The 55,539-nt window shown below is 71.0% G+C and carries 55 protein-coding genes, 2 tRNA genes, 1 rRNA gene, 1 other RNA gene and 1 pseudogene (1 of these 60 only partly in view); 36 read left to right on the forward strand and 24 right to left on the reverse strand.

The annotated features are described in order from the left end of the window. The first annotated feature begins 23 nt into the window (after positions 1–23). Both rrf and AB0F61_RS04505 read left to right on the forward strand, forming a co-directional pair. Positions 24–140 (forward strand): 5S ribosomal RNA (rrf, locus tag AB0F61_RS04500). Between the two features lie 226 nt (positions 141–366). After that, complete coding sequence (locus tag AB0F61_RS04505; RefSeq protein ID WP_357803238.1) at positions 367–615, forward strand: hypothetical protein; 249 nt, start codon at positions 367–369, stop codon at positions 613–615. Positions 616–773: 158 nt separating this feature from the next. Here AB0F61_RS04505 and AB0F61_RS04510 read toward each other — a convergent pair whose 3' ends face one another. After that, positions 774–2,588, reverse strand: a complete 1,815-nt coding sequence (locus AB0F61_RS04510) for a VanW family protein (RefSeq protein ID WP_357803240.1) — start codon at positions 2,586–2,588, stop codon at positions 774–776. A gap of 182 nt (positions 2,589–2,770) precedes the next feature. On the opposite strand from AB0F61_RS04510, the gene nudC reads away from it, so the two are divergent. From nudC to AB0F61_RS04525, 3 genes are all read left to right on the forward strand, one after another. Further along, entirely contained in the window at positions 2,771–3,691 is a 921-nt protein-coding gene (gene nudC, locus AB0F61_RS04515; RefSeq protein WP_357803241.1) for an NAD(+) diphosphatase, read from the forward strand. 342 nt (positions 3,692–4,033) lie between these two features. Beyond that, positions 4,034–4,657, forward strand: a complete 624-nt coding sequence (locus tag AB0F61_RS04520) for a DUF6230 family protein (RefSeq protein WP_357803242.1) — start codon at positions 4,034–4,036, stop codon at positions 4,655–4,657. Positions 4,658–4,734: 77 nt separating this feature from the next. After that, on the forward strand, positions 4,735–6,186 hold the full coding sequence (locus AB0F61_RS04525; RefSeq protein WP_357803244.1) for a DUF6114 domain-containing protein: 1,452 nt from the start codon (positions 4,735–4,737) through the stop codon (positions 6,184–6,186). 53 nt (positions 6,187–6,239) lie between these two features. Here the strand turns inward: AB0F61_RS04525 and AB0F61_RS04530 are convergent, their stop codons facing one another. After that, positions 6,240–7,910, reverse strand: coding sequence for a DUF885 domain-containing protein (locus tag AB0F61_RS04530; protein WP_357803246.1), 1,671 nt, complete (start codon positions 7,908–7,910; stop codon positions 6,240–6,242). 132 nt (positions 7,911–8,042) lie between these two features. Here AB0F61_RS04530 and AB0F61_RS04535 point away from each other — a divergent pair, with 132 nt between their 5' ends. Next, positions 8,043–9,023, forward strand: a complete 981-nt coding sequence (locus AB0F61_RS04535) for a DMT family transporter (RefSeq protein ID WP_357803248.1) — start codon at positions 8,043–8,045, stop codon at positions 9,021–9,023. Positions 9,024–9,164: 141 nt separating this feature from the next. Here AB0F61_RS04535 and AB0F61_RS04540 read toward each other — a convergent pair whose 3' ends face one another. Together AB0F61_RS04540 and AB0F61_RS04545 are read right to left on the reverse strand one after the other, a co-directional pair. Further along, the gene (locus AB0F61_RS04540; protein ID WP_357803250.1) at positions 9,165–10,235 is read right to left on the reverse strand and encodes a PHP domain-containing protein; all 1,071 of its coding nucleotides are present in this window, start codon (positions 10,233–10,235) and stop codon (positions 9,165–9,167) included. A 29-nt stretch (positions 10,236–10,264) separates the two neighbouring features. Continuing rightward, a complete protein-coding gene (locus AB0F61_RS04545; protein WP_357803251.1) occupies positions 10,265–11,035 on the reverse strand; it encodes a M23 family metallopeptidase in 771 nt (256 codons plus the stop codon). Positions 11,036–11,105: 70 nt separating this feature from the next. Between AB0F61_RS04545 and AB0F61_RS04550 the strand changes: the two genes are divergently transcribed. The 4 genes from AB0F61_RS04550 to AB0F61_RS04565 all read left to right on the forward strand — a co-directional run bounded on the left by AB0F61_RS04550 (position 11,106) and on the right by AB0F61_RS04565 (position 12,991). Further along, positions 11,106–11,492 carry a hypothetical protein gene (locus tag AB0F61_RS04550; RefSeq protein ID WP_357803672.1) on the forward strand — a complete coding sequence of 129 codons (387 nt, stop codon included), beginning with the start codon at positions 11,106–11,108 and terminating at the stop codon, positions 11,490–11,492. 94 nt (positions 11,493–11,586) lie between these two features. Beyond that, positions 11,587–11,754 carry a hypothetical protein gene (locus tag AB0F61_RS04555; protein ID WP_167454701.1) on the forward strand — a complete coding sequence of 56 codons (168 nt, stop codon included), beginning with the start codon at positions 11,587–11,589 and terminating at the stop codon, positions 11,752–11,754. A 117-nt stretch (positions 11,755–11,871) separates the two neighbouring features. Then, a complete protein-coding gene (locus tag AB0F61_RS04560) occupies positions 11,872–12,399 on the forward strand; it encodes a tRNA adenosine deaminase-associated protein (protein WP_357803252.1) in 528 nt (175 codons plus the stop codon). Positions 12,400–12,544: 145 nt separating this feature from the next. Continuing rightward, the gene (locus AB0F61_RS04565; RefSeq protein ID WP_357803674.1) at positions 12,545–12,991 is read left to right on the forward strand and encodes a nucleoside deaminase; all 447 of its coding nucleotides are present in this window, start codon (positions 12,545–12,547) and stop codon (positions 12,989–12,991) included. A 17-nt stretch (positions 12,992–13,008) separates the two neighbouring features. Here the strand turns inward: AB0F61_RS04565 and AB0F61_RS04570 are convergent, their stop codons facing one another. After that, complete coding sequence (locus AB0F61_RS04570) at positions 13,009–14,163, reverse strand: HAMP domain-containing sensor histidine kinase (RefSeq protein ID WP_357803254.1); 1,155 nt, start codon at positions 14,161–14,163, stop codon at positions 13,009–13,011. Next, positions 14,160–14,816 (reverse strand): response regulator transcription factor, encoded by a 657-nt coding sequence (locus AB0F61_RS04575; RefSeq protein WP_357803256.1) that lies wholly within the window; start codon positions 14,814–14,816, stop codon positions 14,160–14,162. Before AB0F61_RS04575 ends, AB0F61_RS04570 begins: the two co-directional genes overlap by 4 nt. A 185-nt stretch (positions 14,817–15,001) precedes the next feature. Between AB0F61_RS04575 and AB0F61_RS04580 the strand changes: the two genes are divergently transcribed. Genes AB0F61_RS04580 through AB0F61_RS04595 form a run of 4 tightly spaced genes read left to right on the forward strand, consistent with a single transcriptional unit; the run spans position 15,002 to position 18,544 of the window. Beyond that, positions 15,002–15,526 carry a hypothetical protein gene (locus AB0F61_RS04580; RefSeq protein WP_357803258.1) on the forward strand — a complete coding sequence of 175 codons (525 nt, stop codon included), beginning with the start codon at positions 15,002–15,004 and terminating at the stop codon, positions 15,524–15,526. Then, the gene (locus AB0F61_RS04585; RefSeq protein WP_357803261.1) at positions 15,523–16,605 is read left to right on the forward strand and encodes a peptidoglycan-binding protein; all 1,083 of its coding nucleotides are present in this window, start codon (positions 15,523–15,525) and stop codon (positions 16,603–16,605) included. Before AB0F61_RS04580 ends, AB0F61_RS04585 begins: the two co-directional genes overlap by 4 nt. Continuing rightward, complete coding sequence (locus AB0F61_RS04590; protein WP_357803263.1) at positions 16,602–17,303, forward strand: ABC transporter ATP-binding protein; 702 nt, start codon at positions 16,602–16,604, stop codon at positions 17,301–17,303. Before AB0F61_RS04585 ends, AB0F61_RS04590 begins: the two co-directional genes overlap by 4 nt. A 32-nt stretch (positions 17,304–17,335) precedes the next feature. After that, positions 17,336–18,544, forward strand: coding sequence for an ABC transporter permease (locus AB0F61_RS04595; RefSeq protein ID WP_357803676.1), 1,209 nt, complete (start codon positions 17,336–17,338; stop codon positions 18,542–18,544). A 140-nt stretch (positions 18,545–18,684) separates the two neighbouring features. On the opposite strand, the gene deoD is transcribed toward AB0F61_RS04595, so the two are convergent. Then, positions 18,685–19,392: a purine-nucleoside phosphorylase gene (gene deoD / locus AB0F61_RS04600; protein ID WP_030328147.1), complete on the reverse strand. Its 708-nt coding sequence runs from the start codon at positions 19,390–19,392 to the stop codon at positions 18,685–18,687. Between the two features lie 75 nt (positions 19,393–19,467). On the opposite strand from deoD, the gene AB0F61_RS04605 reads away from it, so the two are divergent. The 3 genes from AB0F61_RS04605 (at position 19,468) to AB0F61_RS04615 (ending at position 21,569) form a co-directional block, all read left to right on the forward strand. Further along, positions 19,468–19,554, forward strand: a tRNA-Ser gene (locus AB0F61_RS04605). A gap of 258 nt (positions 19,555–19,812) precedes the next feature. Continuing rightward, positions 19,813–20,454 (forward strand): hypothetical protein, encoded by a 642-nt coding sequence (locus AB0F61_RS04610; protein ID WP_357803265.1) that lies wholly within the window; start codon positions 19,813–19,815, stop codon positions 20,452–20,454. Beyond that, on the forward strand, positions 20,454–21,569 hold the full coding sequence (locus tag AB0F61_RS04615) for an NYN domain-containing protein (RefSeq protein ID WP_357803267.1): 1,116 nt from the start codon (positions 20,454–20,456) through the stop codon (positions 21,567–21,569). The genes AB0F61_RS04610 and AB0F61_RS04615 overlap by 1 nt, the downstream gene beginning before the upstream one ends. Here AB0F61_RS04615 and AB0F61_RS04620 read toward each other — a convergent pair. Both AB0F61_RS04620 and AB0F61_RS04625 read right to left on the reverse strand, forming a co-directional pair. Then, positions 21,536–22,663: an ice-binding family protein gene (locus AB0F61_RS04620; RefSeq protein WP_357803269.1), complete on the reverse strand. Its 1,128-nt coding sequence runs from the start codon at positions 22,661–22,663 to the stop codon at positions 21,536–21,538. The two genes, AB0F61_RS04615 and AB0F61_RS04620, sit on opposite strands and share 34 nt — an antisense overlap. 134 nt (positions 22,664–22,797) lie before the next feature. Then, positions 22,798–23,733, reverse strand: coding sequence for a TetR/AcrR family transcriptional regulator C-terminal domain-containing protein (locus tag AB0F61_RS04625; RefSeq protein WP_357803272.1), 936 nt, complete (start codon positions 23,731–23,733; stop codon positions 22,798–22,800). A 181-nt stretch (positions 23,734–23,914) separates the two neighbouring features. Between AB0F61_RS04625 and AB0F61_RS04630 the strand changes: the two genes are divergently transcribed. Further along, positions 23,915–25,528 (forward strand): carboxylesterase family protein, encoded by a 1,614-nt coding sequence (locus AB0F61_RS04630; protein WP_357803274.1) that lies wholly within the window; start codon positions 23,915–23,917, stop codon positions 25,526–25,528. 33 nt (positions 25,529–25,561) lie between these two features. On the opposite strand, the gene AB0F61_RS04635 is transcribed toward AB0F61_RS04630, so the two are convergent. Together AB0F61_RS04635 and AB0F61_RS04640 are read right to left on the reverse strand one after the other, a co-directional pair. Continuing rightward, positions 25,562–26,056 carry a hypothetical protein gene (locus AB0F61_RS04635; RefSeq protein WP_357803276.1) on the reverse strand — a complete coding sequence of 165 codons (495 nt, stop codon included), beginning with the start codon at positions 26,054–26,056 and terminating at the stop codon, positions 25,562–25,564. A gap of 116 nt (positions 26,057–26,172) precedes the next feature. Further along, positions 26,173–26,772, reverse strand: coding sequence for a TetR family transcriptional regulator (locus AB0F61_RS04640; RefSeq protein ID WP_357803278.1), 600 nt, complete (start codon positions 26,770–26,772; stop codon positions 26,173–26,175). Between the two features lie 90 nt (positions 26,773–26,862). Here AB0F61_RS04640 and AB0F61_RS04645 point away from each other — a divergent pair, with 90 nt between their 5' ends. Beyond that, entirely contained in the window at positions 26,863–27,735 is an 873-nt protein-coding gene (locus AB0F61_RS04645) for an SDR family NAD(P)-dependent oxidoreductase (protein ID WP_357803280.1), read from the forward strand. Between the two features lie 91 nt (positions 27,736–27,826). On the opposite strand, the gene AB0F61_RS04650 is transcribed toward AB0F61_RS04645, so the two are convergent. Both AB0F61_RS04650 and AB0F61_RS04655 read right to left on the reverse strand, forming a co-directional pair. Continuing rightward, positions 27,827–28,384, reverse strand: a complete 558-nt coding sequence (locus AB0F61_RS04650) for a hypothetical protein (RefSeq protein WP_357803282.1) — start codon at positions 28,382–28,384, stop codon at positions 27,827–27,829. A gap of 105 nt (positions 28,385–28,489) precedes the next feature. After that, complete coding sequence (locus tag AB0F61_RS04655) at positions 28,490–29,185, reverse strand: alpha/beta hydrolase (protein ID WP_357803285.1); 696 nt, start codon at positions 29,183–29,185, stop codon at positions 28,490–28,492. Between the two features lie 84 nt (positions 29,186–29,269). On the opposite strand from AB0F61_RS04655, the gene AB0F61_RS04660 reads away from it, so the two are divergent. Beyond that, positions 29,270–29,839: a TetR/AcrR family transcriptional regulator gene (locus AB0F61_RS04660; RefSeq protein WP_357803287.1), complete on the forward strand. Its 570-nt coding sequence runs from the start codon at positions 29,270–29,272 to the stop codon at positions 29,837–29,839. A 28-nt stretch (positions 29,840–29,867) separates the two neighbouring features. Here the strand turns inward: AB0F61_RS04660 and AB0F61_RS04665 are convergent, their stop codons facing one another. Both AB0F61_RS04665 and AB0F61_RS04670 read right to left on the reverse strand, forming a co-directional pair. Further along, on the reverse strand, positions 29,868–30,062 hold the full coding sequence (locus AB0F61_RS04665) for a DUF397 domain-containing protein (RefSeq protein ID WP_357803289.1): 195 nt from the start codon (positions 30,060–30,062) through the stop codon (positions 29,868–29,870). Further along, positions 30,053–30,304, reverse strand: a pseudogene (locus tag AB0F61_RS04670) (Scr1 family TA system antitoxin-like transcriptional regulator); the annotation flags it as partial. The pseudogene AB0F61_RS04670 and the gene AB0F61_RS04665, both read right to left, overlap by 10 nt. Here AB0F61_RS04670 and AB0F61_RS04675 point away from each other — a divergent pair. Beyond that, positions 30,273–30,446, forward strand: a complete 174-nt coding sequence (locus AB0F61_RS04675) for a hypothetical protein (protein ID WP_357803291.1) — start codon at positions 30,273–30,275, stop codon at positions 30,444–30,446. The pseudogene AB0F61_RS04670 and the gene AB0F61_RS04675 sit on opposite strands and share 32 nt — an antisense overlap. Positions 30,447–30,635: 189 nt before the next feature. On the opposite strand, the gene AB0F61_RS04680 is transcribed toward AB0F61_RS04675, so the two are convergent. Next, complete coding sequence (locus AB0F61_RS04680) at positions 30,636–31,472, reverse strand: methyltransferase domain-containing protein (RefSeq protein WP_357803293.1); 837 nt, start codon at positions 31,470–31,472, stop codon at positions 30,636–30,638. 127 nt (positions 31,473–31,599) lie between these two features. Between AB0F61_RS04680 and AB0F61_RS04685 the strand changes: the two genes are divergently transcribed. Continuing rightward, positions 31,600–32,037, forward strand: coding sequence for a YbaB/EbfC family nucleoid-associated protein (locus tag AB0F61_RS04685; protein WP_357803295.1), 438 nt, complete (start codon positions 31,600–31,602; stop codon positions 32,035–32,037). A gap of 121 nt (positions 32,038–32,158) precedes the next feature. Continuing rightward, positions 32,159–32,821: a pentapeptide repeat-containing protein gene (locus AB0F61_RS04690; RefSeq protein WP_357803298.1), complete on the forward strand. Its 663-nt coding sequence runs from the start codon at positions 32,159–32,161 to the stop codon at positions 32,819–32,821. Positions 32,822–32,891: 70 nt separating this feature from the next. Here AB0F61_RS04690 and AB0F61_RS04695 read toward each other — a convergent pair. Beyond that, a tRNA-Ser gene (locus AB0F61_RS04695) sits at positions 32,892–32,976 on the reverse strand. Positions 32,977–33,058: 82 nt separating this feature from the next. Here AB0F61_RS04695 and ffs point away from each other — a divergent pair. Further along, an RNA gene (gene ffs / locus AB0F61_RS04700) (signal recognition particle sRNA small type) lies at positions 33,059–33,148 on the forward strand. Between the two features lie 203 nt (positions 33,149–33,351). Beyond that, on the forward strand, positions 33,352–36,474 hold the full coding sequence (locus tag AB0F61_RS04705) for a DNA polymerase III subunit gamma and tau (RefSeq protein ID WP_357803300.1): 3,123 nt from the start codon (positions 33,352–33,354) through the stop codon (positions 36,472–36,474). On the opposite strand, the gene AB0F61_RS04710 is transcribed toward AB0F61_RS04705, so the two are convergent. After that, positions 36,471–37,148 (reverse strand): DUF998 domain-containing protein, encoded by a 678-nt coding sequence (locus tag AB0F61_RS04710; protein ID WP_357803302.1) that lies wholly within the window; start codon positions 37,146–37,148, stop codon positions 36,471–36,473. The two genes, AB0F61_RS04705 and AB0F61_RS04710, sit on opposite strands and share 4 nt — an antisense overlap. 120 nt (positions 37,149–37,268) lie before the next feature. On the opposite strand from AB0F61_RS04710, the gene AB0F61_RS04715 reads away from it, so the two are divergent. From AB0F61_RS04715 to AB0F61_RS04750, 8 genes are all read left to right on the forward strand, one after another. Continuing rightward, positions 37,269–38,471, forward strand: coding sequence for a hypothetical protein (locus tag AB0F61_RS04715; protein ID WP_357803304.1), 1,203 nt, complete (start codon positions 37,269–37,271; stop codon positions 38,469–38,471). 135 nt (positions 38,472–38,606) lie between these two features. Continuing rightward, positions 38,607–38,915, forward strand: coding sequence for a YbaB/EbfC family nucleoid-associated protein (locus AB0F61_RS04720; RefSeq protein ID WP_238433593.1), 309 nt, complete (start codon positions 38,607–38,609; stop codon positions 38,913–38,915). 8 nt (positions 38,916–38,923) lie between these two features. Next, on the forward strand, positions 38,924–39,517 hold the full coding sequence (gene recR / locus AB0F61_RS04725; protein ID WP_357803305.1) for a recombination mediator RecR: 594 nt from the start codon (positions 38,924–38,926) through the stop codon (positions 39,515–39,517). A 245-nt stretch (positions 39,518–39,762) separates the two neighbouring features. After that, positions 39,763–41,433 (forward strand): ABC transporter substrate-binding protein, encoded by a 1,671-nt coding sequence (locus AB0F61_RS04730; protein WP_357803307.1) that lies wholly within the window; start codon positions 39,763–39,765, stop codon positions 41,431–41,433. Between the two features lie 97 nt (positions 41,434–41,530). Further along, positions 41,531–42,538, forward strand: coding sequence for an ABC transporter permease (locus tag AB0F61_RS04735; protein ID WP_357803309.1), 1,008 nt, complete (start codon positions 41,531–41,533; stop codon positions 42,536–42,538). A gap of 65 nt (positions 42,539–42,603) precedes the next feature. Beyond that, positions 42,604–43,563 carry an ABC transporter permease gene (locus tag AB0F61_RS04740; RefSeq protein WP_357803677.1) on the forward strand — a complete coding sequence of 320 codons (960 nt, stop codon included), beginning with the start codon at positions 42,604–42,606 and terminating at the stop codon, positions 43,561–43,563. A gap of 112 nt (positions 43,564–43,675) precedes the next feature. After that, the gene (locus AB0F61_RS04745; RefSeq protein WP_357803311.1) at positions 43,676–44,662 is read left to right on the forward strand and encodes an ABC transporter ATP-binding protein; all 987 of its coding nucleotides are present in this window, start codon (positions 43,676–43,678) and stop codon (positions 44,660–44,662) included. Continuing rightward, positions 44,659–45,759: an oligopeptide/dipeptide ABC transporter ATP-binding protein gene (locus AB0F61_RS04750; RefSeq protein ID WP_357803313.1), complete on the forward strand. Its 1,101-nt coding sequence runs from the start codon at positions 44,659–44,661 to the stop codon at positions 45,757–45,759. The genes AB0F61_RS04745 and AB0F61_RS04750 overlap by 4 nt, the downstream gene beginning before the upstream one ends. A 57-nt stretch (positions 45,760–45,816) precedes the next feature. On the opposite strand, the gene AB0F61_RS04755 is transcribed toward AB0F61_RS04750, so the two are convergent. Together AB0F61_RS04755 and AB0F61_RS04760 are read right to left on the reverse strand one after the other, a co-directional pair. Then, on the reverse strand, positions 45,817–46,185 hold the full coding sequence (locus tag AB0F61_RS04755; protein ID WP_357803315.1) for a hypothetical protein: 369 nt from the start codon (positions 46,183–46,185) through the stop codon (positions 45,817–45,819). A 14-nt stretch (positions 46,186–46,199) separates the two neighbouring features. Beyond that, positions 46,200–46,844, reverse strand: a complete 645-nt coding sequence (locus AB0F61_RS04760; protein WP_357803317.1) for an HNH endonuclease family protein — start codon at positions 46,842–46,844, stop codon at positions 46,200–46,202. Positions 46,845–46,951: 107 nt separating this feature from the next. Between AB0F61_RS04760 and AB0F61_RS04765 the strand changes: the two genes are divergently transcribed. Further along, the gene (locus AB0F61_RS04765) at positions 46,952–48,445 is read left to right on the forward strand and encodes an MFS transporter (RefSeq protein ID WP_357803318.1); all 1,494 of its coding nucleotides are present in this window, start codon (positions 46,952–46,954) and stop codon (positions 48,443–48,445) included. A gap of 31 nt (positions 48,446–48,476) precedes the next feature. Here AB0F61_RS04765 and leuA read toward each other — a convergent pair whose 3' ends face one another. Together leuA and AB0F61_RS04775 are read right to left on the reverse strand one after the other, a co-directional pair. After that, positions 48,477–50,228 carry a 2-isopropylmalate synthase gene (gene leuA / locus AB0F61_RS04770; RefSeq protein ID WP_357803320.1) on the reverse strand — a complete coding sequence of 584 codons (1,752 nt, stop codon included), beginning with the start codon at positions 50,226–50,228 and terminating at the stop codon, positions 48,477–48,479. 237 nt (positions 50,229–50,465) lie between these two features. Beyond that, positions 50,466–51,737 (reverse strand): MFS transporter, encoded by a 1,272-nt coding sequence (locus AB0F61_RS04775; RefSeq protein WP_357803322.1) that lies wholly within the window; start codon positions 51,735–51,737, stop codon positions 50,466–50,468. A gap of 78 nt (positions 51,738–51,815) precedes the next feature. On the opposite strand from AB0F61_RS04775, the gene AB0F61_RS04780 reads away from it, so the two are divergent. Beyond that, complete coding sequence (locus AB0F61_RS04780; protein ID WP_357803324.1) at positions 51,816–52,799, forward strand: ArsR family transcriptional regulator; 984 nt, start codon at positions 51,816–51,818, stop codon at positions 52,797–52,799. Positions 52,800–52,810: 11 nt separating this feature from the next. Here the strand turns inward: AB0F61_RS04780 and AB0F61_RS04785 are convergent, their stop codons facing one another. Both AB0F61_RS04785 and AB0F61_RS04790 read right to left on the reverse strand, forming a co-directional pair. Next, positions 52,811–53,341, reverse strand: coding sequence for a nitroreductase family protein (locus AB0F61_RS04785; protein ID WP_357803326.1), 531 nt, complete (start codon positions 53,339–53,341; stop codon positions 52,811–52,813). Between the two features lie 83 nt (positions 53,342–53,424). Continuing rightward, complete coding sequence (locus AB0F61_RS04790) at positions 53,425–54,213, reverse strand: hypothetical protein (RefSeq protein ID WP_357803328.1); 789 nt, start codon at positions 54,211–54,213, stop codon at positions 53,425–53,427. 244 nt (positions 54,214–54,457) lie between these two features. On the opposite strand from AB0F61_RS04790, the gene AB0F61_RS04795 reads away from it, so the two are divergent. Then, positions 54,458–55,539 carry the 5' portion of an aspartate kinase gene (locus tag AB0F61_RS04795; protein WP_357803330.1) on the forward strand. Its footprint extends 184 nt past the window's final position, so the window shows 1,082 of its 1,266 coding nt (coding positions 1–1,082); the start codon lies at positions 54,458–54,460; the stop codon falls past the right edge of the window.

Below are 55,539 nucleotides of genomic sequence, written 5' to 3' on the forward strand. Positions count from 1 at the left end.
GTTGTTTGATATGTTCATAGAGTTACGGCGGTCATGGCGGAGGGGAAACGCCCGGTTACATTCCGAACCCGGAAGCTAAGCCCTCCAGCGCCGATAGTACTGCACTCGTGAGGGTGTGGGAGAGTAGGACGCCGCCGGACAATCTTTCAGAAAGGGCCACCCCGCATAGGGGTGGCCCTTTCTGCGTTACCCCCCGAATGGTCGACTCGGAATCACCGAAACCGCGGTATCCGTGACCGCTCGACACCCGGTATCAGGAAAACCGAGTCGATCACCGGGATCGGAACTATCCCGCCGTGGTCGGCCCGCCGCACCTCGCTGTCGCGACCTGCCGGGGACTGTGCCTCGCGCCGCTACGATCTGCGGGTGGACGACGCGCTGATATTTCTGGTCTTCTCCGGCAGCGTGGCCGCGATCCTGGGGGCCCTGTGGTGGCTGGCCTCGCGTGTGCGGCGCCGCGGCATCGGCGGTGAGGTCATGGGCCCCTTCGAGGAGATGTGGCATCCCGCCGCACACCGGATCCGCGCCGAGATCCGCGTGCAGGACGCGCGGGTGGTGCCGATGCCGCCGCAGGGTGGCAGGCGCCACGGCCAGGGCCGGGACGCCAGCGCGTAGGCCGAAGAGTGGGTACGACGTCGCAGAGCGGGTTAGGCCTCAGAGCTGGTGAGGCCTAACAGGGGGCAGGGCCTCAGAGCGGTTACGGCCTCAGAGCGGGCACGACGTCCAGAGCGGGCGAGCCTCAGAGCGGTTACGACTTCAGAGCGGGCGCGACCTCAGGAGGGCTTCGGCCCGCAGACGTAGCGGGGCTCCGCGTCGTAGCGCCACGTGAACTTCTCCCGCTTGACCACCGCGCCGTCCTTCTTGATCACCCGGAAGGCATCCTGGGTGAAACCGTTGATGCCATTTGTCGAGATGCACGAGGGGCCGGGCTCCAGGTGGATCTGCTTGGGCGTGGTGATGTTGCGACGCGGCCCGTACTCCGTCTTCACACTGTCGTAGATCTTCGTGCTCCAGATCGACACGGTGATCGTGCTCGACGTGTATGACGTGTCGATGAGGACGCCGTACTCGGTGTTGTTACGGAACTTGAAGTCCAGGTCCGGCCAGAAGATCGTCGACTCGATGACCGCCGGATACCTGTCGAACCAGTACGAGTGCGGCTTGTGTTCGACGTCCTCCAGCCCCGCGTAGTAGGTGGCGTTGAACAGCGTGGTGGTGAACTGTGAGGTGCCGCCGCCGACACCCGGCACGAGCTTGCCGCCGAGGATGACAGGCGCGTCCCGGTAACCCTGGGCGTAGCCGCGCTCCCCGGTGTGACCGTTCAGCGAGAACGTCTTGCCGGGCAGGACGACAGTGCCGTCCACCTGCTTCGCGATGGTCGCGATGTTCTGGCTGCGCGACGAGGCCATGCCGCCGGTGAAACGGGTGGTGAAGGTGGACACCCGCTCCTTGATGCCCAGGCCGGCCAGCTTCTCGGCGGTGAGCTCCGGCGGCGTCGGCTTCAGCTCGCCGGTCACCTCGCGGCCGTCCGCCTTCGGGAGTACCGCCAGCAGGTCCTGACCCAGGGTCGTGGTGTCCAGTTGCTGGCCCGGTCGCCCGTCCCTGGTGGTGGGCCGGCCGCCGGAGATGGTCATCGTGGCGTCCTTCGGCGGCACCTCGATGGCGGCCAGGCTGGCGCCGAGCGCCGCCCGTAGCCGCTTGACGTCCACCGACGGGGTCAGCTTGCCGGCCTTGTCGGCGGTGAACCGCAGGCTCTTCGCGATGGCGGCGGGCGGGACCTGCACCGAACCCTTGTCGGTACGCAGGGTGACAGGTGCGGCGACCGCCGGCTTGGCCAGCTCGGTGACCAGCCGGTCCAGCTCCTCCGGAGTGGTCGCCGGGTGGCTCTCCACAAGCGGCACGGTGACCGGGGTGCCGGCCAGCCAGCCGGCGCGCACCACCTCGGCCGAACGTTGCGGTTCCAAGGCCAGCCCCGGCTTGGGCTGCACGACCTTCGGCGTGGTGCCCTGGTAGGTGATCGCCGGCATCGTCATCCCCTGGGCCTGGTCGCCGAGCACCTTACGGAGCGCGTCGTCCAACCGGCCCACGTCGACGGTGACCACCGGGTCGACCGTGCGGGAGCCGACCAGGCGGCTGACCGGGTGCGCCTCGGCGGCAGCCGCTGCCGCGACGGTCGCCGGCACGTCGACGGCCAACCCCACCTCGGCCGGGTTGATCTCGGCGGTCCGCCCGTCGACAGTGATCTTCAGCGGGCCGGCGAGAGCCGCCGCGCGCCGGGCCAGCTCGGCCCGCAACTCCCGGTCGGCGTCCGCGCGGCTCCGGCCGCCCAACTCGGTGCCGAGCACGGTTGTGCCGCGGGGAACGTCACCGGCATAGGCCCAGGCCCCGGCACCCGCCACGGCGGCGAGGACGCCACCGGTGACGCCGGTGGCGAGCAGCATCCGTACCCGGCGGGGTCGGCGCGGACCACCCTCCGGCTCGCCGGGGGCGGAGGTCGTCACCGGTCCGTCGTCCGGCCAGGTGACCGCGGTGACCTGCACGGTGGGCCGGTCGTCGGCGGGGGGACTCTTTTCGCCGTACAGCGTCACTGCAACCTCGATCGCCAGGGTGCCGCGGGAGGTACTCCCTCCCGGAGGCACCTACGGTAACGAATGCCCGGCCGTCCTCGCGGGCTGCGCCCATCCGGTGCTGCTACCGCGTGTCGCCCGGCGTGTCCGCGGAGTGCGGGGGCGGTGCCGGCGGCGGATCAGAGGCGTGGCACGGTGGCCGGGTGGACACTGCGGAGCGGGTGTTGGCGTACGGCGGCGGTTGGCTGGACCGGGCGGGGCCCCTGCGCACCGATCCGACCCGGTTGAGCGCACTGCTCGCCGAGTCGAGCACCGTCGTGTTGGCGTTGTGGCGGGACCGCTGTCTCGTCGACGCGGGCGGGCCGGTACGGCTCACCGCGGAGCGGGCGTCGCTCGTCCGGTCCGCCGCGGGTGAGACGGTCTTCCTGGGGCTCGACGGTGACGTCGCCGTGTTTGCCGTGGACCTGTCCGCACTTCCCGAACGGGCCGCCGTCGAGATGGCCGGTGCGGCGCGTTCCGTCGACGTGCGGGCGCTGGTCGGGCGGCTCGACCCTGGTGACGCGGCCGTGCAGGCGTACGCCCGGGGTCTGCTGCACTGGCATCGGCAGCAGGGGTACTGCGGGGCGTGCGGGGCGCCGGCCGTCGCGGACGGCGGTGGGCACATGCGCACCTGCACCGGCGGTGAGTGTGGGCGTCTCCTCTTCCCCCGGATCGAACCGGCGATCATCGTGCTGGTCGAGGCACCCGGCCCACCCGGGCGTTGCCTGCTGGCCCGGCACGCCGGTGCGGCCGAGGACGCGTTCTCGACGCTTGCCGGCTTCGTGGAGGTCGGCGAGAGCCTGGAGGACGCGGTCCGTCGGGAGATGGCCGAGGAGGCGGGCGTGACCGTCACCGACGTGACCTACCAGGGGTCGCAGGCGTGGCCGTTCCCCGCCGGCCTGATGGTGGGCTTCCGGGCCACCGCCACGTCCGACGAGATACGCGTCGATGGCGAGGAGTTGCTGGAGGCGCGCTGGTTCACCCGGGCCGAGCTGCGGGATCGGGTGGCTTCCGGCCGCACGCTCGGGCGGGTGGACGCGATCGACCACCGCCTTCTCGAGGACTGGCTGGCCGCAGGGTCCTGACGGTGTGCTGTCGTGAGCCGCACCAAACCGCCTGCTTTACATCCGTTACGTTATTGTAATCAGCCCATTCTTCGGCACTCTCCGCAGTCAACGCCACTTATCACGCCACCTTTCGTCGACTTTTCCCCATTTCTGCATGTGATCACGTCAACCCATCGTGACGAAGCGCTTCTTTTCCGCTTGCCTGCAATTACTGCCTGGTAATCGGGGGGTTGTGAGCTACGCCCTATCGGGTGCACCATCAAGCCCGTTCGTTACCCGTCGGTAACAGATGGCGGGCCCGGCGCAGCGCCGCCAGTTGGTGACCGGCGAGCCGCGCGCATCCACCTTGAGGAGGAACCCGTGCAGGATCGGTTGAACAATCAGGGTCGTACCCGGTGGCGGCGGTTCGCCGCCATGGCGGTGCCCGCCACGGCCGCCGCGGGCGCCATCCTGTTCGGAATGTCGACAGGCGCGATCGCGTCCGACATCACGGTCTCCGGCCAGACCTTCAAGATCGGCGCCGAGCGCCTCGAGGGCGACGGCTTCAAGCAGTACGGCGGCATCGTCCGGGAGAAGGGCAAGGACGGAAAGGCCGGCCAGGTCCACCCGATCGCGCTCTCCGAGATCAGCAGCGCCGAGTTGTACAGCCTCTGCCAGTCCGTCCGCGCCGACCTGCCGGGCCTGCCGGTGGTGCTCACCATCAACGCCGGTGAGGGCAAGGAGCCCGCGCGGGCCAAGGACCTGCTGATCGCCATGGACTCGCTGGACGGCAACGCGACCTTCACCAACATCAAGATCGGTCGGGACGCCACCGACCTGAACCCGACGGCGCAGGCCGGCTCGTTCGGTCAGAACTCCGACCACGTGACCATCACCGACCTGAAGCAGGTGTCCCGCTACACCACGGCGGCCACGTTCAACCTGGTCGGGCTCCGGCTGAAGGTCAACGTGGGTGACGACGCCAAGGGCAAGGAATGCTTCTGAGGTGAGCCGGGACCCGCGGTGCCTCACCGCCGCGGGTCCGGCCCGTGTCCCTTTCCCCGCGCGGCCAGGAGGAGTACGTGACAACCGCGAACCCGTCCCACGCCCGGCCTGGTGGTCCGGCTCAGGCGTGGCGGCTCTTCCGCCGCTGGCGGCGCAGTCGACCGTTCGCCGGCGGCCTGCTCACCGCGCTGGCCGGGCTGGAGATGTTTGCGTCCACCCGGATGACCATCAACGGCCTCAGCTTCCACAGTGGGGCGAGCGGCCTGCTCTCGCTGCTGATCCCGATCATCCTGGTCACCTGCGGTCTGCTGCTGTGGTTCACCCCCGCGCAGCGCCTGTTCTATTCGGTGGTCGCGGCGGTCACCGCGGTCTACTCGCTGATCGGGCTCAACCTGGGCGGCTTCTTCGTCGGTCTGCTGCTCGGCATCGTCGGCAGTGCGCTCGCCTTCGCCTGGACGCCCACCACACCACAGGCTGCCGTCGAGCCCGCTGCCGTCGAGCGGTCGGATGGTGAGTCGGCGGGCGTCGAGCAGGTTGGCGTCGAGCCGGCCGCGCTCCCGCCGGCCGGCCAGGGGTCTGCCGACGGCGCGCCGCCGGAGTGGCCGGGACGAGGTCCCGCCGACCCCGGTCGCACGTTCGGCATCGTCATCGTGGTGCTCGGCCTGGCCGCCGGTGGACTGGCCATCCAACCCCGGGCGGTGCGGGCCGCCCCGAGCCGGCTCGCCGCGGCCGTCTGCCCCACCCCGTCCCGGGATGCCAGCCCGTCGCCCAGCGCCGGCCCGGCCACACCGACACCGAGCCCCGACGCGGACGGCAACGTGGTCACCGACATCCTGGACGGAATCGGCGATCTGCTCGGTGGTGGGCGCCGTGCGGAGACCCCGACACCGTCGACGAGCCCGGCCGCCACGCCCACAGCGAAACCGACCGGCACGCCGACGGACGACCCCGGCGACTGCCCGCCGCCGGCACCGGGCGGGTCGGGCCCGGCGACCCCCGACGGGCCGGGCGCGCCAACCCCGGACCGGCCGGGTACGCCGACGCCGGACCGGCCGGGCGCGGTCGAGCCGGGCAAGCCGCTGCCGCGCATCGCCGCCGATCCAACCCTGCCGACGGTGGCGCAGACGCCGTCCAAGCTCACCGGAACGTCGGTGAAGATGACCGGGCTGCGGTTCGAGGGGATCACCGACCTGCACACCGTGCAGGGCGACCTCAAGGTGCTGAAGTTCAGCATGCGTGAGGCGGTGACCGAAGACTTCCTGCTGAGCGCCGACGGCCCCGCCGGGCGCAACCAGCGGTACGCGACGGACCGGCTGACCGTCAGCGGAGACGTGGCGTTCTACGCCACCCGGTTCGTCGGCCGGCTACTCGGCATCAAGATCACCCTGACGCCGGATCTGCCGCTGCCGGAGGGTGTGCCGGTCACCTCGCCCATCCCGATCACGTTCACCGACCCGGCCATCGACCTGGCGTACGTCACAAGTGACACGCTGACCGCCCGGCCGGCGTTGGCGCTGACCCTCGGCTGACGGTTGGGAGCGCCGGCGGTCGTCGTACCGCCGGCGCTCGGAACCGTTGTGACTCAGAGTCGAGCCAGCGCCCGACGCAGCGGGTCGAGGCCCAGCCCGCCCAGGTCCAGCGCCTGCCGGTGGAACTCCCGCAGGTTGAAATCCGCACCCTTGCGGGCCTTGGCGTCCTCGCGGGCCTGGAGCCAGATCCGCTCACCCACCTTGTACGACGGCGCCTGCCCCGGCCAGCCGAGGTAGCGGTTCAGCTCGAAGCGCAGATTCTCGTCCGGCACTCGGCAGTGCGCCCGCATGAACTCCCAGCCCAACTCGGGCGTCCACCGCTCGCCCGGGTGGAAGCCGAACGGATTGTCCTTGGGGATCTCCAGCTCCAGGTGCATGCCGATGTCGACGATCACCCGGGCGGCACGCATCGCCTGGCCGTCGAGCATGCCGAGCTTGTCGCCCGGGTCCTCCAGGTAGCCCAGCTCGTCCATCAGTCGCTCCGAGTAGAGCGCCCAGCCCTCGCCGTGCCCGGAGACCCAGCAGAGCAGCCGCTGCCAGCGGTTGAGCAGGTCGGCCCGGACGGCGGTCTGCGCCACCTGGAGGTGGTGGCCGGGCACACCCTCGTGGAAGACGGTCGTCACCTCCCGCCAGGTGGAGAAGTCGGTGATGCCCTGCGGCACCGCCCACCACATCCGGCCCGGGCGGGAGAAGTCCTCACTGGGGCCGGTGTAGTAGATGGCACCATCGCTCGTCGGGGCGAGGCAGCACTCGATGCGCCGGACCTGCTCCGGAATGTCGAAGTGGGTGCCGTGCAGCTCGGCGATCGCCTTGTCGGCGAGGGCCTGCATCCAGTCCCGGAACGCCTCCTTGCCCTGGATGGTCCGCGCCGGATCGGCGTCCAACGTGGTCACGGCCTCGTCGACTGTGGCACCGGAGCCGGCGATGCGCCCCGCGACGATCCGCATCTCCGCCTCCAGGCGGGCCAGCTCGTCGAAGCCCCAGGCGTACGTCTCGTCCAGGTCGATCTTGGCGCCGAGGAAGTACTGCGAGGCGAGCTCGTAGCGCTCGCGGCCGGCGGCCTGCTTGTCCCGCCCGTGCGGGGCCAACTCGGTACGCAGGAACTGGCCGAACTCGGCGGTCGCCGCGGTCGCCGCCGCCGCGCCGCGACGTAGCTCCGCGCCGAGCGAGCCTTCCGCGCCGAGCCGCTCGACCAGCCCGTGGAAGAAGTTGTCCTGGGTCGGGTCGACCCACACGTCACACTGCTTGGCCACCTCGACCAGCTGCACCTTCGAGCTGACCTGACCGGCGGCGAGGGCCTCCCGGAGGGTGACCTTGTAGTTGTCGAGCGCGCCGGCGAAGCCGTTGAGCCGGGCCGCGATGTTCGCCTGCTCGTCGCTGGTCGTGGTCGGCATCAGGTCGAACACCATGCGGATCTCGTGCAGCCCGCTCTCGATCACGCTGATGCCGCTTGTCGTCTCGCCGGCGTCGTACCGGGCCAGGTCCAGGCCGAGCCGTTCCTGCATGGACTCCTTGGCGGTCCGCTCGGACTCGGTCTGCGGCTCGGTCACCTCAAGCTCGGCGAGCGTGCGGCGGGTGAGGTCCGCGCGCGCCCGGTAACCCTCCGGTGAGAGGTCGTCGAGTTGGTCTTCATGGCCGGCGATGCCGACGAAGGTCGCGCCGGTGGGGCTCAACGGCGCCCACTCGGCCACGTAACGGTTGGCGATTTCATCGATTCGTCCCACGCTGCGACCCTACGTGACCACCCCGCCCCCGTGTCGACGACGTTTGTCGTGTTCAGGGCCCTGACGTGACGAGCAGCGCACCGTCGGAAAAGGCGCGCGACTTTGTCGGGGGGTTCCGGCAGAGTGTCAGGGGTGACTGCCGATATCACTCCTGACAAGGCGCCGGTTCGTGCCTGGTTGCCGGGCTTCGTCGCCCTCGCCGCGATCTGGGGTTCCAGCTTCCTGTTCATCAAGGTCGGGGTGGCCGAGTTGCACCCGGTCCAGCTCACCCTCTACCGGGTCGTCGCCGGCGCGCTGACCCTGCTCGTCGTCCTCGCCGTGCTGCGTGACCGGCTGCCCCGCGAGCCCCGGATCTGGGCGCACCTGACCGTCGTCGCCGCGTTCGGCGTGGCCGTGCCGTTCACCCTGTTCGGCTACGGTGAGCAGCGGGTGGAGTCGATGCTGGCCGGCATCTGGAACGCCACCACGCCCCTGATCGTGCTGCCGCTGGCGGTGCTCGTCTTCCGCACCGAGCGGCTGACCGTGCGCCGAGCGATCGGGCTCGGGCTCGGCTTCCTCGGGGTGCTCGTGGTGCTGGGCGTCTGGGAGGGCGTCGGCGGAGCGCACTTCACCGGGCAGTTGATGTGCTTCGGCGCGGCCGCCTGCTACGGCGTCGCCATCCCGTACCAGAAGCGGTTCGTCGCCGGCAGCACTCACTCCGGCCTGTCGCTCTCCGCTGCCCAACTGCTGCTCGCCGCAGCGCAACTGGCCATCGTCACCCCGTTCGTCGCCGGCCTGCCGCCGCTGCCCACCGAGCTGTCGGCGGGGGTGCTCGCAAGCGTGCTGACCCTCGGCGCCCTCGGCACAGGGCTCGCCTTCGTCATCAACATGCGCAACATCCGGGTGGCCGGCGCGAGCACCGCGTCGACCGTCACGTACCTGATCCCGATCTTCGCGGTGTTGATCGGAGCCGTGGCGCTCGACGAGCGGCTCAACTGGCACCAGCCGGTCGGCGCGCTCATCGTGCTGCTCGGGGTCGCGGTCGCCCAGGGTGTGTTCGGGCGTCGGAAGCCCCGCCCGGTGGTCAGTGTCGGCGCTCCCGCCGCACCCGCCGCCGAGCCCGCCCGCCACTGACGGCCGCCGCCCCGGCTCGATCCGGCCCGTGATCGACTCGGCTTCGGTGGAATCGGGGTGTCCAAGGCAGTAGGACAGGCCCGTTTCCATGAAACCGAGTCGATCAGCGCCGGGTGGTCGGAAGACGCGAGCCGACGCCGGTCAGGATCGCTTGTGCGTCCAGGCCACCAGGTGCTCCGCCGACCAGGTGTTGACCACCGAATCGGCGGGGACGCCGCAGAGGGCGGCCCGCTCACAGCCGAACCGCTGCCAGTCGAGTTGGCCTGGCGCATGCGCGTCGGTGTTGATGGCGAACCGGCAGCCAGCCTCCAGCGCCCGACGGATCAGGCGCTTCGGCGGATCCTGCCGCTCCGGCCGCGAGTTGATCTCGACGGCGGTGTCGTGCTCGGCGCAGGCCGCGAAGACGGCGTCCGCGTCGAAGTCACTCTCCGCCCTGGTCCGGGCGCGGTGCCCCCGGTCGCCCGGACCGGTCACCCCGGCCGGGCGGGACGAGACCATCCGACCGGTGACGTGACCGAGGATGTCCAGGTGCGGGTTGGCGACCGCGGTCAGCATGCGACGGGTCATCTTCGACCGCTCGTCCTTGAGGCCGCTGTGCACCGAGCCGACCACCACGTCCAGCCGGGCCAGCAGCTCATCGTCCTGGTCGAGGGAGCCGTCGGCGAGGATGTCCACCTCGATGCCGGTGAGGATCCGGAAGCCCTCGGGCAGCGCCGCGTTCACCTGCGCCACGTGGTCGAGTTGCCGGCGCAGGCGGTCGGCGGTCAGCCCCCGGGCCACCGTCAGCCGTGGCGAGTGGTCGGTCAGCACCAGATATTCGTGGCCCAACTCGACAGCGGCCAGCGCCATCTCCTCGATCGGCGAGCCGCCGTCGGACCAGTCCGAGTGGGTGTGGCAGTCGCCCTTCAGGGCGGCGCGTAGCGCCGTGGCCTCGGCATCCAGGTCACTGCCCTCGGTCGCCAGCAACCGGCGCAGGTAGACCGGCTCCTCACCGGCCAGCGACTCCGCCACGCATCGGGCCGTCACGTCGCCGACACCCGCCAACTCGGTGAGCGTGCCGTTGTCGGCCCGTGCGGCCACCTCGGTCACCGGCAGACCCGCCAACGCCGCCGCCGCCGACCGGAACGCCCGTACCCGGTACGTCGCCTCGTTGGCCCGCTCCAGCAGGAACGCGATGCGGCGCAGGTCGGCGATGGGGTCCCGGGCGTTCATCCCACCGAACCTAGTCGCTGCGGGACCGGTCAGGGAGCCTTCGGGCAGCCGTGTTTGCGCTGCCACTCGACGACCTCGGCGGCCGGTTCCCGATTGCCGCCACCCCGCCAGGAATCCAGGTACCGCGCCGGCCAGAGCACGCCGCGCCGGATCCACCAGCCGTCCTTGCCCGCACACGGTGGCGAGATGCCGAAGTGCACGTGGCAGACGTTGTTGGCGTTGCCGGTGCGTCCCACCTTGCCGAGCTGCTGCCCGGCGCGGACCCGCACCCCGGCGTCGACCCCGCTGGACACGACGCTCAGGTGCGAGCCGTAGTAACGCACCCCGTCGTCGCCGAGCAGGGAGACCGACAGGCCGCCGTTCTCCGGGCCCTGCGGCCCACGCTTGGTGTACCTGTCGACCCGACTGACCTCCAGCACCGTCCCGTCGGTCACCGCGACGAACGGTTCACCGCAGTCGGCGAAGAGATCCGTGGCCGGGTACGCGCCGTGTGTCGGGTGGTAGTCCACGTTGCCGGCGCGTACCGGAAAGACGTGCCGCAGCCCGCCGCGAGGTGCCGTCGCCGACGGGCTGGCCGGCGACGACGGCTTCGGGCGGGCCGAACCGGTAGCCGTCGGCGCGGCCGTCGGCGATACCGGCTGGTCGGCGGTCGCCCAGACCGCCGACGGCGTCGGCGGGGCGCCGTCGGGCGGCGTGCCCGGCCGGGTGGTCGCGCAGCCGGCGGCCAGCACCGGGGCGAGCAGCAGCAGGATCGGGTACGCCGGACGCGCGCGGCGGCGGCTGATCGTCGGCGAGGGCATCCGGTCATCCTGGCAGAGCCGGTACCGTGAGCACGAGCGGCGCGCGTGAGGGAGGGCAGCGACGGTGACCATCGCCCGACCCGATCCTGGCCCGGATCCCGGTGCCGCCGCACAGCAGGTGGCCCGCATCCCGTCGGGGCTCTTCCCGGCCGGGCCCCCGTCCCGCCCCACCTACCGCGAGCCGCACCCGGTCACCGGTGGTGGCGTCGCCACCGGCGGTGGCGCGGCGGCCACCTGGCTGCTGCTGTTCGGCCTGCTCGGCACCGATGTGACGAGCTATGCGTGGTGGACGGTGCTGGCGGGCCTGCTGGCGTGGCTGACCGCGTTGGTGCTGGTCCGCTACGGCGACCGTGGGGTCGCCACCGGGGTCGCGATCGTCACGGCGGGTGGTTGGAGCATCGCCGCCGCAGTGGTCGTGGTCCGCTGGGCCACGAGCGGGGACTGGCCGCTGTGGTGATCGAGGCGCGGCGGCCGACTGCGCCGCGTGCCCGGTTGGCTGCGTAGCGAACGCCGTCTTGACGTGGCCGCCGAGACTCGGCACGCTCGGCACTATGGCCTGGACCACCCCGCGACAGGACCCGGATCGCAGTCGCCGCCGCCTGCAGTTGCTTGCCGAGTTGGCGGGCGCCCGCGCGGTCCGCCAGCGCAGCCGACCGCAACGGCAGCGCACCGAGCGTCTGCGCCAGCTCATCGCCACCCGCCGTCGAGTAGCCGGCTGATCCGACTTTGTCAGGAATGACCGACCCTTCGGGGCGTTGACGAGTCGCCTGCCGACCCGACCGGCTAACGTGCACGCGTAACGAGTCGACGCTGTGTCGAGGGCTATTGGGGGGACCGTGTCGTACTTCGCTGCGGCCGTTGTGCGCGACGACAGTGGCTGGACCGCCGCCGAGGTCAGCCTGCGTGGCGCCACCGACATCGACGAGGTCGCCGAGCGGCTTCGTGACGTCGACCTAGAGGCCGACGTGTCGCTGCTCTTCGTCGAGGCCGATGACGCGTACCTGGTGATCCTGCGTCTCGACGAGGGCGAGGATCTGCGGGTGTTCGGTTCGGATTCCGCGTACGCCGAGGAGTCCCCGCTGGGCGCGCTGCTGGTCGGTGACCTGAAGACGTCGGTCACCGGGCTCGACGGCGACGAGGAACCACGCCCGGCGACCACCGGTGACGAGGAGAGCGAGCAGCCCGTCGTAGATCCGGAGGCCGATCCGGTGGGTGAGGCCGATCTGCTGGCCAACCTGGGCATCTCCGCGCAGAAGCTGTTGACCCTGTGCACGCACGAGGGGATGTTGCCGGCGGATGTCACGGCCGAGATCTGCCAGGTGCTCGGCTGCGCCGACGAGGTCGAGGAGTTGCGTGAGGTCTGAGCCGGCCGACGCCACCGACCCGGCACTGGAGACGATCCGGCCGGGGCAGCCGACTCCCGGTGCGGTGGGGCGTGCCGGGCCGGGCGCGCACGAGGGCCTGGCCGACCCGGGTGAGGTCGGCCGTCGGCAGCGGCACGAGCTGTGGATGCGCCGTGCCCTGGAGGTCGCCGTCACCGACACCGCCGGCACTGCGGCAGACACCACCGACGTGGACGACGTGCCCGTGGGGGCGGTGCTCTACGGGCCGGACGGGACCGAGTGGGCAAGCGGCCGCAACGAGCGGGAGTTGTCCGGAGACCCCACCGCGCACGCCGAGGTGCTGGCCCTGCGCCGGGGCGCCGAGCGGGCCGGTCGGTGGCGGCTGGACGGCTGCACCCTGGTGGTCACCCTGGAACCGTGCACCATGTGCGCGGGGGCGCTGGTGCTGGCCCGGGTTTCCACAGTCGTCTTCGGTGCCTGGGAGCCGAAGACCGGTGCGGCCGGATCGCTCTGGGACGTGCTCCGCGACCGCCGGCTCAACCATCGACCCGAGGTGTACGGCGGGGTCCTGGAGGCCGAGACCGCAGCCGTCCTGCGCGCCTTCTTCCGCTGACGACAACGCCCTCGCAGTCAGGCCGGTGACAGGCTGACCGTGACCACCAGCCCGCCGCCGTCGCGCGGTCGGGCGGTCACCGTGCCGCCGTGCGCCCGGGCCACCGCCCGGACGATGGAGAGCCCCAGGCCGAACCCGCGCCCGCCGCCGACCCGCTCGCCGGAGAGCCGGCGGAACGGCTCGAAGATGGCCTCCACGTCGTAGCCGGGCACCACCGGGCCGGTGTTTTGCACGGTCAGCGTCGGGCGGCCGTCCCGCAGGCCGGTGCTCACCCGGATCCAACCGCCGGACGACACGTTGTGCCGCAGGGCGTTCTCCACCAGGTTGGTGGTGAGCCGTTCCAGCAGCACCGGGTCGCCGTGGACCATCGCCGGCGCCAGCTCCCGGGTCACTGTCGGCCCGCCCGTACCCACGCCGGCCTGGTCCAGCACGTGGTCGGCCAGGTCGGCCAGGTCCACCCGGGACCGGGCGGTCACCTCGTTCTCCGAGTCGGCCAGGGTGAGCAGCCCGTCGATCAGCCGTTCGTGCCGCTCGTTCACCGCCAGCAGCGACTCGCCCAGCCGGCGTACGTCCTCGGAGGCGCCGGTCCGGGTGACCGCCAGCTCGATGAGCGACCGGTTCAGCGCCAGCGGCGTACGCAACTCGTGCGAGGCGTTCGCGACGAAGCGGCGCTGCCCGTCGAAGGAGCGGTCCAGCCGTTCCAGCATCTCGTCGAAGGTGTCGGCCAGCTCGCGTACCTCGTCGTGCGGGCCGGGGAGCGAGATCCGTTCGTGCAGGCCGCGACCGCCCACGGCGATCCGCCGGGCCGTCCCGGTGATCTGGTGCAGTGGTTGCAGCGCCCGGCCGGCGATCAGCCAGCCGAAGGCGATGGCCACCGCGGAGACCAGGCCGAGGGCGATCCCGCCCTGGGTGAGCAGCGTGTAGAGCGTCTGGTCCCGGGCGTCGCCCTGGGCCTTGTTGATGATGGCGCGCAGTTGCTCGGCCTCGTTGCCGGACAGCTTCGTCCCCACCTCGGGGATGATCGGCTTGACGTCGCGCAGCGCCAACCCGAACGGCTGCGCCGTCCGCTGTTCGACGAGGACGTAGGTGACCGCGAGCAGGACCAGCCCGGCGACCAGGAAGAGGCCGCCGTAGATCAGGGTGAGCCGGGCGCGGAGCGAGAAGCGCTTCACGGTACCCGGTATCCCACGCCGGGCACGGTCTCGACGACCGGCGGTTCGCCCAGCTTGCGGCGCAGCTTCATGACGGTGACCCGGACGACGTTGGTGAACGGGTCGATGTGCTCGTCCCAGGCGCGCTCCAACAGTTCCTCGGCGGAGACCACCGCGCCGTCGGCGCGCAGCAACTCGACCAGCACGGCGAACTCCTTGCGGGACAGCGGCACGTACCGGCCGTCGCGGTGCACCTCGCGGCGCGCCGGGTCGACCAGGACTCCGGCCCGGGTCAGGGTGGGCGGCGCGGCCCGGCGGGTCCGCCGGCTCAGCGCGTGCACCCGGGCGGAGAGTTCCACCAGGGCGAACGGCTTGGTCAGGTAGTCGTCGGCACCGAGCGCCAGGCCGGCCACCCGCTCCCGCACGGCCGCCGCGGCGGTGAGCATCAGCACCCGGGTCTCCCCGCCGCCGTCCACGATCGCCCGGCACACCTCGTCGCCGTGCACCACCGGCAGGTCCCGGTCCAGGACGACCACGTCGTAGTCGTTGACGCCGAGTCGTTCCAGTGCCGCGTCGCCGTCGTACGCGACATCCACCGCGAACGCCTCGCGGCGCAGCCACTCGGCGATGCTCTCGGCGAGCAGGCTCTCGTCCTCGACCACCAGCACCCTCACCCGCCAATAGTGCCCGGGTACGGATAACGCCACCGTAAACGTCGGCGGTTACGCCCGGGACACGTCCCTTGTCGTGAACTGGCCGGGACGCCCGACGGGTTCCGTTGGGCGTCCCGGTCGGCGGGTTCCGTCGGCCGGATCGCAGTGCCCGGCGGTTGCGTCGGGCCCGGGAGAGGAGGCGTGCGATGCGACGAGGACTTTTCGCGCTGCCGCTGCTGCTCGTGTTGGCCGTCGCCGGCTGCGGCCCATCGAGCGACGAACCAGCGGTGGCGACCGCCGGCGGTGGCGGGGCGCAACCGGCGTCCGCCAGCCCGGCGGCCCAGCTCAGCGACGACGAACGGCAGCTCAAGTTCAGCGAGTGCATGCGGGAGAACGGGGTGGAGGTGCCGGATCCGGAGCCGGGCGGCGGTCGCCTGTTCCAGTTCGGTAAGGACACCGACCCGCAGAAGGTGCAGGCGGCGATGGAGCAGTGCCGCCAGTACCTGCCCAACGGTGGGGAGAAGCTCAAGTCCGGCCCGGAGCAGGTGGAGCGGCTGCGCAAGCTCGCCGTCTGCATGCGCGAGAACGGCGTTACGGACTTCCCGGACCCGTCGGCGGACGGGGGGATCCAGCTGCGGCGCGACCAGATGAACCTGAAGGACCCGAAGGTGAAGGCCGCATTGGAGAAGTGCCAGCAGTACGCACCGAAGATCGCCGGAGTCACCCAGTGAGGGCTCGCCGCCTTCGGCTCCGGACGGTCGCGCTGACCGTCGCCGTCGTGGTCGCGGCAGCGGCCGGCGTCGCTGCCGCGGTCGGCTTCGGCGGCACCGACCGGGGTACGGCAGCGGCCGGCACCACCCCGCCGAGCACGGCCACGGTCACCCGTCAGACGCTGACCGACGCGCAGAACGTGGACGGGGAGCTGGGCTACGGCACCACCCGGACCGCGACCGCCCGGTTCGGCGGAACGATCACCGGCTTGCCGGAGACAGGCACGGTCGTGAAGCGGGGCGGCCGGCTGTACGCGGCGGACGACGACCCGGTCCTGCTGCTCTACGGATCGCTGCCGGCGTACCGGGTGCTCGAACCGGGGGTGGAGGGGGCGGACGTCGCGCAGTTCGAGCGGAACCTGCGAGCGCTCGGCCACGACGGCTTCACCGTCGACGACGAGTACACCGGCAGCACCGCCGACGCCGTCCGGGAGTGGCAGGAGGATCTCGGGCTGCCCGAGACGGGCCGGGTCGAGCTGGGCCGGATCGTCTACGCCGACGGCGCGGTCCGGGTGGAGAGCCACCAGGCGGCGATCGGCGACGTGGCGCAGCCCGGCCAGGCGGTACTCACGTACACCGGCACCAGCCGGCTGGTCACGGTCGAGCTGGACGTGGACGACCACCGGCTGGCGAAGGAGGGCGGCGCGGTGAGCGTGGCCCTGCCGGACGGCGACCCGCTGGCCGGAAAGGTCGAGTCCGTGCAGACGGTGATCGAGGCCGGCTCGGCTGGCGCGACCGGGCAGTCCACCGAGGCCGAGACGAAGATCGAGGTGACCGTCTCGGTGGTCGACCCGACGAAGCTCGCCGGGTACGACCGGGCGAGCGTCGAGGTCACCTTCACCGCCGCCGAACGCCCCGACGTGCTCACCGTGCCGGTGGCGGCGCTGCTCGCGCTCGCCGAGGGCGGCTACGGGGTCGAGGTGGTCGACGGCGGTCGGAGCCGGATCGTCGCGGTGACCACCGGGCTCTTCGCCGCCGGCCGGGTTGAGGTCAGCGGCCCGGAGATCGCCGAGGGCATGATCGTGGGGGTGCCGGCGTGACCGGTGACGCCGTGGTGCTGGACGTGGTGAGCCGGACGTACCCGGGCGGGGTCGCCGCGTTGCGCGAGGTCTCGCTGCGGATCGGGTACGGCGAACTGGTGGCGATCGTCGGCCCGTCCGGTTCCGGCAAGTCGACGATGCTGAACCTGATCGGCACCCTGGACCGTCCCTCCGCCGGCCGGGTACGGATCGACGGGTACGACGTGGCGACCCTGCCGGACCGGCAGCTCTCCGCGCTGCGCGCCCGCCGGATCGGCTTCGTCTTCCAGCAGTTCCACCTGGCCGCCGGGACGCCGGTGCTGGACAACGTGGCCGACGGGCTGCTCTACGCGGGCGTACCCCGAAGGGAGCGGCGACGGCGCGCGGAGGCGGCGTTGAATCGGGTCGGGTTGGCCCACCGGCTGACCCACCGACCGCACGAACTCTCCGGCGGCGAGCGGCAGCGGGTGGCGGTGGCCCGGGCGGTGGTCGGCGAGCCGGCGGTGCTGCTCGCCGACGAGCCGACCGGCAACCTCGACTCGGTGGCCGGCGCGGCGGTGCTCGCCCTGCTGCGTGACCTGCACGCGGCCGGCACGACGGTCGTGGTGATCACCCACGACCGGGAGATCGCGGACGGTTTGCCCCGGCAGGTGCGGATGCGCGACGGTCGGGTGGTGGGCGATCCGGCCGCCGGCCCGTTCGTCGAGGAGGTGCACTGATGGCGACCGACACCCATCTACGGCTGGTTCCGGTGGACGCGCGACCACGGCTGACGCCGGCTCGGCTGGGCCCGGGCGACGTGTTCCGGGTCGGCGGGGTGGGACTGCGCACTCGACCAATGCGCGCGTTCCTCTCCGCGCTGGGCATCGCGATCGGCATCGCGGCGATGGTCGCGGTGGTCGGTATCTCGTCGTCGTCCCGCGCGGACCTGGACCGCACGCTGGACCGGCTCGGCACCAACCTGCTGAGCGTGGCGCCCGGGAACACCCTCTTCGGTGATCAGGCGAAGCTGCCGGTGGAGTCGGTGGCGATGATCGGCCGGATCGCACCGGTGACCGGTGTCGCCGCCACCGGTCAGTTGCCGGACACCCCGGTTTACCGCAGTGATCGCATCCCGTCCGGTGAGACGGGCGGCATCGCCGCTCGGGCCGCCCAGCTCGGGCTGCTCGGCACGGTCGGTGCGACGGTGCGCAGCGGCACCTGGTTGAACGGGGCCACCGAGCGCTATCCGGCCGTGGTGCTCGGCGACGCCGCCGCCCGACGACTGGGGCTCGGCGCGGCCGGACCGGACGTGCAGATCCATCTGGGCGGGCGCTGGTTCACCGTGGTCGGCATCCTCGCCCCGGCCCCGCTCGCCCCGGAACTGGACAGTTCGGCGTTGGTCGGCTGGCCGGCCGCAGCGGCGTACCTCGGTTTCGACGGGCACCCGACCACGGTCTACACCCGGTCCCACGAGGCCTCGGTGGAGGCGGTCCGGAACGTGCTCGGCGCGACCGCCAACCCGGAGGCGCCGAACGAGGTGCAGGTCTCCCGACCGTCGGACGCGCTGGCCGCCGCAGCGGCGACCGACGAGGCGTTCACCGGGCTGCTGCTCGGGTTGGGCGCGGTGGCGCTGCTGGTCGGTGGGGTCGGGGTGGCCAACACGATGGTCATCTCGGTGCTGGAACGGCGGGCCGAGATCGGCCTGCGCCGTTCGCTCGGCGCGACCCGTGGGCAGGTACGGACCCAGTTCCTCGCCGAATCGCTGCTGCTCTCCGTGCTCGGTGGGATCGGCGGGGTGTTGCTGGGCATCCTGGTCACCTCGGGGTACGCGTTCTCCCAGGACTGGCCGACAGTGGTGCCGGCCTGGGCGATGCTCGGCGGGGTGGGCGCGACCCTTGTCATCGGCGGTTTCGCGGGCCTCTACCCGGCGGTGCGGGCCGCCCGCCTGGCACCGACGGAGGCGCTGGCCGCCGCCTGACTAGCGGTCGTGCCGGCGTGGCGCGGGTCGGGCGGCGTGGCGCGAGCCGGGCCGGCCAGATGCGAGAGAGCGTGATGACTGTGAGGCATCAAGATGCCTCACAGTCATCACGCTCTTCGCGGTGACGCCGCCCGAACGGGTCAGGCGATGATCGTGTCGAGGGCGATCTCGACCATCTGGCTGAAGGTCTGCTCCCGCTCCTCCGAGGTGGTCTTCTCGCCGGTCTTGATGTGGTCGCTGACGGTCAGCACGGTCAGCGCGCGGGCCTTGAACCGGGCGGCGATCGTGTAGAGCGCCGCCGACTCCATCTCCACCGCCAGCACCCCGTAGTCGGCGAGGGTGTCGTAGAGGTCCGGCCGGTCCGTGTAGAAGGCGTCCGCCGCCAGGATCGGCCCGACGTGCATGCTGATGCCGCGCCGCTCGGCCACCTCGACCGAGGTACGCAGCAGCCCGAAGTCGGCCACCGGGGCGTAGTCGATCAACCCGTCGAAGCGCATCCGGTTCATGTTCGAGTCGGTGGACGACCCGATCGCGGCCACCACGTCGCGCAACTGGAGGTCGGTGCTGAGGGCGCCGCAGGAGCCGACCCGGATCAGCGTCTTCACGCCGTACTCGTTGATCAACTCGTGGGCGTAGATGGAGGCGGACGGCATGCCCATGCCGGAGCCCTGGACGGAGACCTCGACGCCGTTCCAGCGGCCGGTGAAGCCCAGCATGCCCCGAACCGTCGAGTAGCAGGTGGCGCCCTCGAGGTAGGTCTCCGCGATCCACTTGGCCCGCAGCGGGTCGCCCGGCATCAGGACCCGCTCGGCAATCTCGCCCGGCTTCGCGCCGATGTGCGTACTCATGGCAAAGATCCTGCCAGGCCGGCCCGGGCGATACCGGTTCGGCGTCCGAACCGGCGGTCCTGTACCCTCGTCGGCGGTGGCGTGTCCGAGCGGCCTAAGGAGCACGCCTCGAAAGCGTGTGAGGGTTAACGCCCTCCGAGGGTTCAAATCCCTCCGCCACCGCTCATGAAGTGCAGAAACGCCCGGTTGATCCGCGAGGATCAGCCGGGCGTTTTCGGTAGGTTGCCCCAGTTCAAAGACCGAATTGGTCGGCGTAGTTGCCAGTGGCGATGTCCCACGAGCGAAAGTCCCAGTAGCTGTCCCCGATCATCGCCGGCGGATCGACGCCCGGCGGCCCGGCCGACCGCGTCCCTGGGCCGGCGCCGTCCCTTGCTGAGGGGACCCGGCTGGCTCGCCCGGGGGATTCGGTCGCATCGGCGGTTGGTGATGCTGAAGCACGTCAGCGACGGATGGTCGGGAGGAAACGACGTGTTCAGATCTCGTTTGCGTGCGACGACACTGGCGGCGGTTGCGGTGGTGGGCGTGGCGGCCGCGCCCGCTGTCGCCCAGGCCCATCCCGGGGCGAGAGGCGCTGCCGCCGGGCGGTCGATGGTCGTCGGGCTGGGACATTTCGTGTACGACGAGCCCAACACGGTCGGGCACCGGATCTGGTTCGGCGTCTACGCGGTGACGGCCTCCGACGGATCGGCGCACGGCCAGTTCCGGTACCGGCACGAGCAGGCGGACGGCACGTTGGCAGCGCAGGGATGGGCCGATGTGACGTGCCTGCGGGTCACCGGAAACGTCGCGGTGTTCACCGCGATCGTGCCGGAAGGGCAGAGCAGCGTGAAGAACCACGGCTTCTACGTGAAGATCATCGACGGGGGGCGAGGACCGGATCAGATCGTCGACGCTCAGGCGACGAACGGGAGCGAGCGACCGCCCACCGGCTGCATCGATCCCGAGACGGAACTTCCTCCGGGCTTACCGTCGAGACCCCGTTATCCGATTCTCGTAGGCGGATATGCCGTACATGCCGCCAAGGTTCCCCCGCTGGAGGGCCGGGAACGGCCGCAGCCGTGATGTGGCGTTGGTGGGCGCGCTGGCCGACGTGGTCCGGTTACGCGGCCGCGGCGTTCTCGTTCGTGTACGGCGGGTTGGGGCTGTACTGGTGGGCCGGTGGGGACGGGTTCCCGTTCGCGCCGGTCGACCCGGAGCGCGTGTCGGGGTCGATCCTGGAAGGCAGCCCGGTCGAGGTCGTTGCCCCGGTCATCGCCGTACTCGGGCTGGCTGGCGGGGTCATCGCGCTGGTGATGGCGCGACGTGCCCGGCCCGGTCGCCTGTCCGTGGGGTTGGCTGTCTTCGGATGGGTGATGGCGGGCGGGCTGGTCCTGATCATTCCCGACTACACCCTGATCGTCCTGGTGGCGTTCGCGCCGCTGCTGCTGGTCTTCGCCTTCACCGGTGTGCCCGGCGACCAGGGCGGTATCGGTGACATTCTCTACTGGCACCGGACGAACCTGATCATCATCTTCGTCGGTGGTCTGCTGTGGGCGGCCGCCACCGTCGCCTACCGTCGGCGGGTCCGGGCCGCCTGTCTCCACTGCGGCCGCCGCCACGGGGGCGGTGACGGACCGTCCCGGCGGACTCTGCTGCGCTGGGGAAGGTGGGCCGTCGTGGTCGCCTGCCTCGCCCCGCTGCCGTACGAGATCACCAGGATCGCCTGGGCCCTCGGTTTCCCGCTCGGTGTCACCTCGGACTTCCTGCGGATGATGCAGGACACACCAGGGATGCTGGCGGTCGGGCTCGGCTGCGCGGTGGCGTCAGCGGTGGGTGGGGTGCTCACCCACGGTCTGGTGGCACGGTGGGGCGAGGTCTATCCCCGCTGGATCTGGTTCCGGGCCGGGAAACGCGTCCCACCAGCCCTCGCCGTCATCCCAGCGTCGATCGTCGCGGTAACGATCATCCCCGCCGGGCTGATGTTCCTCTGGACGCCGGAAGCCCGGGGCACCTGGGCCGTGCACGTTCCGAGCCTGTTCTGGATCGCGTGGGGAGTCGGGCTCGGCGTCGCCACGATCGCCTACCACCTGCGCCGACGCGGAGCCTGCCGCCGCTGCGGCCTGGGCCGCGAGCTGGTCGGGCATCCTCCGTCTGCGGCAGCCTCTCAGGCGACCGAGAACGTGACGGTGCCGGAGTAGGCGCCCGCGACGGCGGTCGGAGGTATGTGGACCGAGACGACGGGGTCCCAGGTCGCCGCGTTGTTGCCGATGCCGGCGGTGAGGGTGAGCGCGGTCCGTTCGACATCAATGGTCTCTGCGTCTCCGGCGGTCGGTTGGCCCGAGGTGAAGGTGCCGATCCCGCTGGTCGAGGTGGTTGGTCCCGACCAGAAGGAGACGTTGGTGTTGGAGATCGTGTGCACCGGGCTGCCGCTGGTGACGAAGTCCGTCGCGACGACGGTCGCGGTCCAGTTCGGCGCGGACAGGAGGCGTTCATCCGTCACCGTGACCGGGCCCAGGTTTCCCGACACGACTCCGCCCAGGCTGGCGCTGCCCAGATCGGCTGTCGTCGGTGCGCTGATCGACAAGTCCCCGGGTACCGCGCAGGTTGACCGGGTGATCGTGGCGGTGTCCATGGTGACCGCGCCGTTGATCGCCAGGGCTCGGCCGTCGACCTCGAGCGCCGCGCCCACGGTGATCGAGGTGAAAGCCAGCAGGTTGCCGCGAAGTGTCGAGTTGGCGCCCAGCGTGGCAGAGCTACCGACCTGCCAGAAGACGTTGCACGACTGGGCGCCGTTGACCAGGTTCACCATGCTCGACGCACCCGTGATGAGCGTGGTGGTGGCCTTGAAGATGAAGACGGCGTTCGGGTCGCCCTCCGCGTCGAGGGTCAGGTCACCGGTGATGTCGAAGGTGCCCGCGACGGATTCGTACACGCCTGTGGTCTTGGTGGTCCCGCCGAGCTGATCCGAGACGACGTCGGTGGTCGTTCGTCCGACGGCGTCGTTGTAGGCGATGGCCAGATCGCTCTGACCCGCCACGGCGGCGGCGTTGTTGGCGTGCAGCGACCCGTTCAGCTGGCCGGGAGGAAAACCGGTCACCGCGGTACCCGGGCTCACGCCGATGTCGCCGTTGACCACGCTGAGTCCGGTGCTGGTGATCGTGGTGCCGGCGAGGACCGCGAAGTTGGCGGCGGCGCCCAGCGGCACCGGTAGCTCAGCAGCGCTCGCGCTGCGTGGGGCGGCCAGCAGGGCCAGGGCCGTGATCGCTCCGACCAGGGTCAGGGCAGTAGCCATCCGGGACATCCCGGTGATCTTGTGGGACGTGCCCGTGCTGCCGGAGATCGCCATGTTTCCTCAGGACACTCGACGGATGGAAAGCCTCTCAACGCCCCATATTGGCATGAACACTGCCAAACCGGACTAATTCGTCAATGTTCGAGCAGCCCCGCCATCCCGTCGAGCAGACGTTGCAGGCCGAACTCGAAGAGGCTGTCGACGTTGAGGTCGATCTCCGATCGGGACAGCCGCGCCAGGTGCGGAAACTCGCCGGCGGTGAGCAGGCCGGCCAAGACCTCGGCCTGCGTCACCATCCACTCGTCGTCGGTCAGACCGGTGTCCTGTTCCGCCTCGGCTCCCTGTTGCAGGTTCACCGCCGTGCCGCGTACGTGGTTGGCCAGGGCGGCCACCAGATGGAGCTGGGTGTGCTGGTCCATGCCGTGCCCGGCGAGGGCGCGCAGCGCCCATTCGGTGTGCGCGACGGCGTGCGGCGCCATCAGCGGACGGGTCACCGAGATCACCTGGGCCAGCCAGGGATGCCGGCGGTAGATCGACCACTGGAGCCGGCAGAGCAGCTCCAACTGGGCCCGCCACCCGACCGGGAGCGTGCGGGGTAGCCGGTGGGCGGCGAACGCGGCGTCCGCCATCAGCAGCAGAAGCTGTTCCTTGCCCCGCACCTGCCGGTACAGCGACATGGTCGGCACGTCCAGTTCGGTGGCGATGCGCCGCATGCTCAGCCCGGCCAACCCCTCGGCGTCGGCGATCTCGGTGGCGGTGCGTACCACCTGGTCGCGAGTCACCCCTCGGGCCGGACGCTGACGTGCGTCGACCCGCCCGGCCCGCCCGGCCGGCGTCGACTCGGGGCCGGTCACCACCATGCCGACGCCGGGCACCGCCCGGATGAGTTCCTCCTGGCGGAGCAGGGTGAGCGCCCGGCTGGCGGTCGCCATGGCGACCCCCCACTCCCGGACGATCTGACGGGTGGACGGCACCCGGTCGCCGGGGCTCAACTCGCCCGCATTGATGCGCCGCCGCAACTCCCCGACGATGCGCAGATAGGGCGGAGTGGACTCGTCGAACTCGGTCACGGTGCGCCTCCCGGCGGTCGTCGAGGACCGTAGCGCACTAGAGCGCCCACAGCCGCCCCGTCGATGGTCACCTGTCGCTGGGCCCGGCGTACTAGAGCTCCCTGGGCGAACGATCGACGGATCGGCATGCTCACCGCAACACGGCTCGTACGCCGTACCGACCTCGACAATGGGGAGAGTCATGACCAGGATCCCGTACCCCCGGTGGGCCGTCGTGATGGGCGCTGTCGCGCTCCTCACGCCCGCGCTGGCCATCGACCCGGCCGCCGCGGCGAACGACCGCCCGAGCGCGGCCGTCGTTCGAACCGACCAGGGCGCGGTACGCGGCAGCGTCTCGGCGAACCACCTGTCGTTCCAGGGCATCCCGTACGCCCGTCCGCCGCTGGGCGCGCTGCGCTGGGCACCACCGCAGCCGGGTCCGGTCTGGACCGGCATCCGCGACGCGACGAAGCCCGGTGCTGCCTGCGCCCAACTGCAGGGGCTGCCGATGGACAGTGCCTCGGTGGCCGAGGACTGCCTCCACCTGAACGTCACGACCCCGCGTACCGCCGCACGGACGCCCCGACCGGTGATGGTGTGGCTGCACGGCGGGGACTTCCGGTTCGGCAGGGGCGACGTGTACGACGGGCAGCGACTGGCGGCCGACGGCGATGTCGTAGTGGTCACTGTGAACTACCGGCTCGGCGCGCTCGGGTTCCTGGCGCATCCGGCGCTGGCTGGCCCCGATGGAGTCACCGGAAACTTCGGGTTGCAGGATCAGCAGGCCGCGCTGCGGTGGGTGCGGCACAACGCGGCGGCCTTCGGGGGTGACCCGGGCAACGTCACGCTGTTCGGCCAGTCCGCCGGGGCGACGAGCGTCTGCGCGCACCTCGCCGCACCGGGCTCCGCCGGCCTGTTCCACCGCGCGATTGTGCAGAGCAACTCGTGCGCCAACCCGGTGCAGACCCGGGTCGAGGCGGCCAGGGCGGCCGAGGAGCTCGCCCAGAACATCGGCTGCACCGACCCGGGCACGGTCGCCGCCTGCCTGCGTGGGCGTGACCCCGCCCGGTTGGTCGAAACGGCCGGCTACCCGGGTGCGGGTGTCGACCTCGGCCCGGTCGTCGACGGCCGCACGTTGCCGGTGGACCCGGCCGCGGCGCTGGCCGCCGGAAAGCTGCATCCGGTGCCCGTGCTCACCGGGATGAACCGCGACGAATCGCGCCTCGTGGTGTGGGGCATGGAGCACAGCGGACTGAACTGCCCCGAGCCGCAGCCGGAGCCGGGGGATGAGTCCGAGTCGTGCCCGCTCACCGACGACCAGTACCGGGACCAGGTACGCGGGATGTTCGGTGACCGGGCGGAGCAGGTGCTGGCCCGGTATCCCCGCAAGGGCACGCAGTTTCCCAGCGAGACGTTGGGTGCGGTGCTGACCGACCACGACTACGCCGAGCCGATCTACTCCGCCGCGTTGGCTTTCGCCCGCCGCGTACCGACGTACCTGTACGAGTTCGCTGACGACGACGCGCCGTTCTTCACGCAGGGGCCCGAGCCGACCTTCCCCGCCGGGGCGTACCACTGCGCGGAACTGCCGTACCTGTTCACCGTCGACTACGCCGAGGCGCTCACGCCGACCCAGCAGCGGCTCGGCGACGAGATGGTCCGGGTCTGGAGCGACTTCGCCCGGACGGGTCGGGCCGGCTGGCCCCGACTGCACGGTGCCGCCCCGTACGCGCGGGTGTTCGCCGGTGGCAGGGCGTCGGGCACGACGAGCTTCGCCGCAGCCCACTCGTACGACTTCTGGCGGTCGCTGCGTTGATGTCGTCGCCCGGCTGGGTGTGACAGGCGCCGGTCAGCATGGGCCCGCACCCTCCTCGAAGAGGCGGCGGGCCCAGTCGGCGTACCCGGCGATGGTTTTCCGGACCGTGCGTCCGTCGTGCAGGAAGAGGTACGCGCGGTCGCCGCTGCGGGCGAGCAGCCCGTCGAGACGGTGCGTCCCCTGTGGAGCGCGCAGTCGGGTGACCAGCGAATAGCGGGCCCAAACCTCGTCGATGGGCGAACCGGCGGTGATGCCCTCCGGTGTCCGCATCGGGTCACCGACCCAGAGCAGCACCAGTTTGTCCTCCACGAAGACCGGGCTGACCGTGTCGTGACCGGCGAGCGTCGGCCCGCAGGCGTCCAGGTTGGTGAGCAGGATGCCGCGTCGGGTCAGTTCCTCCTCGGTGTCACCGAACTCGATGTTGCGCAGGCCGTTCAGGTCAATGATCTCCACGCTGCCGGCGGGCCGGCCGTCCGGGATCGGCCCGGTCGGCGGCACTCCACTGCCAGCAATCGAGGCAGCAGTCATCAGCGTGGCAATAAACGCAAATTGTCGCAATTTCATGGAATCCCCCAGTCCCCAACGGGACGGGAGCGTTCAGGTTGCTGCCCGTTCCCGTTTTTCTGAGCGGCCTGCGGGATGTGTCAGGGCATCTTCTGCGGCATGGTGGCTGCCGGATGCAGGAACGCGAAGGCGCGGTCAAGTAGCGCCGCCCGGTCGGCGGTGCCGTCGGAACGCAGCCACTCCTGCGACACCGTGTCGAGGATCGTGGCCGCGGCGTTGGTGAGGAGCTCCGCGTCGAACGGGTCGAGTTGCACGCCCGGTCGATCGCGCAAGGCGTCGCTGACGTGTCGGCGCCACTGTGCCCGCTTCTGATACAGGCGGGCATGCAGCGACGGGGTCGACTCGATCAGGCGGAGGCTGGACAGCGTCTGCTCGGACGTGTGGATCTGCCGTTCCCACTGGCTCAGCACCTGGTGCAGGGACTCCCACGGGTCCTCGTCGGCGGGCCGTGCGCGGATGTCCTCGACGACCTGTTCGCCGGTGACGTCCACCCCTCCGAACACGACGTCTTCCTTCGCCGGGAAGTAACGGAAGAAGCTGCGTTTGGTCAGCCCGGCGGCCTGGGCGATCTCGTCGACAGTTGTCTCGTCGAACCCGCGTGCCGCGAACAGGTCCAGCGCCACTCGGGCGAGCTCTGCGCGAACCGCGCGCCGCGTGCGTTCCCGTAGTCCATCAGCCACGCACCGAAGTCTACTTCACGACATCAAATGTCGAATCTGTCACTCGGTGTCGTATATTGATGTCGACCTGAGTAGAGGGAGGCGACAGCGATGACGCTGAACGGCAAAACCGTCCTGGTGACCGGCGGCACGGGCGGAATCGGCAAGGAAACCGCCCGCGGGCTGGCTCGGCTCGACGCCCGTGTCGTCCTCGTCGGGCGCGACCCCGGTCGGGCAGCCGCTGCGGCAGTGGAGCTCCAGCGCGACACCGGCAACGGCACCGTCGACACGCTTACCGCCGATCTGACCCGGCGACGAGATCTGCACCGACTGGCCGACCAGGTGACCGCGCGGTACGGCAGCGTGGACGTGCTGATCAACAACGTCGGCGTGACCAGAGAACGACGCGAGCTGACCGAGGACGGCATCGAAACCGCCTTCGCCGCCAACGTCGTCGCCCCGTACACGCTTACCCACCTGCTGCTGCCGGCGCTGAAACGTGTCCCAGCGGCCCGCGTCATCAACATCACCGGCGGCATTCCGCGAGGACGAATCGACCTCGACAACCTGCAAGGTGAGAAGTCCTATGTCGGGCTGTCGTTCTACAACCAGACCAAGCTGGCGCTGATGGCGATGAGCTACACGTTCGCCGAACGCCTGGCCGGGACCGATGTGACCCTCAATGTGGCCTACCCCGGCCACGCGTACACCTCGATGAACCAGGGCCTGACCATCCACACCTACCCAACGCTGGCGCGGCCCATCGTCCCGCTGCTCCGTCTCGCGTTGCCGGTCCTCTACGGACACCGAGCGGTGGTCAAGGCGTCGCAGTCGAGCATCTACCTCGCCTCCAGCCCACAGGCACAGGGAATGCACGGGACCTACGTCAACAGCCGGTCCCAGCGCACCGCGTGGCCCGACGCGGTCCTCGACCGGCACAACCGCGACACCATCTGGGCGCTCTGCGAGAAGCTCGCCGGCTAGGCCGAGTCAGCTCGGTCACCACCACGTCCGAGAATCACGCCGTCCGCGATCAGTGAGACCTGCCCCGTAGAGCGCGGGTCGAGCCGGGCGGTCAGCGGTCTTCCTCCCACTGCTCGACCAGTTCGTCCCAGTAGTCGGCGCTGAGTCGACGCCGCCCGTGCGCCAGCCAGCCGTCGGTGTTCCGTTCCAGGTGCAACCCCAGTTCGGCGAACGGGTCGATCCACTCGCCGGGCTCGACACCGAGCCGGGTCAGCGCCGCATTGATCGGCCACTGCCCCCGCGGCGCGTCCAACACGTCGTCGAAGTGTGGACCCCACGACAGCGTCCCGCCCAGCCACACCGCCGCCGACTGGTAACCCTCGCCGCCGAAGAACTCCGCCTCCAGGTACGCCACCGGCCCCGACGTGGACCAGGCCGCCAGCAACTCGACGAGCGGCGGCGACAACACCAGCCCGAACGGCTGCTGGGCGCTGGGATCGTCCGCCGCGTAATCGGGAAGCGACCCGGTCAGCTCGACGATCAACTGCGGGGTGACCGGCAGCAGCGCGAAGTCCTGGCGCAATTCGCCGAGGACCGCGTGATCCAGCTCGGCGGTCTGCTCGCGGAGCAGTTCGGCGTCCGCGACCACCGCGCTGAGCTGGTAACCCATCGACCTCTCCGCCGTCCACAGCCTGTGGATAGAACATGTGTACGACGGTATTGCCCGTCCGTCGGTCTTTGGAACCGTACCGGTGTTGCCGGCCCTCCGGGCGGGTCAGACCCGGCCCGGCCGCACCGCGACGGTCCGCACCGCGTCGGCGAGCAGATGCGGATGGGAGAGCATCGGGTGATGGCCGGTAGGTAGTTCGACGGTCCAGGTCGCGCGGGCGGCCTGGGACCGTTGCAGAGCGGGTGGCGTGGCCCGATCCTCGGCGCAGACGATCGCCGTCGACGGCAGATGACGCCAAGCCGCGTGCCGGACCGGAGCGGTGAGCACCGAAGCCTCCTGTCGGGTCAGGCGAGCGACCGCTCCCTTCACCGCCTGCTCGTCGCAGTCCTGAAGGAACCGTTCGCGCAGCATCTCGCGTCGTACGCCAAATGTGCCCTCCGGGGAGAAATCCAGGTAGGGGGCCGGTTCCGCCGGGCCGAGGTGAGCCAGTGCCTGCCCCACCTCCGGCAGGAACGAGCTGACGTACACCAGATGAGCCACCTCGCCGGCGTTGGCGGCCTCGGTCACGACCACCCCGCCGTAGGAGTGCCCCACCAGCACCGCCGGGCCGACCTCGCGTAGCACCCGTCGGGTCTCCGCGACGTCGGCCGCGAAGTCGGACGCGGCACCCGTCACCTCACCACAACTCGGCAGCCGGACCGCGACGCTGGCCAGCCCGTCGGCTCGCAGCGCATCCGCGACCCGCGACCACCACCACTCCCCGTCGCGGACGCAGGCTCCGTGCACGAACACCACAATCATCATCGTCTCCGTCCCGCGGACCCGCACCAATCCGCTCCGCCATCGACGTTAGACGTACCGATCGTTACGTGAAAAAGTGGCGGGATGGGACGCCGTCAGCAGCCGGAGATCCGCGAGCGGCTCCTCGACGGGTGCGTCGGACACCTGCTGGAGCATGGACTCCCCGTCACCTCGTTGACGCCGGTCGCGGCGGCGGTTGGAGTCAGCCCACGCATGCTGATCTACCACTTCGCCACGAAGGATCGGCTCGTCCGGTCGGCGCTGATCGAGGCCCGGCGGCGGCAGCGGGCGCTGTTCGACGATGCGTTGCGGCACCGCCCCGGCACCCCGTACGTCGACACCCTGGCCTCGGCCTGGGCGACCCTCTCCGGCCCGGCTGCCCGCCGCTACGTCCGCCTGTTCAGCGTCGTGCACGCGCTGCCGTCGGCCGAGACGCCGTGGCCGAACTTCCCGGTGATGGCGGTGCACGACTGGCTGCCCACGATCACCGCCGGGCCGCGCGCCGACTGTCACCCCCGGGCCGACGTGCTGGCCACGTTGGTCCTCGGGGTGGTGCGTGGGCTGCTGCTCGACGACCGAGCGACAGGCGAGCACGACCGTGCGGGGGAGGCGTTCGCCGCCTTCCTCGACCTGCTGGCCGGTAGAGGGCGTTGAATGCGGCTCAGCCCGCGGGCGTGGGTGGTCAGGCCCGCCGGGCGAGCTGACTGACGAACGCGCGCCAGGCCGTCGGCGCGAAGGCGAGCGCCGGGCCGGTCGGGTCCTTGGAATCCCGTACGCCGACGACGCCGGGCAGGTTGTCGGCGACCTCCACACACGCGCCACCGTTGCCGCTGCTGCGGCTGCTCTTGCGCCACCGGGCGCCGCCGTTCAGCTCCATGACTCCGCCACTTCCCTGATGAGATCGACCGACTGCCGGTGGGACAGCGCCTCCCCGCGCACGTTCTCCCATGCCGCCATCATGGCCGCGATGTCCTCGGGGTCGCTAGCGACTTGGCCCTGGAGTTGGTTGTCGAGGTAGCCGGCGACCCGGTGGTCATGGCTGTGGGCGATCACGAACGGCCCGTTGAGGCCGGCGTAGGCACCGACCGTGCTGGGCACGACGTGCACCCGGATGTGCGGCTTCGGCGAATACCGGCACGACCGGCTGGCGTTGACCGTCTACCTGGCGACGCTCCAGGCCGAGGCCGGCGAACAGCTACCCGAGGTGGACCCCGCCCGGCTGAGCGACCGCTTCCTCTCCTGGACCCGCGCCCGTGCCTGACCGAGCTGTCGCGTCGGCGCCGGATCGGGCTGCTTCGCCTGGGCCGGACCGGGTTCCCTCTCCTGGGTCCGCGCCTGCCTGTAGAGCTGCCCCACAAGTGGGGCAGCTCTACAGGCGCGCATCTCTACAGCCACGCACCCTGGGCATGCTCCCCGCAGCGGCCCCGGATGCCCGCAGCGACCCCGGATGTCAGGGTCGCCAGATCGCCACCTCGATGTCCCGTCGCCGCTCGGCGAAGCGGCCGTCTCGTGCTGCCGTCGTCAGGAGTTGGCGCAGATCCGCCGAGAAGGCCGGGAGCCGGTCGCCGAACAGGTGCGGTGCCGAACTGGACAGCGAGAAAACCGCCGAGGCGACCTCGTCCACCGAGCGTTCCACGACGATCTTCTGTTCGACAATGATCTGGGTGGGGCCGGTGAAGCCCGCCTCGCGCATGATCTCGCCCTCACCGGAGGGGGTGCCCGCTGGCAACAGCCCCTGGCCGGCCCGACGGATCGGCCCCAGATAACTGGCGACCAGCTCGTCGATCTGCTGCCAGGGTGCTCGGGGGTACGGCAGCGGGTCGTCCCCGGGCGCGCCCTGATGTGTGTTGGCACCGACGTGGACCCAGGCCCCGTCGGGCGTGAGCATGTCGCGGACGCGACGGGCCACGAGCGGGCGGTCCATCCAGTGGAACGACTGGGCGAACGTGGCCACCCGGAAGGCACCCAGGTCGGCCGGCAGAGCCTCGGCGCGCAGGTGTCGCCACTCGACGTTGAGCACCCCGACGCCGTCAGCTCTGCGCCGCCCCTCGGCGAGCATGTCCTGGTCGGCGTCGACGCCCACCGCCGCCTCGAACAGGGGCGCGAGCAGCAGCGTCAACGATCCGGGCCCGCAGCCCACGTCCAGGAGTCGACCGGTGCCGTCGAGGTCGAGCGCGGTACTGATGCTCTCGGCGAGACTGGCCGGGTAGGGCAGCCGTCCGACGCCGTAGTGGCGGGCGCTGCCCGCGTACAGGGTTTCGTCCCACTGCCACGTCGCCTCGGTCACGACGTCGATGAAACCACAGGGCGGCGCGTACGGGCGGATTGTGGCGTCTCGCGTGGACGGTCGCGGACGCCGGCTCATGTTAATCTCCGTCAGCTCACATGATCACCTTGAGCGACCGAGGGGACACATGACTGCCGAGGTGCCAAACGCGGGCGGGCTGCTGGATCCGGACGGCGCGATGGATCGGCTGGCGGAGTGGAAGGGGCGCCTGGACCAGTTGGCGACCGCCACGGACGCGATGAGCGAGCGGGTCCAGGAGTTGCGGGTGACGGTCGCCGACGGCAACGGGCTGGTCGAGGTCACTGTTGACTCCGCGGGGGCACTCGTCGACCTACGGCTCGGCCAGCGGATCCAACGAGTCGCACCGGATGTCGTCGCCCGCACGATCATGAGCACGATCGGTCTGGCCAAGCGGCAACTGGCCGACCGCGCCCAGGAGGTCATCGGCGAGACCCTGGGGACCGACTCGCCCGCGGCTCGGGCAATCGCCGAACGCGTCGGGCAGCAGTTACGCGACGCCAACCCCGCGGTGGACGGCCCAAGCGAGCAGCACGACCGGTGGTGACAGCCGGCCTGTCGCCGCGCGCGTTGGCCGATATCCCGGCGCGGGTCGCTGACCGTGTTCTGTCGGGGCGCGCCGCCGCCGGCGCGCCCCCCGCGTGGCACGGCACGGTGGCGTTCGACAGATGAGCACGTACAGGCGGACCAGCGGCGACGTCCTCCGGTGGCCGGGCAGCCCCGACGCTCGGGCAGCGCTCGCGGAGTGGTTCGCCGACTCTTCGGCCGGGGCGTACCTGTCGGGTGATTTTCTTGATTTTCGCGGCGCGGACCTCAGCCGTCTCGACCTGGCCGGCGCCTATCTCGCCAACTCCCAGCTTGCCGGCGTTCGGTTCGAGGACGCCAACCTCGGTGGCGCCAACCTGACGAATGCCGAGGTGCGGGGCGCGGATTTCTCCTCGGCCGACCTGACCAAGGCGGACATGGTGGGCTGCACGGCGGGTGAGGCGCGGTTCCGCTCGGCGCGGTTGTTCGCGGCGCACCTCGACGACGCCGTGCTGGACGGTGCCGATCTCAGTCACGCGATCCTCAATTCCGCCAAGCTCTACAGAACGGATCTGCGCGGGGCCGACCTTGAGTACGCCAGCCTGCGCTGGTGCACGCTCGGCGGCACCAGCATGCCGACGGTGCTGAGCGGCGCGCGGATGGTCGGCTGCCAGCTCGACGGCGCGAAGGGGGCAGTCGTCGGCCCGGTCTTCGTGGACGAGGGCGCGACCCGGTCCCTCGGCGGCGGGGAACTCGAAACGTGGCTCTCGGCGCAGGGCGCGGAGAGTGTCCAGGTGGTGGGCTGACGCCACCGCGGAGACGAGTCAGGGCCGGTCCCCGTGGGGCCGGCCCTGTCGTTGGTGCAGCTCAGGCGAGCGGAGGATACGAGATTCGAACTCGTGAGGGTGTAAACCCAACACGCTTTCCAAGCGTGCGCCCTAGGCCTCTAGGCGAATCCTCCGCGAGCCAGGATACAGGCCCCCGCCGGCCGGGCCACCCCACCACCCCCTGAAGATCGACGGGCGGTCGGGTAGGCTTGGCGGCACCTCCCGTGCGGCGGTATCTCGTGAACCTCCCCAGGGCCGGAAGGCAGCAAGGATAAGCGAGCTCTGCCGGGTGCACGGGAGGCCTTTTTGTCTGTGGGCCGGTTGATCCACTCGGCATCCGTGATGTCGGGGCATCCCGGGCATGCGGACACCCCGATTTCCAGGAAGCCGAGTCGATCAAGCGCGGCGGCCGAGTCGATCAAGCCCGAGGGCCCAGGCGTCCCGGCGGGGTGGGTGGTCACCCGCGCCCGACCGGCGCAGAATGGCTCGGTCGAGAGGAGGCGGGACGAGTGACGCTGGCGCTCTACCGCAAGTACCGGCCGCGTACCTTCGCTGAGGTCATCGGTCAGGAGCACGTGACCGAGCCGCTGTCGCAGGCGCTGCGCAGCGGGCGGCTCAACCACGCCTACCTCTTCTCCGGCCCGCGCGGCTGCGGCAAGACCACCAGCGCCCGGATCATGGCCCGCTCGCTCAACTGTGAGCAGGGCCCCACCCCCGAGCCGTGCGGCAAATGTGACTCCTGCCGCTCGCTGGCCACCGACGGTGCCGGCTCGATCGACGTGATCGAGATCGACGCGGCCAGCCACGGCGGTGTCGACGACGCCCGCGAGCTGCGTGAGCGTGCCTTCTTCGCGCCGGCCAGCAGCCGCTTCAAGATCTACATCATCGACGAGGCGCACATGGTCTCGACCCAGGGCTTCAACGCCCTGCTCAAGCTGGTCGAGGAGCCCCCGGAGTACGTCAAGTTCATCTTCGCCACCACCGAGCCGGAGAAGGTCCTCGGCACCATCCGGTCGCGGACCCACCACTACCCGTTCCGGCTGTTTCCGCCGAAGGTGGTCCGCCCGTACCTGGAGCAACTCACCCAGGCCGAGGGCGTCGCCGTCGAGCCGGCGGTCTTCCCCCTTGTGGTGCGCGCCGGTGGCGGCAGCATGCGGGACAGCCTCTCCGTGCTCGACCAGCTCATCGCCGGCGCCGGCCCGGAGGGGGTCAGCTACGCCCGGGCCGTCGCGCTGCTCGGGGTCACCGACTCCGCGCTGATCGACGAGATGTGCGACGCGCTGGCCGCCGGTGACGGCGCGGCCGCGTACGCCACCGTCGACCGGGTCGCCGAGGCCGGGCACGACATGCGCCGGTTCGCCTCCGACCTGCTGGAGCGGCTCCGCGACCTGATCGTCATGCAGCAGGTGCCGGACGCCGCCGCGAAGGGTCTGATCGACGCTCCCGGCGACCAGATCGAGCGCATGGCCGCCCAGGCCGCACAACTCGGCTCGGCCACGCTGTCCCGCTGCGCCGACATCGTGCACAACGGGCTGGTGGAGATGCGCGGCACCACCGCGCCCCGCCTGCTGCTGGAGCTGATCTGCGCCCGGATGCTGCTGCCCGGCGCGGACGACTCCACAGGTGGCCTGCTCCAACGCCTCGAACGCATGGAACGCCGGCTCACCCTGGGTGGCACCGACGCGCCGTCGGCCGCCGCCGGCTCCGCTCCGGCCGCCCACCCGGGAGTACGCCCACAGCCGGGCACCCCGGTCCCGGCTGCCGCGAACCCAGCACCCGTCAACGCCCCGACCTCCGCACCGCCCTGGGCGGTCGACCCGGCCGCGTCCCCGACCCACAGCGCTGCGGTCCCGGGTGCTCCCGCGTCGGCTGCTGCGGTCTCCGCCGCACCTACCTCGCACGGCCCGGTCGCTGGCGCACCGGCTCCGACCTCCGGTGCGTCTGCCGCACACGGTCCGACCTCCGGTGCGCCGGCCTCGCACGTCTCGGCGGCCGACTCGCCGATCCCGGCGTCACCCGGTGCGTCGGCGGTCGCCGGGTCGGCACCCGTTTCGCCCGCCGGGCCGGCCCCACGTCGTGTGGTGCCACCGTCGGCGGTGCTGCCCGACCCGGCCACGCCCCAGCCGCCCCGACCGGACGCGCCGGCCGCGGCGCTGGACGCCGTCGCGGTCCGCCGCGTCTGGCCCGATGTGGTTGGCAAGGTCAACCGGACCAACAAGCGGATCGCCGCCCTGATGCGCGACGCAGTGGTGCGTGAACTCGACGGCGACATGCTGGTGCTCACGGTGAAGTCGACAGTGCTGGCCAAGATGATGGCCGATCATGCGGCGGTGCTCACCGACGCGCTCTACGAGGAGTTGGGCGGGCGCTGGCAGATCCGCTGCGAGGTCGCCGGTGAGCGCGGTGGCGTGTCGTTGTCCGGTCCGCAGCGCTCGCAGTCCGCCGCGCCGGCCCGACCCGCCGCCCCGGCCCCCGCGACGAATCCCACCGCCGCGCCGAACGGGAACACCGCCGCCGGCCCGACCGGCGCGCCGAACTCGTCAGCCGTTGCTGGCCCGGCGACCGCACCGCCCGCCGCCCCGAACTGGTCAGGCGCTGCTGGCCCGGCGAGCGCGCCGCCCGCCGCGCCGAACTCGTCAGCGGCTGCCGGCCTGCCGGGTGGACCGCCGGCCGTGCCGAACTCGTCAGCCACTGCCGGCCCGACGACCGCACCGCCGGCCGTGCCGAATCCGAGCAGCGCCGCCGGCCCGGCGACCGCGCCGCCCACCGCCCCGAACTCGACAAACGTTGGCGGCTCGGGCGCCCGTGGTGGACAGCCGGGAGGCGGTGCGCGTGCCGATGGGGGCGGAGAAAGCTTCGGCGTTCACGGTTCGCCTGGACAGGGCGGAACGCAGCCCGCCGCGTCGGCAGATGCGCACGCTCCGGGCCGGCAGGGCGTAGCGCAGCCGGTCGCGGCGGCGGACGAGGACGACTGGCCGGAGGCGGCCCGTCCCGGCGGTGGCGCGCCGGCCGCCGAGGCGACCGACGACGAGGACTGGCCGGAGGCCGCTCGTCCGGGTGGCGCGTCGGCCGGGGACGATCCAGGCCCTGATGCCGCACCGGGTGGCCCCGGCTCGGCACCCACCCCGAACGGCCCGAACGGCGGCGGCCCGCACGGCGGCGGCGCGAACGGTGGTGGCCCGAACGGTGGTGGCACCAACGGCGGCGGCCCGGGCGGTTCGGGTCGCCCCGGTCCGACGGCCGGCGGCGGCAACCCGGGCGGGCGGGGCAACCCGACACCGGCGGCCCGGCAGCCGGCGACAGCCGGTGGCGCACCGGTGAGCAGCGCCATCGCCGCGGCTCGCGCGGCGGCGGCGGGGCGCGGTGTGCGTACCGGAGCGGCGGCCCGGCCCGTCGCGGACGCCGAGTGGGCCGGCGAGCCGCCCTACGACCCGGACTTCGACGGCCCGGCGCGGGCCGGCCGGCCGGGTGGCGCGGCGACCCGGGTCTACGAGGGGTTCGACCCGGGCGACGAGCCGTTGGACGAGATCATCGACGAGAAGACGGCTCGGGAGTCCAGCGAGGAGCAGGCGGTACGGCTGCTGCGCGAGACGTTCGGGGCCGAAAAGATCGACGAGGTCGACGCCCGCTAGTTCGCCACTGCCGACCGGGTGCGCGACGCCTGGTCGGCCGGCGTCTCGGCGAGCAGGACGCCGAGGCAGCAGGCCCAGAGGGGGAAGGGCAGCACGGCGACTCGTTCCATGCCGCCCACCCCGATCCCCATGCCCTGCTGGGCGAAGAACAGCACCGTCCCGGCCAGTGCGACGAGCCCGGCGGCGAGGGTGAGCCGTCGCCACCGGCCGAGCGTCGTGGTGCCCGGCGCGAAGCCGGCGAGGAGCAGACCGACGTTGCCCATTCCCATGATCAGGAATGCGCCGAGGACGTGCAGGTTCTCGTCGACGTCGGCCGGGTAGACGGCCGCGAGGGCGTACCCGCCGGTGGCCAGCAGCAGGAGGATCTGCGCCGAGCGCACCACGCCGCCGCGGCCGAGGAGCCGCCAGGTCAGCAGGAGCCCGGCGGCGAGCAGGACGGCGGTGACCAGGGTCGCGGCGTTCATCAGCGGGTGCCAGGGCGAGCAGACGTAGCGGGGTCTGGTGGTGTCCCAGATGCCGCAGTGGGCGTTGCCGAGGTCGCTGATGTTGTGGGTGGCCCAGCTGTAGGCCGGCTGTCGCCAGCGCAGCCCGGTGACCAGGCTGGCGACGAGGAAGATGGGCGCGGCCGCGAGCCAGCACAGCGCGCCGACCCGGCCGGTGCGGTTGAGGTTCATGCCACGAGCAGACCAGTGCGACGGGTCCCGGCGCACTACCCCCAGACGGCCGGTTCGGGGTGGGGGTAGCCGTACCCGGAAGGCAACTCAAGTGGGGGCATCACTGTCAGGATGTGCGCCATGAAGATTACCTCCACTCCACAGGGGACCGCCGACACCAGCCGTCGCCACGTCAAGGCCGCAGTGCAAGCGGTCGTTGGTCTGGCCGCGCTGCTCTGGGCGTGGTCGATTTCGTGGGTGGCGGTGCGCCCCGGTCAGACCGTCGTTGATCGGCTTCTCGGCCTTCGTCCGCCGACCGAGGTGCGGACGTTGGCGTTGACCGACCTTGCGGGTTACTGGCAACCGCTGTGTGTCGGGTGGGTAGCGCTGCTGGTGCTGCTGGTGGTGGCCTGGTTGCGCCCGCCGTGGCGGTTCGGTCTGCGGCTGGCCGCGATGCTGCTCGGCGTGGTTCTGGCAGTCGGCACCCTCCTGCCCGGCACGGCAGCCGTTGACGTCAGCGGCTTTCCGCTCAAGGGCAACCCCAGTACGGATCTCCTCGGCGGCGTGTGGCTCGGCCTCTTCGGGGTGGTGTTGCTGATGCGCGCCGTGACGACCCTGCCGGAGCTGTCGACCCCCGCCGCGCCGGAGGTCCGACCCGCCCCAACTGCCGTACCCGCCGAAGAGCCCATCGCGACAGACCCGCCGGCTGCGCCGGACTCGACCCCCTTCGTTTGGCAGAGTTCACGTCGGATCGCCCAGTCGGCGGCACCGTGGTGGCGGCGACCGGCGCCGATCGTCGGCGTGCTGGCGGTTCTCGGTGTGGCCATCCTTCTTGGCACGGTCACCTGGCGGGCGATCAACTCGGTGGACAGGCAGCCCGCCGACCTCGGCGCGCTTGTGGTGGTGGCTCCCGCCGATTCGGCACCCGCCGCGCCGGCCGTAGCGGACGATCGGGTCGACCTGGGCCGGATTCTGCCGCTCTCTGAGGCACGGGCGAACCTGCTCGCCGACCAGACGGGCGACGACGTGGTTCACGTGGCTGGCACTGCCTGGACGCGTCCGGACGACGCTGCCGTAGCGATCACCCTGGTCCAGTTCAGTTCGTCGGCGTCGGCTGACCAGTTCCAGCGTTCCTACGCCGACTTGCGGCAGGCAACTCCCGGTGAGGCGACCCCGCTCGCCGGCGTGCCGGGGTCGGCGGTCTTCGTTGCTGCCGAGCGGGCCGGCGTGTGGGCCGTCGCGGGCCGGGCCGAGATCGTCGTGATCGTCAGCGTGGTCGGCGGACCATCGGAAACCGTGCCCGTCGTCGAGTCCCTGCTTCGTGAGCAGTACGACCGGCTCTGAGCAGTGGCCCCGAAGGCTCGGCGTGGGCGGACGCACCGGGCGGGGCGAGGTCGGTCCCAGCGGATAGGCTGGTCGGCGGCCGAGCAGACGAGTGCGAGAAGGAGCCATCCCGTGCGCCCAGGTGGACAGCCGAACATGCAGCAGATGCTGAAGCAGGCGCAGAAGATGCAGCAGCAGATCGCCGCCGCCCAGGCCGAGTTGGCCGAGGCCGAGCTGACCGGCACCGCCGGCGGTGGGCTGGTCACCGCTACCGTCTCCGGCGCTGGTGAGCTCAAGGCCATCAAGATCGACCCGAAGGCCGTCGACCCGGACGACGTGGAGACGCTTGAGGATCTGGTCGTCGCGGCCGTGCACAACGCCGCCGAGGCGGCCCGGGAGTTGACCGAGCGCAAGATGGGCCCGGTCGCCGGCGGCATGGGCGGCCTCGGCCTGCCCGGTTTCTGAGCCGGCAGATGTACGAAGGTGCCATCCAGGACCTGATCGACGAGTTGGGCCGGTTGCCGGGCGTGGGTCCGAAGAGCGCTCAGCGGATCGCGTTCCACGTCCTGTCGGCGGATCCTGCCGACGTCAACCGGTTGGCCGGCGCGCTGCGCAAGGTCAAGGAGCTGGTGCGGTTCTGCACGACCTGCTACAACGTGGCCGAGTCCGAGCAGTGCCGGATCTGCCGCGACCCGCGCCGCACCGACGAGGTGCTGTGCGTGGTGGAGGAGCCCAAGGACGTGGTCGCCATCGAGCGGACCGGTGAGTTCCGCGGTCGCTACCACGTGCTGGGCGGCGCGATCAATCCGCTGGAGGGGATCGGTCCGGACAATCTCCGCATCCGGGAGTTGATGATCCGGCTCGGTGGTGGCGGCATCCGGGAGTTGATCCTGGCCACCGACCCGAACACCGAGGGTGAGGCGACCGCCACCTATCTGGCGCTGATGGTGAAGCCGATGGGGATCTCGGTGACCCGGCTGGCCAGCGGGCTGCCGGTCGGCGGCGACCTGGAGTACGCCGACGAGATCACCCTCGGACGGGCTTTCGAGGGCCGCCGGGCCGTCTGAGTCGTACCGCGCGGGGGTGGTGCCGTCATCGACGGTGCCGCCCTCGTTCCGGTGTCCGGCCCGGCACGGATCGATGTGTCGCTTCATGTGTTCACCGTGCCGTCGACTGTCAGACCTCGGCCCAAGGTGTCGGCTTGGTAGCGATTGCCTAACGCCCGTTCCGCTTCGCGTGTGACATGTCATAGCCTCCCGCACACGGACCGAGCCACAGCTCGGCGTGGTCATGCGCATGACAGAGGTGAGAGATGCAGGCGAGAAGGCTAAAAACGGCCGTGGCCATCGCGGCCGTTGCCGCTCTGGCGGTCGGCGCGGCCGGCTGCGCGGAGAGCGAGCGCGGCGACAGTGGCGAGGCCAAGACTGGCGGCACCTTCATCTTCGCGGGTGCCGGTGACCCGAAGAACTTCGACCCGATCTTCAACGATGACGGTGAGTCGTTCCGGCCGGTCCGGCAGATGTTCGACACCCTGGTGAGCCACAAGCCGGGCACCGCGGAGCTTCAGGGCGGTCTGGCGGAGAGCTGGGAGCACGACCCGGAGGGCAAGGTCTGGACGTTCAAGCTCCGTCAGGGCGTGAAGTTCCACGACGGTACGCCGTTCAACGCCGCCGCGGTCTGCTTCAACTTCGATCGCTGGTACAACATGAAGGGCGCTGCCGCCCAGTCCCAGATGATCTACTACATGGACGTCTTCGGGGGCTTCGCCAAGAACGAGAACGAGGCCGCCGGCAAGCCGGTCTACAACAAGTGTGAGGCGCAGGGCGACGGCACCGCGGTCGTCACGCTCAACCAGTACAAGGGCGCCTTCCCGGGTGCCTTCGCGCTCACCTCGCTGTCGATCGCGAGCCCGGAGGCGCTGAAGAAGTACGACGCCAACACGGTGAAGCAGAACGGCGACTCGTTCGAGTACAGCGCCTTCGCCACCACCAACCCGGTCGGCACCGGCCCGTTCACCTTCGGTGGCTGGGACAAGGCCAAGAACGAGATCACCCTGAACCGCAACCCGGACTACTTTGGCGAGAAGGCCAAGGTGGACAAGATGATCATCAAGATCATCAAGGACGAGAGCACCCGCAAGCAGGAGCTCCGTGCCGGCACCGTGCAGGGCATCGACTTCCCGGCCCCGGCCGACCGCAAGGCGCTCGAGGGTGAGGGCTTCCAGGTCGTCAACCGTCCGGCGTTCAACGTCCTCTACCTCGGCCTCAACCAGAAGAACCCGAAGCTGAAGGACCTGCGGGTACGTCAGGCGATCGCCTACGCCCTCAACCGCCAGCAGCTGGTGCAGACCAAGGGCCCGGGTGGCGCGAAGGTCGCCGACGAGTTCCTGCCGGACACCGTGCTCGGCTACGCCCCGGACGTGCAGAAGTACGAGTACAACCCGGAGAAGGCCAAGCAGCTCCTCAAGGACGCTGGCGCCGAGGGTCTGACGCTCAACTTCTACTACCCGCCGGACGTCACCCGGCCGTACATGCCGAACCCGCAGGAGATCTTCACCGTCCTCGCCAACGACCTCCAGGCCGTCGGCATCAAGGTCAACGGTGTGCCTCGCCCGTGGAACGGTGGCTTCAAGGACGACGTGCAGCAGTTCGGCAAGCAGGACCTGCACATCCTCGGCTGGACGGGTGACTACAACGACCCGGGCAACTTCGTCGGCACGTTCTTCGGCCGGGCCAAGACCGAGTTCGGCGACCAGTCGATGACCGAGATGTTCGACGCCATCACCAAGGCCGACGGCACGGTCGACGACGCGGGCAAGAAGGCAGCCTGGGAGCAGGTCAACCGGGACATCGCCGCCAAGTGGCTGCCGGCCGTTCCGCTCTGGCACGCCCCGCCGGCCATCGTCGTCACCAAGGACGTCAAGGGCCTGGTGGCCAGCCCGTTGACCGACGAGCGATTCAACTCGGTCAGCATCAGCAAGTGACGTCCCTCGGCTGAGGCCGTAGGCGTGATCGGCCCGGGTCCGGGGTTTCTCCCGGCCCGGGCCGATCCGCGATCTTTGAGAGTCTGGTGTGTGAGAGATGTTGCGAGTCATAGTCCGCCGCCTGTTGCAGTTGGTGGTGACCCTCATAGCGCTGTCGGCGCTGATCTTCATCTGGCTGCGGAACCTGCCCGGTGGCCCGGTCGAGGCGCTGCTCGGCGAGCGGGCCACGCCCGAGCGTCGCGTGCTGCTGACCAAGGCGCTCGGCTACGACCAGCCGATCCTCGTGCAGTACGGCAAGTTCATGCAGCGGGTGGTGACAGGCGATTTCGGCAACTCGATCCGGACCGGTGACCCGGTCACCGAGGTGATCAGCCGCGCCTTCCCGGCCACCATCGAGCTGGCCCTCGCCGCGATGATCATCGCCGTCGGCCTCGGAGTGCCGCTCGGCTACCTCGCCGCCCGCTGGCGCGGACGGTGGCCGGACAACCTCACCATCGCCGGCACCCTGCTCGGCATCTCCATCCCGATCTTCTTCCTGGGCTACCTGCTCAAGGACGTCTTCACCCAGAACATCCACTGGTTCCCGCCGTCCGGTCGCCTCACCACCGGACTCGACAACACGAACGTCACCGGGTTCTTCGTGCTCGACGGCCTGCTGACCCGGGAGTTCGACGCCAGCGCCGACGCGTTGTGGCACCTGATCCTGCCCGCGATCACGCTCGCCACCATTCCGCTGGCGGTGATCGTGCGGATCACCCGGGCCAGCGTGCTCGACGTCCTCAACGAGGACTACGTACGGACCGCCGAGGCGAAGGGCCTGCGACACCGTACGATCCGCGGCCGGCACATCCTGCGCAACGCGCTCCTGCCCGTGGTCACGACCATCGGCCTACAGACCGGTGCGTTGCTCTCCGGCGCGGTGCTCACCGAGAAGGTCTACAACTGGGGTGGCATCGGCACGCTGATCACCGACTCGATCAGCGGCGGCCGGGACTACCCGGTGCTCCAGGCGATCATCCTGCTGGCCGCGCTGGTCTTCGTGGTGGTCAACCTGCTTGTCGACCTCTCCTACGCCTTCATCGACCCGAGGGTGCGTGTGCGATGAGTGACCCGATCACCCAGGCCGGCACGCCGGCTCCCCGTCCCGGGGACGACAAGCCACGTCCCGGCATGAGCGAGCGCAGCATCGGCCTGCTCGGCGACCGTAAGAAGGCACGGCTCGACGAGCTGGCCCAGGCGAGTGCCGCCGACCGGGGCGGGATCAGCCTCGTCCGCGACGCAATGCGCCGGCTGAAGCGCAACCCGGTCGCCATCGTCGGCGGCGTGATTGTGGGGCTGTTCGTCCTCGTGGCGATCTTCGCTCCGCTCATCGCACCGCACGACCCGGTGCAGCGCTTCGACGAGCTGACCAAGGGCCTGACCGTGGACACGATCCCGGGGGCCAGCAGCGGGTTCCCGCTCGGCTCCGACCCGCTCGGCCGGGACTTCCTGTCCCGCATGATCTACGGTGCCCGGCAGACCCTCTTCGTGGGCGTGCTCGCGACTCTCATCGGTCTCGCGCTCGGCGTGCTGATCGGCGCGATCGCCGGCGCCTTCGGTGGCTGGGTCGACGTGGTCCTGATGCGACTCACCGACGTGATGCTGGCCCTGCCGAGCCTGCTGCTCGCGATCACCCTGGTCGCGATGGCCAGCCGGTCGAGCCAGTGGACGGTCATCTTCGCGGTGGCCATCGTGAGCGTGCCGATCTTCGCCCGGCTGTTGCGCGGCTCGATGCTGGCCCAGCGGGAGAGCGACCACGTGCTGGCCGCCCGCGCGCTCGGTGTCAAGGAGCGCAACATCGTGCTGCGGCACATGTTGCCCAACTCGTTGACCGCGGTGATCGTGCAGGCGACCCTGACCTTCGCGGTGGCGATTCTGGACGCCGCGGCGCTGTCCTTCCTGGGCCTCGGCGACCCGGACATCAACCGGGCCGAGTGGGGCCTGATGCTCGGCGTGGACGGCCAGCGCTATTTCGAGGTACGACCGGAGTTGGCGTACTTCCCCGCACTCGCGATCATCGTGGTCGCGCTCGGCTTCACCCTGCTTGGTGAGGCGATGCGTGAGGCGATCGACCCGAAGAACCGGCGGTGACCACGGTGAGCGCTGTCAGCGCGGCCGGACCCCGTCTCGGGCGAGCGCGAGGAGTGAGCTTGCGAGCCCCGCGCTCGCGAGCGAAGGACCACAGCAGTGAGGAAGTGACTCGATGAGCCTGCTCGACGTCCGTGACCTGAGCGTCGTGTTCCAGCGGCGCGGTGAGCGGCCCTTCACCGCCGTGGACAAGGTGAGCTTCACGGTGGAGCCGGGGCAGACGGTCGGCCTGGTCGGCGAGTCCGGCTGCGGCAAGAGCGTGACCAGCCTGGCCATCATGGGCCTGCTGCCCAAGCGCGGCAACAAGGTCACCGGGGAGGTGCTCTTCGACGGCACCGACCTGCTGAAACTGCGACCGGACGACATGCGCGACCGACGCGGCCGGGAGATCAGCATGATCTTCCAGGACCCGCTCTCCTCGCTGAACCCCGTCATCCCGATCGGGGTCCAGGTGGCCGAGGTGTTGGAGCGCCACCAGGGCCGCGATCGCAAGCAGGCGCTGCGCGAATCGCGGGACCTGCTCGACGCGGTCGGAATCCCCGACCCGCAGCGGCGGCTCACCGAGTACCCGCACCAGATCTCCGGCGGGATGCGCCAGCGCGCGCTGATCGCCATCGCGCTTGCCTGCAAGCCTCGGCTGCTGATCGCCGACGAGCCGACCACCGCGCTCGACGTGACCATCCAGGCGCAGATCCTCACGCTGCTCAAGCAACTGGTCGACGAGACCGGCACCGCGCTCGTCATGATCACGCACGATCTGGGCGTGGTGGCCGGGCTCTGCGACACCGTGAACGTCCTCTACGGCGGCAAGGTGGTCGAGCGGCAACGGCGGCACGAGTTGTTCGCGCACGCCCGGCACCCGTACACCCACGGGCTGCTCAACTCGGTGCCCCGGCTGGACTCACCGCGCGGTGAGCGACTGCACGCGATCCGCGGGTCGGTCTCCGACAACATCCCGTGGGCTGAGGGGTGCGCCTTCGCGCCGCGCTGCGACAACGTTGTGGACGCGTGTCTCGAAGGGCCGCCGCCGCTCGAACCCACCGCCACCGGCGGGGACCTCCGCTGCAACAACCCCGTCTCCGAGGAGGTGGCGGTCCGATGACCGAACAGACCGGACCCCTTATCGAGCTGCGCGACGTCAAGGTCCACTTCCCGATCAAGAGCGGCCTGCTCTTCGACCGCACCATCGGGTACGTCTACGCGGTGGACGGGGTGTCGCTGAGCATCCGCAAGGGCGACACGTACGGCTTGGTCGGTGAGTCGGGCTGCGGCAAGTCGACGTTGGGTCGTGGCCTCCTGCGGCTCGTCGAGCCGACCGAGGGCGAGATCGTCTTCGACGGCATCGACGTGCGCTCGCTGAAGGGCGAGGCCATGCGGCAGGCCCGCCGCCGCATGCAGATGATCTTCCAGGATCCGCTCTCCAGCCTCGACCCCCGACAGTCGGTGGAGTCGCTGCTGGTGGAGGGGCTCAAGGCGCACGGGTTGGCCGGCGACAAGGCCGAGACGAACCGGCGGCTGCGCGAGACGCTGGAGGCGGTCGGCCTGCCCGCGTCGGCCCTCGGCAAGTACCCGCACGAGTTCTCCGGCGGCCAGCGCCAGCGGATCGGCATCGCCCGCGCGCTGGTGCTCAACCCGGACCTGATCGTCGCCGACGAGCCGGTGTCCGCGCTCGACGTGTCCATCCAGGCCCAGGTGCTCAACCTGCTGGAGGACCTGCAGAACGAGCGTGGCCTGACGTACCTCATCATCGCGCACGACCTGGCGGTGGTGCGGCACATCGCCGACACGGTGGGCGTCATGTACCTCGGCGGGCTGGTGGAGGAGGCGTCCAGCGACGACCTCTACCGCGAGCCGATGCACCCGTACACCCGGGCGTTGATGTCCGCGGTGCCGGTGCCGGATCCGCTCGTGGAGGACCGCCGGGAGCGGATCCTGCTCGCCGGTGACCTGCCGTCGCCGACCAACCCGCCGTCCGGCTGCCGGTTCCACACCCGGTGCCCGTGGGCGCAACCGACCCGGTGCGCGGACGAGCGGCCGGAACTGCGCGACGTCGTCGGCGGACACCGGGTGGCCTGCCACTTCGCCGAGGACATCGCCGCCGGCCGCATTCGGCCGCACGAGGTCGAGGTGGAGCTGGTCCGCCCGAGCGAGGGCACCGGCCCCGTCGACCCGCCGGGCGAGTTGATCCCCACCCCGTGACACCGCCAGGGGCCGTCCGGCGACGGACGGCCCCTGGACGGTACGGGTCCGGGTGGCTCAGCCCTCGGGACGGTGCAGCAGGCCCACCGCGACGCCGTGTACCGCGTCCAGCCCCGCCGGGTCGGCCAGCGCGACCGACGTGCCGGTCACCGCGTACCACTCGTCGGCGTCCTTGTACTGCACCCGCAGGGTGACCTTGCCGTCCGCGTACTCGGTGCGCAGCGTCAGGTCACCGGTGACGACGCCGACCTCGTCGGTCATCACGCCGCCGGGGCCGGGCACGATGTCGCTGGTGCGGCTCTGCGGGCCGGCCGCGCCACCCGAATCCGCGACCATGCCGGCGCCCGGCACGGCGGCGGGAGTCTCGGCGGCGCCGTCCGCTGTCATGCCGGCCGCGGCCGGGCCGCCTTCCCCGGCGGCGGTCACGATTCGCTCCCCACTCAACAGCCCTCCAACATGTCGGTCAGGGCGGCCTTCTCGGCGCTTGTCACAGTCAACCGCCAGTAGTGCTTGACCGTCACCCAGTCCTGGGCGTACTTGCACCAGTACGATCGGTTTGCCGGCTTCCACTGGGACGGGTCCTGGTCACCCTTTGCCCGATTGGAGGCCGCGGAAACCGCGAAGAGCTGCGGACGGGTGGTGTCGTTCGCGAAATCACCGCGCTTCGCGTCGGTCCACTCGTCGGCACCCGAGCGCCACGCGTTCGCCAACGGCACCATGTGGTCGATGTCCACGTCGGAGGGATCGGAGAAGCTGCGGCCGTCGTACACGCTCTCCCAGCGGCCACCGACCACGTTGCAGCCGGACAGCTTCACGTCCTTGCCGTCGCGCTGGAGGATGCTGTCCCGCACGTCGCAGTTCTTGCCGGTGTCCCGCCAGTGCGGGAAGTGGTCCCGGCTGTAGCCCTTCATCGAGCCGGCGGTGGCCACGGTGAGCTGGCTGAGCTGCTCCGCAGCGTTGCCCCCGCCGTCGGTCGACGGCGGTGGCGTGACCGGCTCGTCCTGTGGGACGCAACCGGTCACGCCGAGCGCCAGCGCCGCGGCGAGCGCGGTCACCGCCGCTCGCGGTCCTGATCTGGTACGCACAGACGACACCTCTCCAGCTTGCGGTCTCCCGGCGATTGCGCACAGTACCCGGGAATGGTTTCGGCGTTTCGTGGCGTCTCCCACATGGCGCAAGGCAGATTGGTGGGATGACCGCACCCGTACCGGCGTCCGCCCTCCGAATGGGCACCACCGCCGGCCGGGGCACGCTGCTCGCCGCCGTCCTCGCCTCTGGCATGGTCTTCCTCGACAGCACCGTCGTCAACGTGGCGCTGCCGAAACTCGGGCAGGACCTCGGCGCGAACGTGGCCGATCTCCAGTGGACCATCAACGGCTACCTGCTGATGCTCGCGGCGTTCGTGCTGCTCGGCGGTGCGCTCGGCGACCGCTTCGGTCGGCGGCGCATCTTCCTCATCGGAGTGGTCTGGTTCACCGCCGCCTCCGTGCTGTGCGGGCTGGCCCAGGGCACCGGTTGGCTGATCGCGGCCCGGTTCCTCCAGGGCGCCGGCGGTGCATTGCTCACTCCCGGGTCGCTCTCCGTGCTCCAGGCCAGCTTCCATCCGGACGACCGGGGTCGGGCGATCGGCGCCTGGGCCGGGCTGTCCGGGGTGTCCACCGCGTTGGGCCCGTTCATCGGGGGCTGGCTGATCGACGCGCTGTCCTGGCGCTGGATCTTCTTCCTCAACCTGCCGATCGCCGTGCTCGTGGTGCTGGCCGCGATGCGCTGGGTGCCGGAGAGCCGCGACGAGAGCGCCTCCCGGACCGCGGGGCCGGGGCGGACCCGGCGGCGGTTCGACGTCGGCGGAGCACTGCTCGGCGCGCTCGCGCTGGCCGGCGTCACGTACGCCCTGATCGACGCCCCGGCGCGTGGCTTCGACTCCGCCCCGGTGCTGATCGCGGCGCTGGTCGGGGTGCTGTCCGCTGTGACATTCGTGCTGCTGGAACGGCGGCGTGGCGACGCCGCGATGCTGCCCACCGGGCTGTTCGACAGCCGGCTCTTCTCGGTGCTGAACATCTTCACTGTGGTCGTCTACGCGGCGCTCGGCGGCTTCACCTTCTTCTTCGCCGTCTACCTGCAGAACGTGGTCGGGTGGTCGGCCTTCCGCACCGGCATCGCGTTGCTGCCGATGACCCTGCTGCTGTTGGCCGGGTCGGCCCGAGCCGGAGCGCTGTCGGCGCGGATCGGGCCACGCCTGCCGCTGAGCGTCGGGCCGGTGCTCGCGGCGATCGGTCTGCTGCTGCTGCGCGGCGTCGGCCCCGGCGCGTCGTACTGGACCGACGTGCTGCCCGGGGTGCTGCTCTTCGGCATCGGGCTGACCCTGGTGGTGGCGCCGCTCACCGCGTCGGTGCTGGCCGCCGTGCAGGACCGGTTCTCCGGGGTGGCCAGCGGCTTCAACAACGCCGCGTCCCGGGCCGGCGGCCTGCTCGCGGTGGCGGCGCTGCCGCTGCTTGTCGGCCTCTCCGGCAGCGGCTACGCGCAGAAGGCCGAGCTGACCGACGCGTTCCGGGGCGCGATGGTCTGGTGTGCGGGGTTGTTGCTGGCCGGGGCCGTGCTGGCCCTCGTGCTCGTGCACCGGCCACCCCGCGCGGCCCCACCGTCACAGCCCTGCCACTCGCTGCCCGCGGCCACGCCCCCGAGGTAGGTGACCACCCTCGGGGGCGCGGCTCGTGCGGTCAGCTACGGGCGCGGTTGACGGCGCTGGTGACCGCCTTGATCGAGGCGGTGACGATGTTGGCGTCGGTGCCGACACCCCAGACCGTCCGACCGTCGACCTCGCACTCCACGTACGCGGCGGCCTGCGCGTCCCCACCGGAGGAGAGCGCGTGCTCGTGGTAGTCGAGCACCCGTACGCCCACCCCGACCGACTGGAGCGCGTTGACGTACGCGTCGATCGGGCCGTTGCCGATCGCGGCGAGCGAGTGCCGCTCGGCGCCGGTGACGACCTGGGCCTCGATCTCGACCTTGCCGTCGGCGGTGCCGATCGTGTAGCTGCTCAGCCGGACCGCCGGGTCGGGCTGGTGGTCGAGCAGGTAGTGCGTCGCGAAGATCTCCCACATGGCGGACGGGTCGACCTCGCCGCCGTCGTGGTCGGTGACGTGCTGCACCACCCCGGAGAACTCGATCTGGAGCCGGCGCGGCAGGTCCAGTTGGTGCTCGCTCTTCATGATGTACGCGATGCCGCCCTTGCCGGACTGCGAGTTGACCCGGATGACCGCCTCGTAGGTGCGGCCCAGGTCCTTCGGGTCGATCGGCAGGTACGGCACGGCCCAGGTGTGCTCGTCCATCGGCACCCCGGCGGCCTTGGCGTCGGCGGCGAGGGCGTCGAAGCCCTTCTTGATGGCGTCCTGGTGGGAGCCGGAGAAGGCGGTGTAGACGAGGTCGCCCGCGTACGGGTGGCGCTCGTGCACCGGGAGCTGGTTGCAGTACTCGACGGCGCGCCGGATCTCGTCGATGTTCGAGAAGTCGATCATCGGGTCGATGCCCTGGGAGAACAGGTTGAGCCCCAGGGTCACCAGGTCCACGTTGCCGGTGCGCTCGCCGTTGCCGAACAGGCAGCCCTCGATACGGTCCGCGCCGGCGAGCAGACCCAGCTCGGCGGCGGCCACTCCGGTGCCCCGGTCGTTGTGCGGGTGCAGGCTCAGCACCACGCTGTCGCGGCGCGGCAGGTGCCGGTGCATCCACTCGATCGAGTCGGCGTACACGTTCGGCGTGGCCATCTCGACGGTGGCCGGCAGGTTGATGATCAGCGGCCGGTCCGGCGTCGGGTCGATCACGTCGATCACCCGGGAGCAGACCTCCAGCGCGTACTCCAGCTCGGTGCCCGTGTACGACTCCGGCGAGTACTCGTAGAAGATCTCGGTGTCCGGGGTGTGGATCTCCGCGTACTTCTGGCAGAGCCGCGCACCGGTCGTGGCGATGTCGGCGATGCCGTCCTTGTCCAGGCCGAAGACGACCCGCCGCTGGAGGGTGGAGGTCGAGTTGTAGAAGTGCACGATGGCCCGCTTCGCGCCGCGCAGCGACTCGAACGTCCGGTCGATCAGGTGCTCCCGGCACTGCGTGAGCACCTGGATCGTGACGTCGTCCGGGATCATGTCCTGTTCGATGAGCTGCCGGACGAAGTCGAAGTCGGTCTGGCTGGCAGACGGGAAGCCGACCTCGATCTCCTTGTAGCCCATCTGGACCAGCAGTTGGAACATCCGCCGCTTGCGCTCGGGCGACATCGGGTCGATCAGCGCCTGGTTGCCGTCGCGGAGATCCACTGCGCACCAGCGCGGCGCGGCATCGACGTGCCGGGTGGGCCAGGTGCGATCCGGCAGGTCGATCCGGAACTGCTCCCGGTACGGCTGGTAGCGGTGGTACGGCATCCGGCTCGGGCGTTGCCGGGCGATCGGATCGGTATCGGCGTCGGTGACAGGTTGAGCCATCTCAGAGTGCTCCCTGGAACATGTGGCGTCAGCAGATCGGAAGGTGTCGGCGAGCTGCCGGGCGACGGTGCGCGGCGGTGCCGAGAAGAAGATCGGATGTGCTGGACGGCGCGATGCGACTCCGCGACGAGGTGCCGGCCGGTCAGGCCTCGTCGCGGCGGCTAAGGAGGAGCAGCGCCCGCCACATGACCAGGTCACCCTACGTGATGTAGGGAAGGGTGGAAAGGCTGGTCCGGACTATGGGACCGGTGTCATGTCCGGGTCCGGGGCCTCGGCACCTAGCCTCGGCGTCCGTTGCGCCCAGGCCACCGCGGGCACGATCGCCGCCGCTACCAGCACGAAGATCGCTGCCGTCGGTAACCAACCCCACCCGCCGGTGGTCACCCCGAGCGCGGTCAGGCCGGCCGGGGCGATCAGGTACTGGAGCTGCACGCCGAGTCCGAGCGCCCCCACGTACGCGCCGCGCTCGCCGGCCGGGGGCAGGGTGGCGGTCAGCCCCCAGGTGCCCGCCGACTCGATCAGCTCGGCCAGGATCAGCAGCAACGCGGCGGCCACCAGCACCACGACGGTGAGCAGGCCCCGGGTGACCGCGGAGATCGGCAGGACCAGGCAGGACAGGGCGACGAGCAGCCCACCCCGGCGGGAGGCCCGTGCCGCGCCCGCCGCGGTGTCCGCGCCCCGGCTGACGCGTACCTGGAGTAGCACGATCAGGATCGTGTTGAGCAGCACCAGCCCGGCGATCACCGTCTTCGGGGCGTCGGTGTGGGTGAGGATCCACAGCGGCATGACCGTCAGATAGAGCACCCCGTGCGCGGTGAGCAGCCCGGACAGCAGGGACACCACCATGAACGGGCGGTCCCGCAGCACGGCGAGCCGGCTCATCGGCTCCGCCCGTCGGGCCACCTGCGGCAGCCGGGGCAGTCGCCGCACGAAGAGGGCGGTCACGAGGAAGACCGTCGCGATGAACCAGACCATTCCCCGGTACGCCGTGATCGTGTCCACCGCCAGCACCACGCCGCTGATCACCGCGCCGAGCCCGAAGCCGACGTTCAGCGACGAGCGCTGGTACGCCATCGCCGTGACCCGTTCGGCCGGGGGGACCGCATTGATCGAGTAGACCTGCCGGGCCACGCCGACAGCGGCGTCCACGCCGGCCAGCGCCACCACCACGGCGAGGAAGCCGGCGAAGCCGCCCACGAACGGGTAGGTCGCGAACAGCGCCGCATTCAGCACCGACCCCACCACCCAGACGCGCTGCGGTCCGTACCGGTCGGTGAGCCCGCCCAGCGGCACCGTGCCCAGCAGCGACACCCCCGCCGCGATGGACAGGCCCAACCCGACCTGGGCCGCGCTGAGCCCCAGCGCCCGGGTGAAGAAGACGGCGCTGCCGGCGTGGAACAGCCCGCTGCCGACTGCGGCGACCATGGCCTGCACGGCCAGGGCGCGGGTCAACCCGGCCGGCGGTACGACGTCTCGGACGGCGGTACGAATGGTTTCTCTGGCCCCCATGGCCGGGAAGTGAACCGTGCCCCCACGGGGTCGGTCGAGCCTTTTAGGCTGGGCCGAATCCTGCTTCCGGGGGTGCGAGTGTCCGAGTTGCGGTTCAACCTGGCCGACGTGGCGGGAGTGCGGCTCGCCGTGTCACCGGTCAACGAGACGGTCATGAGCATGTGGGCGCTGGCCAAACCGGTCCGCTACGCGGTACACCTGCCCTGGATCGACCGGGCCCGGGTGACGTTGCGTCGTCCCGAGGTGGCCGACCGGGTCCGACCTCTGGTGGGGTTGGTCGTGCCGGGTCGCTGGCTGCCTGACTTCCTCACGCCGGCGGCCCGGCCGAACGTGGAGCTGGCCGAGCAGCTCGAACAGATCGCGGCGACGCCTCCGGACGTGGTGGTCCAAGACCTGCTGGCGACCACCTGGCAAAAACCGCTGAGCCCGTTCGGGCGGGCGCTGCTCGCCGACCCCGGAGGGCTGCTGCCGCAGGTCGTCGACGCGGTGCGGGTCTGGTACGACGAGGCGATCGCCCCGGACTGGCCGCGGATGCGGGCGCTGCTCGACGCCGACGTGGCGTACCGGGCCGCCCAACTCGCCGAGAGCGGCGCCGGTCGGTTCTTCGAGCAGCTCCACCCGAGCCTGCGCTGGCACGGCGACCGGGTGATCAGCGACGACACGTTCGGGCGGGACTTCGACCTCCGGGGTCGCGGGCTGACGCTGAACCCGACGGTGTTTACCGAGCAGCACGTGCTGTGGAACCTGCTGGAGGATTCGCTGCCGGCCGGCGCGTACCCGGTCCGTGCTGTCGGAACGCTCTGGGAGACGGCCGCGACGCCACCCGGCGACCCGTTGGCCCGGGTGATCGGCCCGGGGCGAGCCGCGCTGCTGCACCTGCTCGACACGGCGACCACCACCACCGACCTGGCCCGACTTACCGGGATGTCCGCCGGAGGCGTCTCCCAGCACCTGGCCGCGCTGCACGCCGCCGGCCTGGTCTCCCGGTCCCGGCAGGGTAGGCACGTCCTCTACCGCAACACCGATGCCGCGCGGGTCCTGCTGCGGGCCGGAGGCGGCTAGCCGGCGGTCGGTCAGCGGAGCAGCAGGTCGCCGATCGGGCGGCGGTGCCGCAGGCCGGTCTCCCTGGCGCGCAGATCGGCCGGGAGGGTGAACGGGTCCCCGAGCCGGCCGACGGCGGCGACCACCAGCGGTCGAACCCCGCGGGGCAGGTCGAGTTCGGTGGCGAGGCCGGTCTCGTCGAAGCGGGTGAGCTGACGCACGTGCAGGCCGAGTGCGGTGGCTTGCAGGGTCAGGTGGGCGATGGCCTGACCGAGGTCGTACGCGGCCCGCTCGGCGTCGCCGCCGGTGTGCGCGCCGACCACCAGTGTCGACGCGCGTCGGACCCAGCCCTGGTCGCCGTGCGGCAGGCTGATCAGGATCCGCTTCCAGGTGTCGTCGTCGCGGTGGCCGAGAGCGAACCGCCAGGGCTGGCGGTTGTCCGCCGACGGCGCCCAGCGTGCGGCTTCCAGCAGCGAGGCCGCCTCGTCCGGAGTCAACTCGGCGCTCGGGTCGAACGCCCGAGGGCTCCAGCGGAAGGCGAGCAGCGACGTCAGATCGGCCATGGGTGAAGTGTTCCGGATGGGCGACTCGCACCCTTGGTCGGGTGCATTGAATGTGGGCAAGACCACCCGTAACGGGACGAAGATCAGGGCGTTCCCGCGCTCGGGCTGCCGGACGGGTCGGGGGTCGGGGGCGCGGCGGTGTCGAGCGGGTCCCGGTCGACCACCACCGGGCCGGCCAACTGCACGGTGGCCGGTGCCGGGCCCGGCGGTGCGGCCAGCCGCAGCGTCCCGGCCCCGGTCCGCACCCCGGTCGGAGTGCCGTCCCGCTCGTAGCAGTAGATGCCCACGTCCACCGGGGCGTTGAGCGACGCCGAGGTGGAGTCCACCGAGTAACAGGTGCCGGTGACACCCTCGGGTGGGTTGGCGGGAGCCACCGCCAGCGGTGCGCGCCGGTCGGTGAGCACGTCCAACCAGTCGGTGAGCGGATGCTGGACCCGGGGGTCCGACCGGCGTGGGATCGCGTCGTCGCGCTCACCGAGGCGTACGCAGCTCGCCGACTCGGGTCGCCCGGCCGACGGCAGGGCGCACTGGAACAGCCCGTCGCTCGTGGCGGCTATCGAGATGTCGGCGCTGCCACCCCACGCGCCGCCCGGCACGTCGACCCGCCAGCTACCGTCGTTCGCGCTCGTGAACGTGATGGTGCGAGCCGGTTGCCCGGTCTGGCTGTACACGTACTGCGCCACCAGGTGGCGATCCTGGGCAGCCGCGGCCAGGGCGGCCAGCTCGTCCCGCGCGGCGTCCACCGCCACCGGTCCCGGATCGGCGGGCGGCGGGGCCGGGGGTTGCTCATCGGTGCAGGCGACCAGGAGAGCTGGCAGGGCGAACACGAGCGGCCCGAGCAGGCGGCCGGCCGAGCGGGTGAGGACGGGCACCGGCCCATTCTGGTGGGTGCGGACCGTCTGGTGGGTGCCGGCACGTGCTGGGTCGTTCCGGCGTGTCGTCGCGTACCGCCGGAGCTGGTCGGAGCGGCCCGGCCGCCCCGCGCGGGCCGGATGGTGGGATCACCTGACCCGGCGTCGTTACCCGCCGGATACCCTCAAGGGGACTGACACGCGCCGCCGGCCCCGGTTCCGGCGGCGTCGGCACGCTCAGGGTCGCTGGGAGGGAGTGCACGTCGTGGCACTCGTGGTGCAGAAGTACGGCGGGTCCTCCGTCGCCAACGCCGAGCGGATCAAGCGGGTGGCCGAGCGCATCGTCGCCGCCCGCAAGGCCGGCGACGACGTGGTGGTGGTGGTCTCCGCGATGGGGGACACCACCGACGAGCTGCTGGACCTGGCCAACCAGGTCAGCCCGCTGCCGCCAGGCCGCGAGCTGGACATGCTGCTCACCGCCGGGGAGCGGATCTCCATGGCGTTGCTCGCCATGGCCATCCACAACCTGGGGTACGAAGCCCGCTCGTTCACCGGCTCGCAGGCCGGTGTGATCACCACCTCGGTGCACGGCCGCGCGCGGATCATCGACGTCACCCCCGGGCGGCTCAAGGGCGCGCTCGACGAGGGGTCGGTGGTCATCGTCGCCGGCTTCCAGGGTGTCTCGCAGGACACCAAGGACGTCACGACGCTTGGTCGGGGTGGCTCGGACACCACCGCCGTGGCGCTCGCCGCCGCCCTGCACGCCGACGTCTGCGAGATCTACACGGACGTGGACGGCATCTTCACCGCAGATCCCCGGATCGTGCCCAACGCCCGGCACATCCGGCACATCACCTACGAGGAGACGCTGGAGCTGGCCGCGTGCGGTGCGAAGGTGCTGCACCTGCGTAGCGTGGAATACGCCCGTCGGGCGGGGTTGCCGATCCACGTCCGTTCGTCATACTCGACCAACACCGGCACGATGGTCACCGGATCGATGGAGGACCTTTCCGTGGAGCAGGCACTGATCACCGGGGTCGCGCACGACCGCAGCGAGGCCAAGATCACGATCGTCGGGGTGCCCGACGAGCCGGGTGCCGCCGCGGCGATCTTCGACACCGTCGCCGGCGCCGAGATCAACATCGACATGATCGTGCAGAACGTCTCCACCGAGGGCACCGGCCGCACGGACATCTCGTTCACCCTGCCCAAGGCCGACGGTCCGACCGCGATGGCCGCGCTCAGCAAGATCCAGGAGCCGGTCAAGTTCAAGGGCCTGCTCTACGACGACCACGTCGGCAAGGTCTCGCTGATCGGTGCCGGCATGCGCTCGCACCCCGGCGTGGC

This window comes from Micromonospora sp. NPDC023888, assembly GCF_040639415.1.
GTDB lineage: Bacteria > Actinomycetota > Actinomycetes > Mycobacteriales > Micromonosporaceae > Micromonospora.

Bases quoted from the DNA above. Each gene is read 5' to 3' on its own strand.
- AB0F61_RS04540 (WP_357803250.1), bottom strand. From the start codon at position 10,235: ATGAACGCCCGGGACCCCATCGCCGACCTGCGCCGCATCGCGTTCCTG.
- AB0F61_RS04545 (WP_357803251.1), bottom strand. From the start codon at position 11,035: ATGCCCTCGCCGACGATCAGCCGCCGCCGCGCGCGTCCGGCGTACCCG.
- AB0F61_RS04555 (WP_167454701.1), top strand. From the start codon at position 11,587: ATGGCCTGGACCACCCCGCGACAGGACCCGGATCGCAGTCGCCGCCGC.
- AB0F61_RS04565 (WP_357803674.1), top strand. From the start codon at position 12,545: ATGCGCCGTGCCCTGGAGGTCGCCGTCACCGACACCGCCGGCACTGCG.
- AB0F61_RS04580 (WP_357803258.1), top strand. From the start codon at position 15,002: ATGCGACGAGGACTTTTCGCGCTGCCGCTGCTGCTCGTGTTGGCCGTC.
- deoD (WP_030328147.1), bottom strand. From the start codon at position 19,392: ATGAGTACGCACATCGGCGCGAAGCCGGGCGAGATTGCCGAGCGGGTC.
- AB0F61_RS04615 (WP_357803267.1), top strand. From the start codon at position 20,454: ATGTGGCGTTGGTGGGCGCGCTGGCCGACGTGGTCCGGTTACGCGGCC.
- AB0F61_RS04620 (WP_357803269.1), bottom strand. From the start codon at position 22,663: ATGGCTACTGCCCTGACCCTGGTCGGAGCGATCACGGCCCTGGCCCTG.
- AB0F61_RS04630 (WP_357803274.1), top strand. From the start codon at position 23,915: ATGACCAGGATCCCGTACCCCCGGTGGGCCGTCGTGATGGGCGCTGTC.
- AB0F61_RS04635 (WP_357803276.1), bottom strand. From the start codon at position 26,056: ATGACTGCTGCCTCGATTGCTGGCAGTGGAGTGCCGCCGACCGGGCCG.
- AB0F61_RS04645 (WP_357803280.1), top strand. From the start codon at position 26,863: ATGACGCTGAACGGCAAAACCGTCCTGGTGACCGGCGGCACGGGCGGA.
- AB0F61_RS04650 (WP_357803282.1), bottom strand. From the start codon at position 28,384: ATGGGTTACCAGCTCAGCGCGGTGGTCGCGGACGCCGAACTGCTCCGC.
- AB0F61_RS04655 (WP_357803285.1), bottom strand. From the start codon at position 29,185: ATGATTGTGGTGTTCGTGCACGGAGCCTGCGTCCGCGACGGGGAGTGG.
- AB0F61_RS04660 (WP_357803287.1), top strand. From the start codon at position 29,270: ATGGGACGCCGTCAGCAGCCGGAGATCCGCGAGCGGCTCCTCGACGGG.
- AB0F61_RS04665 (WP_357803289.1), bottom strand. From the start codon at position 30,062: ATGGAGCTGAACGGCGGCGCCCGGTGGCGCAAGAGCAGCCGCAGCAGC.
- AB0F61_RS04685 (WP_357803295.1), top strand. From the start codon at position 31,600: ATGACTGCCGAGGTGCCAAACGCGGGCGGGCTGCTGGATCCGGACGGC.
- AB0F61_RS04690 (WP_357803298.1), top strand. From the start codon at position 32,159: ATGAGCACGTACAGGCGGACCAGCGGCGACGTCCTCCGGTGGCCGGGC.
- AB0F61_RS04710 (WP_357803302.1), bottom strand. From the start codon at position 37,148: ATGAACCTCAACCGCACCGGCCGGGTCGGCGCGCTGTGCTGGCTCGCG.
- AB0F61_RS04715 (WP_357803304.1), top strand. From the start codon at position 37,269: ATGAAGATTACCTCCACTCCACAGGGGACCGCCGACACCAGCCGTCGC.
- AB0F61_RS04720 (WP_238433593.1), top strand. From the start codon at position 38,607: ATGCAGCAGATGCTGAAGCAGGCGCAGAAGATGCAGCAGCAGATCGCC.
- recR (WP_357803305.1), top strand. From the start codon at position 38,924: ATGTACGAAGGTGCCATCCAGGACCTGATCGACGAGTTGGGCCGGTTG.
- AB0F61_RS04730 (WP_357803307.1), top strand. From the start codon at position 39,763: ATGCAGGCGAGAAGGCTAAAAACGGCCGTGGCCATCGCGGCCGTTGCC.
- AB0F61_RS04735 (WP_357803309.1), top strand. From the start codon at position 41,531: ATGTTGCGAGTCATAGTCCGCCGCCTGTTGCAGTTGGTGGTGACCCTC.
- AB0F61_RS04740 (WP_357803677.1), top strand. From the start codon at position 42,604: ATGAGCGAGCGCAGCATCGGCCTGCTCGGCGACCGTAAGAAGGCACGG.
- AB0F61_RS04745 (WP_357803311.1), top strand. From the start codon at position 43,676: ATGAGCCTGCTCGACGTCCGTGACCTGAGCGTCGTGTTCCAGCGGCGC.
- AB0F61_RS04750 (WP_357803313.1), top strand. From the start codon at position 44,659: ATGACCGAACAGACCGGACCCCTTATCGAGCTGCGCGACGTCAAGGTC.
- AB0F61_RS04765 (WP_357803318.1), top strand. From the start codon at position 46,952: ATGACCGCACCCGTACCGGCGTCCGCCCTCCGAATGGGCACCACCGCC.
- leuA (WP_357803320.1), bottom strand. From the start codon at position 50,228: ATGGCTCAACCTGTCACCGACGCCGATACCGATCCGATCGCCCGGCAA.
- AB0F61_RS04775 (WP_357803322.1), bottom strand. From the start codon at position 51,737: ATGGGGGCCAGAGAAACCATTCGTACCGCCGTCCGAGACGTCGTACCG.
- AB0F61_RS04785 (WP_357803326.1), bottom strand. From the start codon at position 53,341: ATGGCCGATCTGACGTCGCTGCTCGCCTTCCGCTGGAGCCCTCGGGCG.